The sequence below is a fragment of the Ruegeria conchae genome, from assembly GCF_000192475.1.
GTDB lineage: Bacteria > Pseudomonadota > Alphaproteobacteria > Rhodobacterales > Rhodobacteraceae > Ruegeria > Ruegeria conchae.
The window spans coordinates 1-54,238 of record NZ_AEYW01000001.1 but is presented as its reverse complement, the minus strand read 5'-3'; the positions used below and the strand labels follow the sequence as shown (position 1 = coordinate 54,238).

At 55.9% G+C, this 54,238-nt stretch carries 67 protein-coding genes, 1 tRNA gene and 1 pseudogene (1 of these 69 cut by a window edge); 17 read left to right on the top strand and 52 right to left on the bottom strand.

What is annotated here, in order from left to right; genetic code table 11:
* On the bottom strand, positions 1–475 hold the 5' portion of the coding sequence (locus G7G_RS0100345) for an alpha/beta fold hydrolase (RefSeq protein ID WP_010437194.1). It extends 431 nt beyond the left edge of the window; the window shows 475 of its 906 coding nt (coding positions 1–475); its start codon is at positions 473–475; its stop codon lies beyond the left edge, outside the window.
* A 169-nt stretch (positions 476–644) separates the two neighbouring features.
* On the opposite strand from G7G_RS0100345, the gene G7G_RS0100340 reads away from it, so the two are divergent.
* The 3 genes from G7G_RS0100340 (at position 645) to G7G_RS0100330 (ending at position 3,800) form a co-directional block, all read left to right on the top strand.
* Positions 645–1,646 carry a DctP family TRAP transporter solute-binding subunit gene (locus G7G_RS0100340; protein WP_010437193.1) on the top strand — a complete coding sequence of 334 codons (1,002 nt, stop codon included), beginning with the start codon at positions 645–647 and terminating at the stop codon, positions 1,644–1,646.
* Between the two features lie 70 nt (positions 1,647–1,716).
* Positions 1,717–2,382: a TRAP transporter small permease gene (locus G7G_RS0100335; RefSeq protein ID WP_010437191.1), complete on the top strand. Its 666-nt coding sequence runs from the start codon at positions 1,717–1,719 to the stop codon at positions 2,380–2,382.
* Positions 2,382–3,800: a TRAP transporter large permease gene (locus G7G_RS0100330; RefSeq protein WP_010437189.1), complete on the top strand. Its 1,419-nt coding sequence runs from the start codon at positions 2,382–2,384 to the stop codon at positions 3,798–3,800. Before G7G_RS0100335 ends, G7G_RS0100330 begins: the two co-directional genes overlap by 1 nt.
* Before the next feature lie 643 nt (positions 3,801–4,443).
* Here the strand turns inward: G7G_RS0100330 and G7G_RS0100320 are convergent.
* The 4 genes from G7G_RS0100320 to G7G_RS0100305 all read right to left on the bottom strand — a co-directional run bounded on the left by G7G_RS0100320 (position 4,444) and on the right by G7G_RS0100305 (position 8,139).
* Positions 4,444–4,520: transfer RNA gene (locus G7G_RS0100320), tRNA-Arg, on the bottom strand.
* Positions 4,521–4,584: 64 nt separating this feature from the next.
* Entirely contained in the window at positions 4,585–5,967 is a 1,383-nt protein-coding gene (locus tag G7G_RS0100315) for a sensor histidine kinase (RefSeq protein ID WP_010437184.1), read from the bottom strand.
* Between the two features lie 18 nt (positions 5,968–5,985).
* Entirely contained in the window at positions 5,986–7,404 is a 1,419-nt protein-coding gene (locus G7G_RS0100310; protein WP_010437181.1) for a dihydrolipoyl dehydrogenase family protein, read from the bottom strand.
* 3 nt (positions 7,405–7,407) lie between these two features.
* Entirely contained in the window at positions 7,408–8,139 is a 732-nt protein-coding gene (locus tag G7G_RS0100305) for a TVP38/TMEM64 family protein (RefSeq protein WP_010437178.1), read from the bottom strand.
* A 297-nt stretch (positions 8,140–8,436) separates the two neighbouring features.
* Here G7G_RS0100305 and rpmH point away from each other — a divergent pair, with 297 nt between their 5' ends.
* From rpmH to G7G_RS0100245, 12 genes are all read left to right on the top strand, one after another.
* On the top strand, positions 8,437–8,571 hold the full coding sequence (gene rpmH / locus G7G_RS0100300) for a 50S ribosomal protein L34 (protein WP_005980833.1): 135 nt from the start codon (positions 8,437–8,439) through the stop codon (positions 8,569–8,571).
* 25 nt (positions 8,572–8,596) lie between these two features.
* Positions 8,597–9,019, top strand: coding sequence for a ribonuclease P protein component (gene rnpA, locus G7G_RS0100295; protein ID WP_029621564.1), 423 nt, complete (start codon positions 8,597–8,599; stop codon positions 9,017–9,019).
* Positions 9,016–9,243: a membrane protein insertion efficiency factor YidD gene (gene yidD / locus G7G_RS0100290; RefSeq protein WP_010437166.1), complete on the top strand. Its 228-nt coding sequence runs from the start codon at positions 9,016–9,018 to the stop codon at positions 9,241–9,243. Before rnpA ends, yidD begins: the two co-directional genes overlap by 4 nt.
* A gap of 44 nt (positions 9,244–9,287) precedes the next feature.
* Positions 9,288–10,172 (top strand): tRNA 2-thiocytidine(32) synthetase TtcA, encoded by an 885-nt coding sequence (gene ttcA / locus G7G_RS0100285; protein WP_010437165.1) that lies wholly within the window; start codon positions 9,288–9,290, stop codon positions 10,170–10,172.
* 70 nt (positions 10,173–10,242) lie between these two features.
* Entirely contained in the window at positions 10,243–11,784 is a 1,542-nt protein-coding gene (locus G7G_RS0100280) for a bifunctional diguanylate cyclase/phosphodiesterase (protein WP_010437164.1), read from the top strand.
* A gap of 126 nt (positions 11,785–11,910) precedes the next feature.
* A complete protein-coding gene (gene yidC, locus G7G_RS0100275; RefSeq protein WP_010437161.1) occupies positions 11,911–13,734 on the top strand; it encodes a membrane protein insertase YidC in 1,824 nt (607 codons plus the stop codon).
* Positions 13,731–14,468, top strand: coding sequence for an MOSC domain-containing protein (locus tag G7G_RS0100270; protein ID WP_010437158.1), 738 nt, complete (start codon positions 13,731–13,733; stop codon positions 14,466–14,468). The genes yidC and G7G_RS0100270 overlap by 4 nt, the downstream gene beginning before the upstream one ends.
* Positions 14,465–15,118 carry a ribosome biogenesis GTP-binding protein YihA/YsxC gene (gene yihA / locus G7G_RS0100265; RefSeq protein ID WP_010437155.1) on the top strand — a complete coding sequence of 218 codons (654 nt, stop codon included), beginning with the start codon at positions 14,465–14,467 and terminating at the stop codon, positions 15,116–15,118. Before G7G_RS0100270 ends, yihA begins: the two co-directional genes overlap by 4 nt.
* 60 nt (positions 15,119–15,178) lie before the next feature.
* Positions 15,179–16,042 carry an acetylglutamate kinase gene (gene argB / locus G7G_RS0100260; RefSeq protein ID WP_029621561.1) on the top strand — a complete coding sequence of 288 codons (864 nt, stop codon included), beginning with the start codon at positions 15,179–15,181 and terminating at the stop codon, positions 16,040–16,042.
* 57 nt (positions 16,043–16,099) lie between these two features.
* Positions 16,100–16,894 (top strand): sterol desaturase family protein, encoded by a 795-nt coding sequence (locus G7G_RS0100255; RefSeq protein WP_010437149.1) that lies wholly within the window; start codon positions 16,100–16,102, stop codon positions 16,892–16,894.
* Positions 16,891–17,544 (top strand): ferredoxin, encoded by a 654-nt coding sequence (locus G7G_RS0100250; RefSeq protein ID WP_120981193.1) that lies wholly within the window; start codon positions 16,891–16,893, stop codon positions 17,542–17,544. The genes G7G_RS0100255 and G7G_RS0100250 overlap by 4 nt, the downstream gene beginning before the upstream one ends.
* Positions 17,541–18,038 (top strand): SixA phosphatase family protein, encoded by a 498-nt coding sequence (locus tag G7G_RS0100245; RefSeq protein WP_010437143.1) that lies wholly within the window; start codon positions 17,541–17,543, stop codon positions 18,036–18,038. The genes G7G_RS0100250 and G7G_RS0100245 overlap by 4 nt, the downstream gene beginning before the upstream one ends.
* 43 nt (positions 18,039–18,081) lie before the next feature.
* Here G7G_RS0100245 and G7G_RS0100240 read toward each other — a convergent pair whose 3' ends face one another.
* The 42 genes and pseudogenes from G7G_RS0100240 to G7G_RS0100040 form a co-directional block, all read right to left on the bottom strand.
* Positions 18,082–18,873 (bottom strand): amino acid ABC transporter ATP-binding protein, encoded by a 792-nt coding sequence (locus G7G_RS0100240; protein ID WP_029621560.1) that lies wholly within the window; start codon positions 18,871–18,873, stop codon positions 18,082–18,084.
* Positions 18,874–18,885: 12 nt separating this feature from the next.
* Positions 18,886–20,184, bottom strand: a complete 1,299-nt coding sequence (locus tag G7G_RS0100235; protein WP_010437139.1) for an amino acid ABC transporter permease — start codon at positions 20,182–20,184, stop codon at positions 18,886–18,888.
* A gap of 3 nt (positions 20,185–20,187) precedes the next feature.
* The gene (locus G7G_RS0100230; protein ID WP_010437136.1) at positions 20,188–21,420 is read right to left on the bottom strand and encodes an amino acid ABC transporter permease; all 1,233 of its coding nucleotides are present in this window, start codon (positions 21,418–21,420) and stop codon (positions 20,188–20,190) included.
* Positions 21,421–21,543: 123 nt separating this feature from the next.
* Positions 21,544–22,563 (bottom strand): amino acid ABC transporter substrate-binding protein, encoded by a 1,020-nt coding sequence (locus tag G7G_RS0100225; protein ID WP_010437135.1) that lies wholly within the window; start codon positions 22,561–22,563, stop codon positions 21,544–21,546.
* 207 nt (positions 22,564–22,770) lie between these two features.
* A complete protein-coding gene (locus G7G_RS0100220) occupies positions 22,771–23,478 on the bottom strand; it encodes an ATP12 family chaperone protein (RefSeq protein WP_010437134.1) in 708 nt (235 codons plus the stop codon).
* 5 nt (positions 23,479–23,483) lie between these two features.
* On the bottom strand, positions 23,484–24,155 hold the full coding sequence (locus tag G7G_RS0100215; protein ID WP_010437133.1) for an HAD-IA family hydrolase: 672 nt from the start codon (positions 24,153–24,155) through the stop codon (positions 23,484–23,486).
* Complete coding sequence (locus tag G7G_RS0100210; protein ID WP_010437132.1) at positions 24,152–25,195, bottom strand: RluA family pseudouridine synthase; 1,044 nt, start codon at positions 25,193–25,195, stop codon at positions 24,152–24,154. The genes G7G_RS0100215 and G7G_RS0100210 overlap by 4 nt, the downstream gene beginning before the upstream one ends.
* Positions 25,196–25,299: 104 nt before the next feature.
* The gene (locus G7G_RS0100205) at positions 25,300–26,613 is read right to left on the bottom strand and encodes a replication-associated recombination protein A (protein WP_010437130.1); all 1,314 of its coding nucleotides are present in this window, start codon (positions 26,611–26,613) and stop codon (positions 25,300–25,302) included.
* A gap of 3 nt (positions 26,614–26,616) precedes the next feature.
* Positions 26,617–28,002, bottom strand: coding sequence for a trypsin-like peptidase domain-containing protein (locus tag G7G_RS0100200; protein WP_010437129.1), 1,386 nt, complete (start codon positions 28,000–28,002; stop codon positions 26,617–26,619).
* A gap of 207 nt (positions 28,003–28,209) precedes the next feature.
* The gene (gene rplQ, locus G7G_RS0100195; protein ID WP_010437128.1) at positions 28,210–28,629 is read right to left on the bottom strand and encodes a 50S ribosomal protein L17; all 420 of its coding nucleotides are present in this window, start codon (positions 28,627–28,629) and stop codon (positions 28,210–28,212) included.
* 118 nt (positions 28,630–28,747) lie between these two features.
* Positions 28,748–29,764 (bottom strand): DNA-directed RNA polymerase subunit alpha, encoded by a 1,017-nt coding sequence (locus G7G_RS0100190; protein WP_010437127.1) that lies wholly within the window; start codon positions 29,762–29,764, stop codon positions 28,748–28,750.
* A 115-nt stretch (positions 29,765–29,879) separates the two neighbouring features.
* Positions 29,880–30,269 carry a 30S ribosomal protein S11 gene (rpsK, locus tag G7G_RS0100185; protein WP_010437126.1) on the bottom strand — a complete coding sequence of 130 codons (390 nt, stop codon included), beginning with the start codon at positions 30,267–30,269 and terminating at the stop codon, positions 29,880–29,882.
* 15 nt (positions 30,270–30,284) lie between these two features.
* The gene (gene rpsM / locus G7G_RS0100180) at positions 30,285–30,653 is read right to left on the bottom strand and encodes a 30S ribosomal protein S13 (RefSeq protein ID WP_010437125.1); all 369 of its coding nucleotides are present in this window, start codon (positions 30,651–30,653) and stop codon (positions 30,285–30,287) included.
* Between the two features lie 413 nt (positions 30,654–31,066).
* Positions 31,067–31,711, bottom strand: a complete 645-nt coding sequence (locus G7G_RS0100175) for an adenylate kinase (RefSeq protein WP_010437124.1) — start codon at positions 31,709–31,711, stop codon at positions 31,067–31,069.
* Positions 31,708–33,072, bottom strand: a complete 1,365-nt coding sequence (gene secY / locus G7G_RS0100170; RefSeq protein WP_010437121.1) for a preprotein translocase subunit SecY — start codon at positions 33,070–33,072, stop codon at positions 31,708–31,710. Before secY ends, G7G_RS0100175 begins: the two co-directional genes overlap by 4 nt.
* A 109-nt stretch (positions 33,073–33,181) precedes the next feature.
* On the bottom strand, positions 33,182–33,655 hold the full coding sequence (gene rplO, locus G7G_RS0100165; RefSeq protein ID WP_010437119.1) for a 50S ribosomal protein L15: 474 nt from the start codon (positions 33,653–33,655) through the stop codon (positions 33,182–33,184).
* A 200-nt stretch (positions 33,656–33,855) separates the two neighbouring features.
* Positions 33,856–34,071, bottom strand: coding sequence for a DUF1127 domain-containing protein (locus G7G_RS0100160; RefSeq protein WP_010437116.1), 216 nt, complete (start codon positions 34,069–34,071; stop codon positions 33,856–33,858).
* Positions 34,072–34,451: 380 nt separating this feature from the next.
* Positions 34,452–35,516: a hypothetical protein gene (locus tag G7G_RS0100155; protein ID WP_238528743.1), complete on the bottom strand. Its 1,065-nt coding sequence runs from the start codon at positions 35,514–35,516 to the stop codon at positions 34,452–34,454.
* Positions 35,517–35,612: 96 nt separating this feature from the next.
* Positions 35,613–35,783: pseudogene (locus G7G_RS24940) on the bottom strand (Tad domain-containing protein); the annotation flags it as partial.
* A gap of 1 nt (position 35,784) precedes the next feature.
* Positions 35,785–36,273: a TadE/TadG family type IV pilus assembly protein gene (locus tag G7G_RS0100150; RefSeq protein WP_139056580.1), complete on the bottom strand. Its 489-nt coding sequence runs from the start codon at positions 36,271–36,273 to the stop codon at positions 35,785–35,787.
* A 506-nt stretch (positions 36,274–36,779) separates the two neighbouring features.
* Complete coding sequence (locus G7G_RS22590; RefSeq protein WP_139056579.1) at positions 36,780–38,285, bottom strand: ArnT family glycosyltransferase; 1,506 nt, start codon at positions 38,283–38,285, stop codon at positions 36,780–36,782.
* Between the two features lie 172 nt (positions 38,286–38,457).
* A complete protein-coding gene (gene rpmD, locus G7G_RS0100140) occupies positions 38,458–38,646 on the bottom strand; it encodes a 50S ribosomal protein L30 (RefSeq protein WP_008757946.1) in 189 nt (62 codons plus the stop codon).
* A 12-nt stretch (positions 38,647–38,658) separates the two neighbouring features.
* Entirely contained in the window at positions 38,659–39,228 is a 570-nt protein-coding gene (rpsE, locus tag G7G_RS0100135) for a 30S ribosomal protein S5 (protein ID WP_010437107.1), read from the bottom strand.
* A 116-nt stretch (positions 39,229–39,344) separates the two neighbouring features.
* Entirely contained in the window at positions 39,345–39,704 is a 360-nt protein-coding gene (gene rplR, locus G7G_RS0100130; protein WP_010437103.1) for a 50S ribosomal protein L18, read from the bottom strand.
* 11 nt (positions 39,705–39,715) lie between these two features.
* Positions 39,716–40,249 (bottom strand): 50S ribosomal protein L6, encoded by a 534-nt coding sequence (gene rplF, locus G7G_RS0100125; RefSeq protein ID WP_010437101.1) that lies wholly within the window; start codon positions 40,247–40,249, stop codon positions 39,716–39,718.
* Between the two features lie 12 nt (positions 40,250–40,261).
* The gene (gene rpsH / locus G7G_RS0100120) at positions 40,262–40,654 is read right to left on the bottom strand and encodes a 30S ribosomal protein S8 (RefSeq protein ID WP_010437099.1); all 393 of its coding nucleotides are present in this window, start codon (positions 40,652–40,654) and stop codon (positions 40,262–40,264) included.
* Between the two features lie 13 nt (positions 40,655–40,667).
* On the bottom strand, positions 40,668–40,973 hold the full coding sequence (gene rpsN, locus G7G_RS0100115) for a 30S ribosomal protein S14 (RefSeq protein ID WP_010437098.1): 306 nt from the start codon (positions 40,971–40,973) through the stop codon (positions 40,668–40,670).
* A 19-nt stretch (positions 40,974–40,992) separates the two neighbouring features.
* Complete coding sequence (rplE, locus tag G7G_RS0100110; protein WP_010437097.1) at positions 40,993–41,553, bottom strand: 50S ribosomal protein L5; 561 nt, start codon at positions 41,551–41,553, stop codon at positions 40,993–40,995.
* A complete protein-coding gene (gene rplX / locus G7G_RS0100105) occupies positions 41,546–41,857 on the bottom strand; it encodes a 50S ribosomal protein L24 (RefSeq protein WP_010437096.1) in 312 nt (103 codons plus the stop codon). Before rplX ends, rplE begins: the two co-directional genes overlap by 8 nt.
* Positions 41,858–41,859: 2 nt before the next feature.
* Entirely contained in the window at positions 41,860–42,228 is a 369-nt protein-coding gene (rplN, locus tag G7G_RS0100100; RefSeq protein ID WP_008757934.1) for a 50S ribosomal protein L14, read from the bottom strand.
* A 75-nt stretch (positions 42,229–42,303) separates the two neighbouring features.
* On the bottom strand, positions 42,304–42,534 hold the full coding sequence (rpsQ, locus tag G7G_RS0100095; protein WP_010437084.1) for a 30S ribosomal protein S17: 231 nt from the start codon (positions 42,532–42,534) through the stop codon (positions 42,304–42,306).
* Between the two features lie 4 nt (positions 42,535–42,538).
* A complete protein-coding gene (gene rpmC, locus G7G_RS0100090; protein ID WP_010437082.1) occupies positions 42,539–42,745 on the bottom strand; it encodes a 50S ribosomal protein L29 in 207 nt (68 codons plus the stop codon).
* 195 nt (positions 42,746–42,940) lie between these two features.
* On the bottom strand, positions 42,941–43,366 hold the full coding sequence (locus tag G7G_RS0100085) for an ester cyclase (protein ID WP_010437079.1): 426 nt from the start codon (positions 43,364–43,366) through the stop codon (positions 42,941–42,943).
* A 194-nt stretch (positions 43,367–43,560) separates the two neighbouring features.
* On the bottom strand, positions 43,561–43,767 hold the full coding sequence (locus tag G7G_RS0100080; RefSeq protein ID WP_010437077.1) for a cold-shock protein: 207 nt from the start codon (positions 43,765–43,767) through the stop codon (positions 43,561–43,563).
* Between the two features lie 217 nt (positions 43,768–43,984).
* On the bottom strand, positions 43,985–44,605 hold the full coding sequence (locus tag G7G_RS0100075) for a 2OG-Fe(II) oxygenase family protein (protein WP_010437074.1): 621 nt from the start codon (positions 44,603–44,605) through the stop codon (positions 43,985–43,987).
* Between the two features lie 40 nt (positions 44,606–44,645).
* A complete protein-coding gene (locus G7G_RS0100070; protein ID WP_010437072.1) occupies positions 44,646–45,194 on the bottom strand; it encodes an amino acid synthesis family protein in 549 nt (182 codons plus the stop codon).
* 160 nt (positions 45,195–45,354) lie between these two features.
* Positions 45,355–45,768, bottom strand: coding sequence for a 50S ribosomal protein L16 (gene rplP / locus G7G_RS0100065; RefSeq protein ID WP_010437070.1), 414 nt, complete (start codon positions 45,766–45,768; stop codon positions 45,355–45,357).
* A gap of 12 nt (positions 45,769–45,780) precedes the next feature.
* Entirely contained in the window at positions 45,781–46,491 is a 711-nt protein-coding gene (rpsC, locus tag G7G_RS0100060) for a 30S ribosomal protein S3 (protein WP_010437060.1), read from the bottom strand.
* Positions 46,491–46,871 carry a 50S ribosomal protein L22 gene (gene rplV / locus G7G_RS0100055; protein WP_008756532.1) on the bottom strand — a complete coding sequence of 127 codons (381 nt, stop codon included), beginning with the start codon at positions 46,869–46,871 and terminating at the stop codon, positions 46,491–46,493. Before rplV ends, rpsC begins: the two co-directional genes overlap by 1 nt.
* A 3-nt stretch (positions 46,872–46,874) precedes the next feature.
* Positions 46,875–47,153, bottom strand: a complete 279-nt coding sequence (gene rpsS / locus G7G_RS0100050; RefSeq protein WP_010437056.1) for a 30S ribosomal protein S19 — start codon at positions 47,151–47,153, stop codon at positions 46,875–46,877.
* Between the two features lie 3 nt (positions 47,154–47,156).
* Complete coding sequence (rplB, locus tag G7G_RS0100045) at positions 47,157–47,999, bottom strand: 50S ribosomal protein L2 (RefSeq protein WP_008757664.1); 843 nt, start codon at positions 47,997–47,999, stop codon at positions 47,157–47,159.
* A gap of 237 nt (positions 48,000–48,236) precedes the next feature.
* Positions 48,237–48,818, bottom strand: coding sequence for a YceI family protein (locus G7G_RS0100040; protein ID WP_010437051.1), 582 nt, complete (start codon positions 48,816–48,818; stop codon positions 48,237–48,239).
* Between the two features lie 149 nt (positions 48,819–48,967).
* Between G7G_RS0100040 and G7G_RS22585 the strand changes: the two genes are divergently transcribed.
* A complete protein-coding gene (locus tag G7G_RS22585; RefSeq protein WP_238528742.1) occupies positions 48,968–49,363 on the top strand; it encodes a MarR family winged helix-turn-helix transcriptional regulator in 396 nt (131 codons plus the stop codon).
* A gap of 199 nt (positions 49,364–49,562) precedes the next feature.
* Here the strand turns inward: G7G_RS22585 and G7G_RS0100030 are convergent, their stop codons facing one another.
* From G7G_RS0100030 to rpsJ, 5 genes are all read right to left on the bottom strand, one after another.
* A complete protein-coding gene (locus G7G_RS0100030; RefSeq protein WP_029621555.1) occupies positions 49,563–50,597 on the bottom strand; it encodes a fatty acid desaturase in 1,035 nt (344 codons plus the stop codon).
* Between the two features lie 168 nt (positions 50,598–50,765).
* Positions 50,766–51,062, bottom strand: a complete 297-nt coding sequence (locus G7G_RS0100025; protein ID WP_010437040.1) for a 50S ribosomal protein L23 — start codon at positions 51,060–51,062, stop codon at positions 50,766–50,768.
* Positions 51,059–51,676: a 50S ribosomal protein L4 gene (gene rplD / locus G7G_RS0100020; RefSeq protein ID WP_010437039.1), complete on the bottom strand. Its 618-nt coding sequence runs from the start codon at positions 51,674–51,676 to the stop codon at positions 51,059–51,061. The genes G7G_RS0100025 and rplD overlap by 4 nt, the downstream gene beginning before the upstream one ends.
* Positions 51,673–52,398 (bottom strand): 50S ribosomal protein L3, encoded by a 726-nt coding sequence (gene rplC, locus G7G_RS0100015; RefSeq protein ID WP_010437038.1) that lies wholly within the window; start codon positions 52,396–52,398, stop codon positions 51,673–51,675. Before rplC ends, rplD begins: the two co-directional genes overlap by 4 nt.
* A gap of 18 nt (positions 52,399–52,416) precedes the next feature.
* A complete protein-coding gene (gene rpsJ, locus G7G_RS0100010; protein WP_008756422.1) occupies positions 52,417–52,731 on the bottom strand; it encodes a 30S ribosomal protein S10 in 315 nt (104 codons plus the stop codon).
* Between the two features lie 610 nt (positions 52,732–53,341).
* On the opposite strand from rpsJ, the gene G7G_RS22580 reads away from it, so the two are divergent.
* Positions 53,342–54,076: a hypothetical protein gene (locus G7G_RS22580; protein ID WP_010437031.1), complete on the top strand. Its 735-nt coding sequence runs from the start codon at positions 53,342–53,344 to the stop codon at positions 54,074–54,076.
* The last annotated feature ends 162 nt before the right edge of the window (positions 54,077–54,238 follow it).

Here is a 54,238-nt window from a genome sequence, read left to right as displayed (position 1 = left end):
GTTTCTGAATCAGAAAGAACCAGTGCCAATAGGCGGTGGCGAATTCCTTTGAGGTGTCGCGATACATTTCACGCGTCGGCGCGATGTCCAACAAGACCATCGCCTGGACATTCTGCGGATGATCCAGAGCCATTCGATGAGTAACGCGCGCACCGCGATCATGGGCACCGACCAGAAACGACTCATGCCCCATCTGAGACATGACTGAGACCATGTCCTTTGCCATTTCGCGTTTCGAATAGGGCATATGCCGATCATCTGAGGCGGGTTTGGACGACCGACCATATCCGCGAAGGTCAGGACAGATGACATGGAACTGATCTGTGAGCTGCGGGGCAACCGCATGCCACATGGCCGATGTCTGCGGATAGCCGTGCAACAACAAAAGACCCGGATTGCCAGGGTCGCCCCCGTGACGAACAAAAATCTTCTGCTCACCGACTTTCAGAGTCAGTTCCTCGAAATCCAGAAACATACCGGAGCGCTCCGCGAAAATGGGTTGTTATTCACGATACCCGACTTTTACACCGATATTGATCGAATATACTGATCAATTCTTCCGAAAAATCATCGCCGCCCAAGCATGTACTCTCGCTCAGCATCTTTGATCGGGTCAGACCGGCCTGACAGAACGGGAGGAAGCTATGAAATTCTGGAAGACATCAAGCCTGGTTGTTGCGCTCGTTACTGGTGCGGGTTCCGCATTTGCCGCCTGTGATCCAGGCGAAGTCGTCATCAAGTTCAGCCATGTTACCAATACCGACAAACACCCCAAAGGCATCGCAGCGACGCTGCTGGAACAGCGCATCAACGAAGAAATGGACGGAAAAGCCTGCATGGAGGTTTTTCCGAACTCGACCCTCTACAATGACGACAAAGTGCTCGAGGCCATGTTGCAGGGTGACGTGCAACTGGCCGCGCCTTCACTGTCCAAATTCGAGAAATTCACCAAGAAATTCCGCATCTTCGACCTGCCGTTCCTGTTCAAGAACATCGAGGCGGTCGATGCCTTCCAAACCTCGGACGCCGGGCAAGCCCTGCTGGATTCGATGCAGCGTCGCGGCCTTCAGGGGCTGACCTTCTGGCACAACGGCATGAAACAGATGTCGGCCAATGTTCCGCTGGTTACACCGGCCGACGCGGATGGGTTGAAATTCCGGGTTATGTCCTCGGACGTGCTGGTCGCGCAGATGGAAGCAATTGGAGGAAGCCCTCAGAAGATGGCGTTCTCGGAGGTCTACGGCGCGCTACAGCAGGGTGTTGTCGACGGGCAGGAAAACGTCTGGTCCAACATCTACGGCAAGAAATTCTTCGAGGTGCAGGACGGCATTACCGAGACCAATCACGGCATCATCGACTATCTGGTGGTGGCTTCAGTGGACTGGTTGGACAGTCTGGACCCCGCAGTACGCGAGCAGTTCCTGACCATTCTGGACGAGGTTACAGCCACCCGGAACTCGGAATCCTATGAGGTCAATCAAAAGAACCGTCAGGCGATCCTGGACGCGGGCGGCACCATCCGCACCCTGACGGATGACGAGCGTCAGGCATGGGTCACCGCCATGCAGCCGGTATGGGAGCAATTCACGGGCGATATCGGTCAAGACTCCCTCGACGCGGCGGTTCAGATCAACTCTGGCTTCTGAGCCACACCATCGGCGGGCAGGACAATCCTGCCTGCCGTTTTCCTGAAAACGGCTGTTGGGAGGGAGGGCTATGACCAACAATCACTCGCTCATGGACCGGATCGAAGAGGTTTTGATCGCCTTCATTCTGGGTCTGATGACCGCACTGACATTTGCCAATGTCGTTGCCAGATATGTCTTTAACTCAAATATCCTTTGGGCGTTGGAGATGACGGTTTTCCTGTTCGCCTGGCTGGTTCTGCTGGGGGCTTCCTACGCGGTGAAAAAACACGCGCATCTGGGGGTCGATCTGATGGTGAACATGGTGCACGGCAACGCCCGGAAACGGCTGGCGCTGGCCGCTGCCGCTGTATGTGTCGCCTTCTCATTTCTTATGCTGAAGGGATCTTGGGACTACTGGGCCAACTTCGCCAACCTGCCCGCCACCGAAGGGCGCTGGTTCCCGCTCGGGTTCGAGCAGGATTATCGCGAAAAGGGCTGGTACGAGACCAATGACATCCCGATGCCCGGTATCCTTGCCTGGATGGCAGGCGCCTTTAACGAAGGAGAAGCCTACGAAAAAATCCCGCGTTTTCTGCCTTACATCGTGCTGCCGATCTCGATGGCGTTGCTGTTCCTGCGGTTTGTTCAGGCGACATTCAGCATCCTGAACGGAAAGGCGGATCGGCTCGTGGCCAGCCACGAGGTTGAAGAAGAACTGGCCGAAATTGAAGCCCAGAACGCGGAGGCGAAATAATGGAAACCGTCCTTCTCTTTGCCATGGTCATCGGCTTCCTGATGATCGGCGTCCCGATTGCAATCTCGCTTGGGATGTCCTCGATTCTATTCCTGCTGTGGTTTTCCGACAGTTCGCTGGCCTCGGTCGCGCAAACCTTGTTTGCCGCATTTGAAGGCCACTTTACCTTGCTGGCGATTCCGTTCTTCATTCTGGCTTCGTCCTTCATGACAACCGGCGGTGTGGCGCGGCGGATCATCCGTTTTTCAATTGCATGTGTCGGCCATTTCCCGGGCGGCCTCGCCATTGCTGGCGTGTTTGCCTGCATGCTGTTTGCCGCGCTGTCTGGTTCGTCGCCTGCCACGGTGGTTGCCATCGGTACAATTGTAATCACCGGTATGCGGCAGGTCGGGTATTCCAAGGAATTCGCTGCCGGTGTGATTTGTAACGCCGGTACGCTCGGCATCCTGATCCCACCCTCCATCGTGATGGTGGTCTATGCCGCCTCGGTCGAGGTGTCGGTGGGTCGGATGTTCCTTGCAGGGGTCATTCCGGGGTTGCTGGCCGGCCTTATGCTGATGGTCACCATCTTTGTCATCGCCAAGATCAAGAACCTGCCCAAGGGCGAGTGGAAGGGTTGGGGCGAAGTTTTCCAGTCGGGCCGCGAGGCCGGTTGGGGTCTGTTCCTGATCGTGATCATTCTGGGCGGTATCTATGGTGGCATCTTCACCCCCACAGAAGCCGCCGCTGTGGCCGCTGTCTACGCCTTCTTCATCGCCACCTTCGTCTACAAAGACATGGGACCACTGGCGGCCCCCAAAACCCGCAGCCTGTCAGCCGCTGCGGTGATCGAGGACGCGCCCGCCGGCCCGCGCATTCCCCTTAGGAGCAAGCCTTGGGCGATCGTCACCGCGATTGTGCATCCGGACACTCAAAAGACCTTGTTTGATGCTGGCAAACTGACGATCACCCTGCTGTTTGTAATCGCCAATGCGCTGATCCTGAAACATGTGCTAACGGACGAGCAAATCCCGCAGCAGGTCGCTAATGCGATGTTGTCGGCAGGCTTTGGGCCCGTGATGTTCCTTGTGGTCGTCAACATCATCCTGCTGATCGGTGGGCAGTTCATGGAACCATCGGGCCTCTTGGTCATCGTGGCACCCCTGGTCTTTCCCATCGCTATCGAGCTGGGCATCGATCCGATCCATCTGGGCATCATCATGGTAGTGAACATGGAGATCGGTATGATCACCCCGCCGGTGGGCCTGAACCTCTTCGTAACCTCGGGCGTTGCCGGAATGCCGATGATGAGCGTGGTCAAGGCAGCCCTTCCGTTCCTGGCCGTGCTGTTCGTGTTCCTGATCATCGTCACTTACGTTCCGTTCCTGTCGACCTTCCTCCCCAACACGTTCATGGGACCGGAAATCATAACCCAATGACGCGGAATGCGCTGGCGGCATCGGTCGCCGGCGCATTTTGTTTTAGATAGTAGGATTTGTGCATATATTGCGGTGGTCCAGCAGCGCTACAGCACCGGACACCACAAACGGCTGCTATTGTGTAGAAAGCAGACTTTGCAAACCTCGGCGGACGATCATAGCAAACGTTTGCTAAGACCATTTAGAGCAGCCGTTATTAGGAACTGGCTGGGCATGCTATTGATCATGATTTGATGCTCTGCCGTAATCTCGCGTCCGTTGCTGGTCGCTTTGATTGCGAAGAACGGCGATGGTCACTGCCCGGAATTGGTTTTCGCGATACTGCAAAGCAGATCAACATGTTGATCCAACCAATCTTCGTCCAGGGCCTCGTGACGTATGAGCTTGCGGAAATAAGGTGCCGCGACTGCTAGTTCTATGAGCTGGTCACCCCTGTCGAATAGCATTGCCTCGCCCCCTCCCGCGTTCGCCACGTGGCAGATCAACAGGAACAGGCGGCTTCGCCGTCTGATCTGCAAATCAGCCCTGATTTCCGGAAGGGAAGTCAGATCAAACGAAACAGTCTGTGGGAGTATGACAAGGGGGTGTTGGGTCAGTTTATGACGCAAAGGTCAAATTCGTCTGACGTCCAACAAGTACCAAGTGGCGGACCGAGGAGGATTCGAACCCCCGACCCCTTGATTCGTAGTCAAGTACTCTATCCAGCTGAGCTATCGGTCCGCGTTGGTGAGGCGGTATTTAGACCTGAGGCCACGGGCGTGCAAGCCGATTCTTTAAAAAAACTTCAAAAAGTCATATCACCACGTGGGAGCCTTATTTCAAAGGTTGTTCCCTCGGGTCCGGTGGTTTTCAGAAACAACTCCCCGCCATGTCCACGCACCAACTCTTGTGAGATGGCCAATCCTAAACCCGAGCCGCCTTTACGCACCCCCCCCTGAAAGGGTGTAAACAGATTCTCTTGGGCCTTTGGCGGAAGACCAGGGCCCGTATCGCTGATTTCGATACACCAATCCTTTTCCTGCTCGGAGGCGTTTACAGAAATGCGGCCCGGTTTTCCAGAAGTAGACAGCGCCTGTCGTGCATTGCGTACGAGGTTCAAAATGACCCTGAAAATCTGCTCGGGGTCAGCACGGACAACAAGATCTTCGGGCACTTCATTCACGATCTCGACACAGGCATTCGCCAGCGCCAGCCTCTCGCTGGTGGCAACATCCTCGGCAATCTCACGCAGGCGCAACATGGTCAGTGTCGGAGCGGGCTCCTCCGCGCGACCAAAGGCCAGTGTGCTTTCGCATAATGAGACGGCGCGGGTGATCGAATTGACAAGTTTTGGCGCCATACGAGCCACCAGCGGGTCATTACTCGCCTCAATCCGGTCGGTAAACAGCTGGGCCGAAGTCAGAATGTTGCGCAAATCATGACTAACCTTAGCCACCGCACCTCCCAATTGCGCCAGGCGTTCGCGTTGCTTCAAGGCTTGTGTCAGATCAGTTTGAAGCATCTGCAATGCCTCTTCGGCTTCGCGCAGTTCCGTCACCTTGGAATTGGGTGAGATAATTCCGCGCGCGTCCTCGGGTGCGCTCGCGTAGCGTTGCATATAGCCGACCACACTTTTGATCGGGCGTACCAGAACCACGCGCACGGCAAGAAACAGGAATGAGGCGGTAATGATAGAAATCACAAAGGACAGGCCCAAAATGCGAAGCCCGTAATCCGTCATCGCCATTCGTAACGGGTCGCTATCCATTGTTACTTCTATCAGCAGGCCAGCATCCTTAACTGGCGCGCCTAGAACGCGAATGACCTCGTTTTCGGGCGTAAACAGCCGCAGAGTCGCGTCGCGGATCAGCACCCAGGCGCTGGCATCGCGCAGATCGAAGGTTTTGGAGATCCGATCCGGGATGGGTGAAGACAGCATGAGCTGGCGCACTTCGTCGCGGCGCAGCACGACGTTGTAAACGCCCGCATTGACCAGCAGTTCTGCCTCAAGCTCGTCGGCCAGCATATCATCAGCCAGCAACGCCAGCGAAGCGATCTGGGCTCGCTCGAGCCGGTTCAGCAGGAAATCTTCACGAAAGCGCGCGATCGATGGCACAAAGATCAGAACTTCGGCCAACATCACGAAGACCGTCGTCAGGATCAGAAATCGGCCCGACAGCGAGTTCACTTTGCGCTCCTCCTTAGGTCAGGGAATCCAGCGCTGGACGAATCTGACCACTTTCTTAACCGTTTGATTCTCAAACAGCCTTGGCGTGAAATAGGCACCCGCCACCCGTTTGTTAAGCTCTCCAATCGTCGGATAGGGCGAGACCATGGCAGCGATCTGCCCCATCTTTAGGTTATTTGCGAGTGCCAGGGACCACAAGTTGATCAGTTCACCGGCTTGGTGCCCTACGATTGTTGCACCGACGGGGCGACTTTTAACTACCATCACCTTGATAAAGCCTTTCGTTTTCCGTTCGGAAATCGCCCGGTCATTATGGTGATAATCGAAACGGGCAATTTCCACAGCGTCTCCGTGTTGGGCACGCGCTTGCGCTTCGCTGAGCCCCACCTGTGCCAGTTCCGGGTCGGTATATGTCGCCCAGGGGATATGTGCTGTCTTCGCCTTTGACGGTAACCCGAACAGGGCTGAGCGAATGATAACCCCCGCCTGATAGCCTGCCACATGGGTAAATTGCAGACCACCTGCGACATCTCCGATAGCATAGACCTTGCGGTTGGTCGTTCGCAGTGTGTCGTCGACCTTGATACCGGTGCGAGTACGCTCAATCCCGGCAGCTTCAAGATTTAGGCGATCAACGTTGGCCTTGCGCCCAACGGCAAGCAGTAAATGTGAACCAGCGTGAATCTCTCCATTCTCGGTCACGACCTCTATGGCACCCGCATTGTCTCTGATCTGAGCTACCATGGCGTTTTCATGAATCGCGACGCCTTCCGCCTTCAGGCTGTCCAACACGATGGTTGCGGCTTCGGGGTCGTCTTTGCCCAGCGCCTTTAGGCCTTCTATCACCGTGACCTTACAGCCCAGACGGATATGCGCCTGCGCCATCTCCATGCCGATCGGGCCGCCACCGATGATCAGCAGATGCGCGGGCTTGTCGCGCAGGTCGAAGATAGTCTCATTGGTAAAATAGGTGACCTGATCCAGACCCGGCAATGGTGGCACCAGCGGCGAAGACCCGGTGGCCACAACAACGCGGCGGGCTGTGATCAGGTGATCGCCAGCCTGAACCTGTGTTGGCGATATAAAGCTACCGTATTCCCGGATTACCTTGACACCAAAACCCTCGAAACGCACCTGACTGTCCATCGGTTCGATCTGAGCGATCACGTCATGCACATGATCCTTTGCAGCGGCATAGTCGACCTGTGGCACCACGTCCGCGACCCCATAGACCGAAGCGTGTGCTTGCCCATGTGCCGCCTTACCGCTGGCAATCAGGGCCTTGGAGGGAACGCAGCCAAAGTTCAGGCAGTCGCCGCCCATCTTGTGCCCCTCCAGCAGGACGACATCCGCCCCCATCTGGCTGGCCCCGGCCGCCACAGACAATCCGCCCGACCCGGCACCGATCACCAGGATATCGGTCTTTAACTCTTGCATGAATCAAGTGTCCTTTCGGCCACGGAGGGATTTGATAAAAATCGGCAGCGCCGCCAGAACACACAAGCCGATGATGGGCCCCATGACAAACGGCTCCCACAGCAACGAAACATCCGGCGTCTCACCCCGGTCAAATACACCCCCGAGCCCGACGCCAATCCAAGTATAGACGATGCCGCCTGGGATAATGCCCAGCGCAGTCGTGATCAGGAAGTTCCGAAATTTCACGCCAACCAATGCAGGCACCAGATTGGCCACGAAGAACGGCACCACAGGCACCAGGCGCAACAGGAAGAGAACCGAGATCTCATTCTCACGCAGGCCGTCTTTCAGTTTCTTGACCGTCCCTTCCGAGGATTCCAGCCGCGCCGTGAGTGACTCGCCCAACCCCCAGCGCGCTGCAAGGAAGATGGCTGAGGCCCCGATCGTAGCTGCAACAACATTGAACACGGTCCCGGCGAAGAGACCAAACAGGAAGCCCCCGGTCATCGATGCCACCGCAGCTCCGGGCAATGAGAAGGCCACGATCACGATGTAAATGCCAATAAAGGCAGCAACCATCGCCAAATAGTTGGCATCCCGCCACGCCAAAAGCGCCTCGCGGTTGTCGCGCAAGGTCTCAAATGTCAGGTAATCGCCCAAGGTAAAGAAACCCACCGCAGCGACTACGAGAATCACCAGCAAAGGGATATGACGCGCAGGTCCGCTGCGCGGGGTCTGAGTTGTATCACTCATTACAGTGTCCGGTTTGGTGCGTTTCATTCTGGCACCAACATGCGATGCCTTGGGCCCGCACAACAGGGACCTCACGCGGCGTTGATGTTTATGGCCCGGAATGTGACGAATTCGGGCAATAATACCTGCGACTTGAAACCTTTTGCTGGTGCCGGTTACAGAATTGTTGCAAAAGGCGGCGAAACCCCCACCTAGGGGTTTGACTTAACTCCCGTGACCCAGTAGAGGACGGGCTTCGAACACTAGGGCCAGGCGAATCCGCGCCGCACCCGACCGCTATAGATTGGAGACGGAGCGATGAAACGCACCTATCAGCCTTCGAACCTGGTTCGCAAACGCCGCCACGGTTTCCGCGCGCGCATGGCTACCAAAGCCGGCCGCAAAATCCTGAACGCGCGCCGCGCACGTGGCCGCAAATCGCTGAGCGCGTAAACCGCTCACTGATCAGGTTATGAACGTGACGCCGCCGGAGGCCCCTGAGGATGGTACAAACCAGCCGAGGGTCAAGCCCCCGGCGGCGTCCGTTTGCGCGCATGAAATTTTGACTGTTCTGCAGAATCGCTCTGATTTTCTTAAAGCAGCGCGGGCGAAACGGCATGGCACCGCCTCGATGATGGTGCAAGCGCGAAAACGCGGCACGGATGAAGCGACGGGTATTCGCGTCGGATTTACCTGTTCCAAGAAAGTCGGCAACGCCGTGGCCCGCAACCGCGCCAAGCGCCGATTGCGCGAGGCCGCGCGGGCAGTTCTTCCCATTCAGGGACGCGAAGGGTGGGATTACGTCCTAATCGGCCGTGCCGAGGTCACTGCCGCCCGGCCCTTTGAGGCACTGAAAGATGATCTGCGCTTTGCCCTGCGCAAAGTGCATGGCGCCAAATGACCCTGTTTGCCCATATCCTCGCCCTGCCGATCCGGGCCTATCGGCTGATCTTCAGCCCATGGGTTGGTTTCAATTGCCGGTACCAACCAACCTGTTCGGCCTACGCGCTGGAGGCGCTGGAAAAACATGGCCCCATCAAGGGCACATGGCTGGCTGCGCGGCGCATTGGACGCTGCCATCCATGGGGCAGCGATGGATATGATCCGGTTCCCGACGACGAATAACGCTCACCCTTGCCCGGTTCACTCAACTGCGATAGGCCCGCCCCATGTTCGACGAAGCTGACGATATCCATCCGCTCTTTGCCGGGGCGCCCTCGACCACCGAGTTTAAGAAACTGCGCAAACGCATTGTGCGTCAGACGCGTGAGGCCATTGATCAATACGGGATGGTGGACCGCACCAATGATGGAAAAACGCCCCGGTGGTTGGTTTGTCTGTCGGGCGGCAAGGACAGCTATACCCTTCTGGCAGTGCTCCACGAACTAAAATGGCGCGGGCTGCTGCCTGTCGATTTGCTGGCCTGCAATTTGGATCAGGGTCAGCCGGGTTTCCCGGCCACTGTTCTTCCCGAGTTCCTCGAACGCATGGGAGTGCCGCATCGGATCGAATATCAGGATACTTATTCGATTGTGGTGGATAAGGTCCCCCAGGGCCGCACCTATTGCGCTCTGTGCTCGCGTTTACGGAGGGGCAACCTCTATCGCATCGCGCGCGAAGAAGGGTGTTCAGCAGTCGTGCTGGGCCATCACCGCGACGATATTCTTGAGACCTTTTTCATGAACCTGTTCCACGGGGGCCGTCTTGCGACCATGCCGCCCAAACTGGTCAATGAAGAGGGGGATCTGTTTGTCTATCGCCCCCTCGCTCATGTGGCCGAGGCGGATTGCGAGAAATTTGCAAAGGCGATGAACTATCCCATCATCCCATGTGATTTGTGCGGCAGCCAGGACGGGCTGCAACGTCAACAGGTCAAACAGATTTTGGACCAGTGGGAAAAAAATGCGCCAGGGCGACGTCAGGTGATGTTCCGGGCGCTGACAAATGCCAGACCGTCGCACCTGCTTGACCCGAAACTTTTTGATTTTATGAACCTTTCGACCGGACAGATTCAAAACGACGAAAATTCGGCGGAAATTCCCAAGTTGCGTTAACGAGTGACTCAGATAGATTTCCTACGGTTGGCCTGCGCGATCCTTGCCCAAGCCAAAGGCCGTAAAACCGATGCGGAAATTTCTCTTTGTTGATAAATATCTCGATCTGTTGCGAGTTATCCTGACCGGACCACAGGTCCTGGCCTTTTTGCCAGCCATCTGTCTGGCAGCGTTCTGGTTGGGTGGTGAACGTGCCCTTTTCATGGCGGCGCTTGGCCTGCCGCTTATGTTTGCCGCAACCGGAATATGGGGCAGCCGATCCTACACCGCCCATAGCGCGGGAATGCGCCCCAGCGGCCTGGTGACTCATAATGTTTTTCAATCCGAACTGCAGATTTTGAATGAGTCAGCGCGTAGCCGAGGCGAGAATGCCGCCTGCATCGCTATAGCTCTGGACGATTTTGCCGACCTTCTGGATCTGCACGGGCAGGCCGCAGCCGATCATGCGAAACAACAATTCCGCGATCGCGTTCTTTCGATCATTCGCAATCAGGACATCTTTTGCCAGATTGACCAGAATCGGTTTTTGATTGGTCTTAATCCCTCACCGCATCTGGATCTCGAAGCCTGCATTCAAATGTCAGGCCGCCTGCAAAGCGCCGTCGAAGAACCGCTCTTGTTAAACGGAGTTGGCGTGTATCAGTCCTGCTCGATCGGGTTTTGTCTGCTGTCGGATCTGCGCCAGGCTGAAGCTGATGAATGGATAGGGGCCGCCACGGCTGCCCTTGCCGAGGCCCAGAGAAACGGGCCTTCAACAATCCGCGCCTATTCAAAGGGAACCCGCCGGCGATCTCTGGTTCGAGCCAACTTGCGCAAAGAGTTCGAGGCTGCATTGGACAATGGGGAAATCCGGCCCTGGTTCCAGCCTCAAGTGTCAACTGAAACTGGCAACATAACCGGGTTCGAAGCGCTGGCACGGTGGGAGCATCCTGGCAAAGGTGTGCTTGGCCCTCAGGTATTCTTGCCCTTCGCAGAACAAGCCGAACTGATGGAGCGGTTGGGTCAGGTCATGCGCCACCACGCCTTCGAGGCCTTGCGCACTTGGGATAGCGCCGATGCTATCATTCCTCGGATAGGTATCAATTTCTCGTCTGATGAACTTCGCAATCCCAACCTGATTGATCGATTGAAGTGGGAACTGGACCAGTTTGAACTGACACCAGACAGATTGGCGGTCGAGATTCTGGAAACCGTGTTCTCGCGCCGACCCGATGACGTGATAACGAGAAACGTGACAGGCATGGCGGCTCTTGGGTGTTGTATCGATCTGGATGATTTTGGAACCGGTCATGCCTCGATCGCGTCAATCAAACGATTTGACGTTTCGCGCATCAAGATCGACCGGACCTTTGTGGCAAAATCCGACCAGGATCCCAGTCAGCAGCAGCTTGTCAGCGCGATTCTGACGATGGCTGAAAGGTTGAATCTTGAGACTCTTGCGGAAGGTGTCGAAACCCCGGGTGAACACGCATTGATGGCACAGTTGGGCAGCAATCACGTGCAGGGGTTCGGGATTGCCAAACCGATGCCGTTCGAACAGACGATGCAATGGATCACTGCCCATCGTAATCAGCTTAAAGGCGCGCCCAGGATCGGCGGCAAAATGGGATGAAATCGGTCATTTCATTGCGCCAAATCCGTTACTGCGGCGATTTATGAGGCGATTCCGCTTGACCTTTGGGGCTGCACTCTGTTGAACCCACCGGGTGTGTTTCACTGCTCAAGGTGGCTGTCCCCGATGGACGATCAGAATAAGAACCTCATCCTTGCAACCGCGCTCAGCTTTTTGGTGATCCTTGTCTGGTTCGTCTTGTTTCCACCGCCCGAACCATCGGTGACACAGGAAGAGGCTGAAATTACCGCCCTTGAAGGGGACGAGGTGCAGACACCCAGTGCCACCAGCACTGTTGGTGAAGCAACCGCAACCACCGAAGAGACTCTGCCAGAGGAACAAGCCCCTCGGGTGCAAATCGACACGCCCCGCCTGGAGGGCAGCCTGTCCCTGTCGGGCGGGCGGATCGATGAGCTGTTCTTGAAAGACTACAAGGTTTCGATCGAAGAAGGAGCGCCCATTGTCGAATTGCTGTCTCCGGTCGGGTCGGAATCAGCATATTACGCCATTTATGGCTGGGCCCCAGGCGCGGGCCTGGCAGGTGCGGACGTTCCCGGCCCCAATACACTATGGACATTGGAGCAGGGAGAGAAACTGGGTGTCGACAGCCCCATCACGCTTGCCTGGGACAACGGCAATGGCCTGACCTTCCGCCGGATCATCTCGGTCGATCAGGACTACATGTTCACCGTGACCCAATCGGTCGAAAACTCGACCCAGTCCGAGGTGGGCATGGCCCCTTATGGCATTCTCGCCCGGCACGGTATTGGCGAAGATGGCGATCTTCCGGGCCTGAAGAATTTCTTCATCTTGCATGAAGGCGTGATTGGCATGTCGGATGGCACACTGTCCGAGGTCGATTATGGCGATGTCCGCGATTTCGATATCAACCCGAATGAAAGGGCCCAGGCCGAGGTCTATCAGGTCAAGGAAGATGGATGGATCGGATTTACCGACCATTACTGGATGACTACACTGATCCCCGAACCCGGGTCAGCTTTCAAAGCAGCCGCCAAATACGACTCGCGCCGCAAAATTTATCAGACCGAGACGGTCCTGTCGACACTGACTGTCGCCCCAGGTGAAACCGCCGAGGTCACGACCCGCCTGTTCGCCGGTGCCAAGGAATGGGAAGCCATTCGTGAATATCAGGCTGAAGGCGTGCAGAAATTCATCGACAGCATCGACTGGGGCTGGTTCTTCTTTCTGACCAAGCCGATCTTCTGGCTGCTGCACAATATCAATGCTCTGATCGGCAATATGGGCTGGTCCATCATCGGCCTGACCTTGATCATTAAGGCAATCCTCTTCCCGCTGGCCTTCAAATCCTACGTCTCGATGGCGAAAATGAAGGAACTGCAGCCGCAGATGGAGGCGTTGAAAGAAGCCGCAGGAGACGACCGCCAGAAGATGCAGCAAGGCATGATGGAGCTTTACAAGAAGGAAAAGGTAAACCCGGCCGCTGGCTGTTTACCAATCCTGATGCAGATTCCGATCTTCTTCTCGCTATACAAGGTGATCTTCGTCACCATCGAACTGCGCCAAGCCCCCTGGTTTGGCCCGTTCCAGGACCTCAGCGCGCCGGATCCGACCTCCATCATGAACCTGTTCGGCCTGTTGCCCTGGGCTGGCCCACAACCGGAAACGTTCATGGCGCTGATCTTCATCGGCATCCTGCCGCTGTTGCTGGGTATCTCGATGTGGCTGCAGCAAAAGCTGAACCCGGCACCAACCGATGCGACGCAGGCGATGATCTTTGCCTGGATGCCTTGGGTGTTCATGTTCATGCTGGGCAGCTTTGCCAGCGGGCTGGTGGTGTACTGGATCGCGAACAACACGATCACATTCACCCAGCAGTATCTGATCATGCGCAGTCAAGGCTACAAACCTGACGTATTCGGAAACATCAAGTCTGGCTTCAAGCGCACCCCAAAGACGGATGACAAATGAGCGGAACAGTAACCGCTTTGTGGCGGCACCCGATAAAAAGTCACGGGCGCGAAAGCCTTGATCACATCACCATGACCCCCGGGCAGACCATGCCCGGGGATCGTATTTGGGCGGTTGCGCATGAGGCGTCCAAAGCGGATGGGTCGGAATGGGTACCCTGCAACAATTTCAGCCGCGGCGCGAAGGCTCCTCAGTTGATGGCAATCTCAGCGCATCTACAGGGTGACACGGTCACGCTGCGCCATCCCAACCGCCCCGATCTGAGTTTTGAGCCCGACACGCAACAAGACAAATTTCTGCACTGGGTGAGGCCACTGATGCCGACAGACCGGGCCGCCTCGGCCCGCATCATCCGCGTTCCCGGTCGCGGGATGACCGATAGCGATTTCCCATCGATCAGCCTGTGCAATATGGCCTCGCACCGTGCGGTCGAGCAGAAATTGGGCCGTGATCTTTCGATTGCACGTTGGCGTGGCAACATCTGGTTCGATGGCCTGCCACTGTGGGAGGAATTCGACTGGCTGGGCCGCAATATACGAATTGGCGAGGTGATCTTTCACATCCGTGAACGCATAACGCGTTGTTTGGCCACGACGGCCAACCCCGAGACGGGTGAACGCGATGCCGATACGCTGGGTGCGCTCGGCAATTGGAATCATCAGGATTTCGGGGTCTACGCTGAGGTTCTGCAAGGCGGCAGCATCCGCCCCGGCGACGAGGTACAGGTACTGTGACCGCTCTTCGTTTTCCATTGGTCGAATCCCCTGACGCATTCGCAACAGAAACCGGGCGCAAACTGTTTGCCGGACCATCCGAGTTCGTCAAAGGCGTGGTCGCCATGGACGGCCTGCCCGCACCTGACCGGCTGGAAGTCTGCTTCGCAGGGCGTTCAAACGTGGGCAAGTCCAGCTTAATCAACGCGCTGACTGGGACCAAAGGGCTGGCACGTGCATCAAACACGCCGGGCCGCACACAAGAGATCAACTTTTTCACTCAAGGACTTGAGCTCTATTTGGTTGACCTGCCGGGATATGGTTACGCCAATGCGCCGGTCAAGGTCGTCGAAAAGTGGCAGCGGTTGCTGAAAAAATATCTCAGCGGCCGTCAAACCCTGCGCCGCGCCTTTGTGCTGATCGACTCGCGCCACGGGGTAAAGCCGGTCGACGCAGAGATTATGAAGCTGCTGGACACCAGCGCTGTCACGTTTCAATGCGTTCTGACCAAAGCCGACAAGGTAAAAGCCAACGACCGCGAGAAGGTGCTGCAGCAAGTACGCAGCGCGCTTGCCAAACACCCCGCAGCCTTCCCCGAGATCGTGTTAACATCATCCGAAAAAGGCGACGGAATTCCCACCCTGCGCTCGATCATCGCGCATCTGGAATAGCTTGGCTCTTGGCAGCACCGCGCAAAGACCCTAACACGGGTGCCCAGAGGGACCTCAGCCATGAAGACAAGAGATATGAATCGGGATTGGATCGCCACCGCAGCCACCTTGAACAGCGCCCTGCCCTACCTGCAGCGCTATGACGGGGCCATCGTTGTTATCAAGCTGGGTGGGCACGCCATGGGCAGCGACGAGGCGATGGAAAGCTTTGCGCGCGACGTTGTTCTGATGCGGCAAGTCGGTGTAAACCCCGTCGTAGTGCATGGCGGCGGTCCTATGATCAACGCCATGCTGGGCAAGCTAGACATTCAGTCCGAATTTGTCGGCGGCAAGCGTGTGACTGACAAAGCCACTGTTGAGGTGGTCGAGATGGTTCTGTCCGGCCTTGTAAACAAGCGTATCGTACAGGCGATCAACGGTCAGGGCGGCTCGGCTGTGGGTTTGTCGGGCAAGGATGCAAACCTGATGGTTTGCGATCAGACCGATCCATCGCTGGGATTTGTGGGCTCACCGTCCAAGATGAACCCAAAGGTTCTGCATGACCTGTTCTCACATGACGTGATCCCCGTGATTGCCCCGCTTGGTGCGGGCCAGAATGGTGAAACGTTCAACGTCAACGGCGACACCGCGGCTGGCGCGATTGCCTCGGCACTTAAGGCAGATCGCCTTCTGCTGCTTACCGATGTTTCGGGCGTCAAGAATGCCGCCGGAGAGGTCGTGACCGAACTGAAAGCCGGTCAGATCCGTGAGATGACGCTGGAAGGCACTATCGCGGGTGGAATGATCCCCAAAACAGAAACCGCGTTGGACGCGCTGCATAGCGGTGTTCGGGCAGTGGTAATACTGGACGGGCGCGCGCCAAATGCGGTGTTGCTCGAACTGTTTACGGAACACGGTGCCGGATCCCTGATCCGCCCGGATTAACGCCATAGTGATCTTCGACATCTTGCACCGGGCATTAACATGCTCGATTGTGAATGTATGGAGAACGAGCCCCTATTTCGCCTAAGCGTGTTTTTGATCCTGTTTGTTGTGTTTGCGGCGGCAGAGACAATTGCGCCAAAACGCTTACGAACTTGTCCGCGAAAAAATCGGTGGCTAACCAATCTATCAATCACTGTTTTGAACACACTGATGCTCAGGACTATGGCGATTGGGTTGCCCTTATTGGCAGTTGGCGCTGCCATTGATGCTGGGAAAAATGGATTGGGCGTTTTTAATTGGCTCGCTTGGCCAGGGTGGGTTGAGCTTATTCTGTGTTTGCTGATTCTGGACTTTGCAATCTGGCTACAGCATCTGATTACCCACAAGGTGCCAATCCTTTGGCGGCTACATCGTGTGCATCACGCCGACCGAGACATGGACGTCACTACTGCAGTCCGCTTTCACCCTGTTGAAATCGCGTTGTCCATGATCCTGAAAATCGGGCTAATCTATCTGCTCGGCGCCAGCGCCCTGGCTGTGATCCTGTTTGAGATCCTTCTTAATGGCACAGCGTTGTTCAATCATTCAAACTTGAAGCTCCCCCTTGCTGTTGACGCTGTGGTACGTAGGGTTCTTGTGACACCCGATATGCATCGCGTACATCATTCGGTGTTCCGAACAGAACATGACAGCAATTATGGCTTTGCACTGTCTAATTGGGACCGAATGCTGGGGACTTACATTGCACAACCTCGGGACGGGCACGAACAAATGAGCGTGGGATTGGAATGGCAGGACGATCGACCAACAAAACTGGGATGGAGCCTGGTTCTGCCCTTTCGCCGTCGATGACCTACGCCAATGTCGAACGAGCAGCCACTCAGGTTGGGCTGATAGTTATGGGTGCACAACATCCGCGCGTGTCGGGAGCCAAACAACTGGACGGTGGGACATTGATCCTGCTGGGGACGGCAGGAGCGTTCTGGCCCACTCTGGCTGCATCGCCTGAGTGGAGGGATGGTCAACCCGATCCTGTAGACCGGTGGTCAAAGCGAGTTATTGGTGAACTGGCACAGGACCTGTCAGCCGCAGCACACTATCCGTTTGGCGGCCCACCTTACGCGCCATTCATTGATTGGGCACTAAACTCCGGGCGCACGTTCAGCAGCCCGGTAGGGGCACTGGTGCACGATACTGTGGGAATGATGATTTCATTCCGTGGTGCTTTGCATTTCACTGGGGAATTTACGATCCCGCACAACTTACAGGAATCTCCATGTGTTGAATGCCCCGCCCCTTGCGCGACCACCTGTCCGGTAGAAGCGCTGAATACGCACAGCTTCTACGATGTGGCCGCCTGCAAAGGATATCTGGGTACTGAAGCTGGACAAGACTGCCTGAACGATGGGTGTATCGCGCGGCGCGCCTGCCCTGTCAGCGCAGGTGCCGAGCGTCAACCCGAACAGTCGGCGCATCACATGAACGCCTTTTTTCGATCATGACCCGAACTCTGATTCTGACCCGCCATGCGAAATCCAGTTGGCAAGATCCGTTTGCCCAAGATCACTACCGGCCACTAAACAAACGCGGACGAAGGTCGGCTCCTGCGATCGGCCGCTGGTTACAAAGCAATGGTTGGTTACCAGATGAAGTCCTCAGCTCAACAGCACAACGCACGCGGGAGACATGGAACCGGTTGGGGCTAAGCGCATCAAAGCTGTCCTTTACCCCCGGCCTCTACCTTGCCGGGCCCGATCAAATGTTTGAGGCGCTTTTGTCGGCTTCGGCAAAGACCGTGCTCATGCTAGGCCATAATCCCGGTATTGCAGAGTTTGCAGATCGATTAGTACGCCAAGCCCCGAACCATCCGCGATTCTACGATTATCCGACTGGCGCAACGACTGTTATCCACTTTGAAGCACCAGATTGGACTTCGGTTCGTTGGGGAAGTGGTGAAGTTCTTGGATTTACAATCCCACGCGAATTGCTGGAATAAAAAAGGCGGGGTAACCCCGCCTTTCTGATCTTCTGGTCTCGGTTCAATGACCCAGAATTTGGCTTAGGAACAGTTTGGTCCGCTCGCTCTGAGGGTTGTTGAAGAACTCTTCCGGTTCGTTCTGTTCCACGATCTGGCCTGCGTCCATAAAGATCACACGGTTGGCAACCTGACGTGCAAAACCCATCTCGTGGGTCACACACAGCATGGTCATGCCTTCCTCGGCCAGTTCGATCATGGTGTCGAGCACCTCTTTGATCATCTCGGGGTCCAGCGCCGATGTCGGTTCATCGAACAACATGATCCGCGGCATCATACACAGCGAGCGGGCAATCGCCACACGCTGCTGCTGACCACCGGATAGCTGACCGGGATATTTCAGCGCCTGATCCGGGATCTTCACCTTTTCCAGGAAATGCATCGCGCGTTCTTCGGCTTCTTTCTTGGGCGTTTTACGTACCCAGATCGGTGCCAGCGTGCAGTTTTCCAGAATGGTCAGATGCGGGAACAGGTTGAAGTGCTGGAACACCATGCCAACCTCGGACCGGATCTTGTCGATGTTCTTGAGGTCATTCGACAGTTCCGTCCCATCCACGACAATCGTGCCTTGCTGGTGCTCTTCCAGCGCGTTCAAGCAGCGGATCAGGGTGGACTTACCCGACCCGGACGGCCCCGCGATCACGATCCGCTCGCCCTGATTGACGGTCAGATTGATGTCGCGCAGTACGTGGAAGGACCCGTACCACTTGTTCATGTTGTTGATTTCGATGGCGACCTCGTCGCTCACCTGCATCTTGGTGCGGTCGATTTCGCGGTCAATTGCAAGTTCAGACATATGTTGAACTCCTTAATGATGATCCGTGGCAAGGCGACGCTCGAGCCACTGGGAATATTGAGAGATGCCGTAGCAGACGACGAAGAACAGAAGCGCTGCAAAGCCCAGAAGCTCCCAATAAACGCCGTTCCATTCGGTCGACGCCAGGATGGGACCCCGGATCATGCCCACGAGATCGAACATTGAGATGACCGAAACCAGTGTGGTGTCCTTGAACAAGCCCACGGCCACGTTCACGATACCGGGGATCGATATCTTCAATGCCTGCGGCAGGATGATAAGCCGCATCGCCTGCGGGTAATCCAAACCAAGACTGTCTGCTGCCTCGTACTGTCCACGTGGAAGCGCTGCAAGACCACCGCGGATCACCTCGGCGATATACGCGGCAGAGAACATGGTGATCATGATCACAACGCGCAGGAACAGGTCGACCGTGCTGTCAGGCGGGAAGAAATACGACAGCATCACCGAAGCCACAAACAGCAGTGTGATCAAAGGCACACCACGGATGAATTCGATGAAGATGACGCAGACCCACTTGATCAGCGGCATGTTCGACTGACGGCCCAGCGCAAGTGCGATCCCTAACGGGACAGACAACGAAACGCAGGCCAAGCCCAGCATCATGTTGAGCATGAAGCCACCTAGATCGCGGCTGGGAACAGCTGAAAGCCATGCCCCTTCGGACGCGTCCTCTGGGATCAAAGCACCGCCAAGCTTCCAGACAACCAAAGCAACGATAATGGCCCCGAAAAATCCAGCGGCAAAACTGTTCTTCCCGAGCTTCTGAAAGACAGCACCCGCAGCAACGCAGCCAAGTAGGGCAACAAAAGGTACCAAGATCGTGCCACCCCATATCAGCCAGAAGGCAATAAAGGGATAGAGGGCTGTAAAGATCAGTAGTTTGCGCGGTAGGTCGAAGAACAGGACCGGTGCAACCGCCGCAAGCATCAGTACGAATGCCAGATTAGGCCGCCAATACGCATCGGTGGGGTATTTGAACCCGTAGATAAGCTGAGGCCAGCGTTCGGTCAGAACCGCGAAACACGCACCTGTTTTACCGGCGAGAATCTCTCGGCATTCCGCAAGCGAATTCGCGTTCCACACTCCATTCATGATCCATGGCAACGTGTTTTTTAGAAGCACATAGATCAACAACAGCGACAGGACAGTCAGGATTGTATTGGTCGCGCCTGAGAAAAGATTCTCTCGCAGCCACTTCACAATACCCGTCTGGTTCGCAGGTGGTGGTGACGGAGGAATGGTGCCATCGGCCACAAAGGCGATCGGGTTTGTTGTTTGATCAGCCATGGCTCAGCGCTCCTTCAACTTGACGGATGCGTTGTAGACGTTCATCACCATTGAGATCAGCAGCGAAGCGGTCAGATAGAACAGCATCAGCAACAGAACACACTCGATCGCACGACCGGTCTGGTTCAGCGTGATGCCACCCAACGTCGCGGTAATATCCGCATAGCCCACGGCAATCGCCAGCGACGAGTTCTTGGTGATGTTCAGATACTGCGAAATCAGCGGCGGGATGATCACCCGCAGCGCTTGCGGCAGGATCACCAGATTCATGATCCGCCCGGGGCGCAAACCCAGTGCAGCTGCAGCTTCGGTTTGACCTTTCGAGATCGCCTGAATACCCGCGCGAACGTTTTCCGCGATGAAGGCACCGGTATAAATCGACAAGGCAAACCACAAAGCGATCAGCGGGCCACCGATTTTGATACCACCGCTGAAGTTAAAGCCCTTCAGCTCGGGAATGTTCCAAGTCAGACCCATCACCGCCATCAGCAGAGCAAAAGGCACCAGCCAAACGGCCAGTTTCACAAGGCCGGTTTTCGGACGCTCACCAGTTTGTTCCTGCTTCAGCGTGGCGCGTTTTTCAATTTCGCGAGACGCAAACCAAGAACCGACCAAAAACACGATCACCACAACCCAATTCAAAATTGTGGCGCTGAACAAGCCATTGGCGAATTCCGGACGCGGGATATAGACACCACGGTTGGTGAAAGCGAACAAGTCAAACAACATGCTGGATGTTGGGTTATCGCCGCGGAAGGCTCTGGGCCCTGGCAATACTGCCGTCATGATGGTGAAGATGATGATGATCCAGATCAGGACCGGGATGTTCCGGAAGATCTCGACATAGACGGCCATCAACTTTGACACGAGCCAGTTGTTCGACAGACGCAATACGCCCGCTATCACACCAAACACCGTGGCTGTAACACAGGCCAGAACAGCGACAAGCAGCGTATTGAGAATTCCAACAATAGCGGCGCGCCCATGCGAAGACTGGCTGTCATATTCAATCAAACGCTGGTTAATGTCATACCCCGAAGCGTCGCCCAGAAATGTGTAGGAAATGTTGAGGCCAGCGGCCCTGAGGTTCTGGATCAGGTTGTTGCCAAGATACCAGATGGAAAGCGCAATAACGACGGCCGCAATCACCTGAAATGTCAGTGAGCGATAGCGGGTGTCGTTTATGAGCATAGACAACCGAAAGTCAGCTTTCGGTGGGTCAGTCATAGTTGACATATTTAGGAATCCCCGTGCTTTTCGAGCGCTTCATTGTCGGCGGGGTTCTCCCCACTCTTGAGCAACTCGTAGCATTCTGATGAGAAAAGGGCGCAGGTTGCCCTGCGCCCTTTCCAATGGATTTTAGCGGAACGGCGGCGAATACAGCAAGCCACCTTCGGTCCACTGTGCGTTCAGGCCGCGAGCCAGACCAATCGGAGTTTCTTCACCGATGTTCTTGGCGAAGACTTCGCCATAGTTACCACCAGCTTTAATCGCCTTGGCGGCCCAGTCAGCGTCCAGACCCAGCATTTCGCCCAGAGTACCTTCGGTACCCAGCAGACGGTTCACTTCAGGGTTGTCACCTGCGCCGGCGCTCAGCTCATCGATATTGGCCGAGGTCACGCCCAGCTCTTCAGCCGAAACCAGAGCGTTCAGAGTCCAGCGGACAACGTCGCCCCACTCGTGATCGCCGTGACGGACCAGCGGGCCCAGAGGCTCTTTCGAGATGATTTCGGGCAGCAGGACGTGGTCACCAGGGTTTTCGAACGTGGCACGTGTTGCGGCCAGACCCGATGCGTCGGTGGTGTAAACGTCACATGCGCCAGCTAGATACTGCTGTTGTGCTTCGGCGTTGGTTTCGATCGGAACCGGCTCATAGCTGATGTTGTTCGAGCGGAAGAAGTCCGCCAGGTTCAGCTCGGTTGTGGTGCCGGTCTGGATGCACACGGTTGCGCCGTCCAGTTCCTTGGCCGAGCTTACGCCCAGTGCTTTGGGAACCATAAAGCCCTGACCGTCGTAGTAGTTCACGCCGACGAATTCGAACTTCAGGTCTACGTCGCGGCTGAATGTCCAAGTGGTGTTACGAGCCAGCATGTCGATCTCACCCGAAGCCAGCGCGGTAAAGCGAGTCTTGCCGGTGGTCGGAACAAATTCAACAGCGCTTGCATCGCCCAGTACAGCGGCTGCAACAGCACGGCACAGTGAGACGTCAAAGCCCTGCCATTCGCCATTTGCGTCGGGTGCAGCAAAGCCGACCAGACCGGTGGTCACACCGCAGTTCAGCTTGCCGCGTGCTTTGACATCGTCAACAGTCCCCGCCGCAGCTGCGCCAGCAGCCAGGCCGGCAATGGTTGCCATGCCCAAGATTACGGATTTTTTCATTTTTACCTCTTCCTGATTTTCCATCCCTTTATGGGACGGTTCGATCCGGCACTATACGCGCCAGAAAGGTTACCCAAAAGGTGTCTCCCCTTTAGTGGCCCGAGTTTGGGCGTATTCATCAACAAACGTCAAGGGCTGGATCAGGGAAAACGATTGATCAATTTGGGCAAAAAGGGGCTCAAAATCACGATTTGAGCTCAAAAAGTCTCAGATCGAGATGTCGAAGAAACGCTTGGCATGCAAAAACGCTGCTTTTTTTACTTCGGCTGCAGCGTGTGCTTCGTCATCATGACCCCACTGTTCGATCTGCCACAGCTCATCCAATCGGGAAATATGCCAGATCTCATCTGGCGCTCGCCAATCCAAAGCCGCAGCAAATCCAAGAATCAATGATCCGGACAGACTGACAAGATCGTGAAACGCCGCCAATTGAAAGGCATTGAGCGCGTGTACCCGGTTGCGCAACGTTTGCAGTGTTTCGGTGTCTTGCGGATGATGCACCACGCCCACGCGCGAAATTAAACGTGCGCCCAGCGCGTCGGCAGCCCAATCCAAAGCAGGGTCCCAATCGTTTGCCTGCCGGTTTTGCAAAGCCTCGGGGTGAGTCGCCCGATAGCATAACAAATCCGAATCGCCATAATCTGCTAGCATATCAGCAACCTCACCATGCTGATGCTGCACATTGTCGATCGCCGCGTTGGCCGAACGGGTGAAAGGCATCGTGGTCGGATCGACCTCTTTTTCCTGCGCATCCCATTCATCGGCAATGGCCTGCGCCATGGCATGCGTGGGAAGGACCAGCGCAGCTTTTGCCGGTGTCTTGACACGACGACCATCCAGCGCAACCGTGTAACCGTTGTCGATCTCAACGACTGCGCCTGACGTCCAGAAGCGTTTTGGTTTCCAGTCGCTCATATTTTTCAGTCCCAGATGTTGGCCAGTGTCACTGGCAATTCTTCGAAGCTCTCGATCACGTATTGGGCAGTGCTCAGGGCTGATCGATCATGGTATCCCCAGCTTACTCCGATCCCTGCGACCTGCGCGGCAGCAGCCATTTCCATGTCAAAACTGGTATCGCCTACCATGACCGAATGAGCGGCCCCCACGCCGGTTTCAGCCAGCGCGGTTTCGATCATCGATGGATGCGGTTTTGACGGGTGATGATCGGCCACCTGCCGAGTGATGAAATGCTGCTCCAACCCATGCGCCTCTAGCAGCGCATCCAGTCCACGCTTGGATTTCCCGGTCGCAACGCCCAGCAGCACCTCGGGCATATCATGGAGTGCCTGAATTACTTCCCGAGCGCCTGGATAAAGCGGAGAGCTGGCTGCGCCCTGCTCTAACCGTTGCGCGTGATAGGCCTGTTTGTAGCCATCAACCAGCGCGTTCTGCACCAGATCTGACTGATCTGACGCAAGACGTGCCATCGCATGGGGCAGAGACAAGCCAACGATGGACAGGATTGCGTTTCGGCTCGGCACCGGCAAAGACTGCGCCTGAAAGCTGGCAGTCATCGCCGACACGATGGCGCCCTGACTGTCGACAAGCGTGCCATCCACGTCGAACAAAACCAGCCGTAAGGGCGCACTCATCGCAGCTGCTCGAACGGATCGTCGGATGCCAGATCCTCAGTCCAACCAAGTGTATCCCAACTGTGCTTCATGTGGTCTGGCAATGGGGCTGTGATCGTGATGGGTTTTCGTGTTTCCGGATGCTCAAATGACAGGCTGCGGGCGTGCAGATGAAGTTTCTTGCTGATGATGCCGCCCAGCTGAGCCCCCCAACCATCGCCGAGGTTTTCCTGTCCCGAGCCACCGTATTTTCCATCTCCGATGATAGGGTGGCCGATTGCTGCCATATGCGCACGCAGCTGATGTGTTCGGCCGGTTACCGGCTCCATCGCAACCCATGCGGCCCGGCCCGCCACACGATAGAGCGTGGCATAGAGCGTATGCGCGCGTTTTGCGCCAGGCGTGTCGTTCACTTCGCTCGGATGAACAGCGATCATCTTCTCGCCTTCGCCCTGTTTGCCATGCCCCGGAGCCTTGACCAGACCGGTCTTGATCTCTCCCAGATAAGGCGTCGGCACCCCTGCAACGAGCGCCCAATAAATCTTTTGGGTGTTGCGATGCCGGAACGCTGCGGTCAGCCCCTTGGCGGCTTCGCGCGTGCGGGCCATCAATAGCACCCCTGATGTGTCCTTATCCAACCGATGCACAAGGCGCGGGTTCTCATCGTACCCAAAGCGCAACGCTTCTGACAGGCTGTCCACATGGCGCGTCTGACCGCTTCCGCCCTGCACCGGCAGCCCATGTGGTTTGTTCAGCGCCAGCACGTGATCGTCCTTATAGATCACGCAAGACTGGATCATCTTTGCGTCGGCGTCCGAGACACGGTGCTTTACGACTGCCGGCTTATGGTCCGCATCCGGTAGCGGGGGCACACGCACGGACTGCCCGACCTCCAATCGAGTCGCAGCTTTGACCCGCCCGCCATCAACGCGCAGCTCACCCTTGCGACACATCTTCTCGATCCGGCCTTGGCTGACATGGGGAAACAGCCGGCGCAGCCAACGATCCAACCGCTGGTCGCCATCGCCCTCTGCTACGGTGATCACCTGTACGCCGCTCATGCCATTGCCCCTTTTTCCGCGCGGCTGATCCGCCCGGATTGTGCTGGTTTCAGTGCCTTAGAAATCATGCGCGTCTGTCGCGCGCATCGGGTGCAGAGTCAAGCCTAGCCCGGATTGCGCTGCGTTCTCAGTTTGGCAAAGTATTCCAACCGTTTTTTTAGTTCTCGTTCAAAACCGCGCTCGACCGGCTGATAGAGAACCGGGCGCTTCATATCATCTGGGAAATAGTTCTGACCCGAGAATCCATCTTCGGCATCGTGGTCATAGGCGTAACCTGCCCCATACCCCTGATCCTTCATCAGCGATGTCGGTGCGTTAAGAATATGTTTGGGCGGCGGTTCACTGCCCGATTGTTTTGCCAACCGCATCGCTGCCTTGTACCCCACATAAGCCCCGTTCGATTTTGGAGCGAGCGCCAGATACACCAACGCTTGTGCGAGTGCCAATTCGCCCTCGGGCGAGCCCAGCCGTTCGTAGGTTTCCCAGCTATGAAGACAGATTGATTGCGCCTGCGGATCGGCCAGACCGATATCCTCGACCGCCATTCGCGTGATCCGGCGTGCCAGATAGCGCGGGTCTTCACCCCCTGTCAGCATCCGCGCGAACCAATAGAGCGCCGCGTCCGGATCCGATCCACGCACAGATTTGTGCAGGGCCGAAATAAGGTTGTAGTGCTCGTCCCCCGATTTATCGTATTTCGCTGCCCGTCGCATCAAACGCGTCGACAGCGCATCAGAATCCAGTGCGGTTTCCACGGTCCAAGCGGTAACCTGTTCGATCAGGTTCAATAGTGCGCGCCCGTCGCCATCCGCCATTTCCTGCAGCGCTTCGCGCGCCGCAGGGGTTAGGGGCAAGGCACGGTCCAGCTCTTTCTCGGCCCGTTGGGTCAAGCGTTCAAGATCAGCGAGGCTGAGACGTTCCAGCACCAGCACCTGAGATCGGCTGAGCACCGCTGCGTTCAATTCGAAGGACGGGTTTTCGGTGGTCGCGCCGACCAGAAGGATCGTGCCGTCTTCCATATGCGGCAGAAACCCGTCCTGTTGGGCTTTGTTGAAGCGATGGATTTCGTCAACGAACAGCAAAGTGCCCTGCCCGTTCCGGCGGCGGATCTTGGCGGCTTCGAACACCTTCTTCAGATCCGGAACACCGGTAAAGATAGCACTGATCTGTACGAAACGTAGATCAGTTTCCTGCGCGAGCAACCGGGCAATTGTCGTCTTACCTACGCCCGGAGGCCCCCAAAAGATCAGGCTCGACAGGCTTCCAGAAGCCAGCATCACCCCCAACGGAGCATCCTGGCCCAACACTTGTTCCTGCCCGATCACCTCGGATAAGGATTGCGGACGCAACCGATCTGCTAGCGGTCTGTGCGGCGAAGCCGTGGGTTCGCTCGACCCAGTATCAAACAGATCATTCACGGATCACATCCGGAACCGCAATGAGATTGTCCGCCCACCGCGTTCAATTTGAACCTGAACCCGGCGACCCGGGTCGGTCAGAACCTGAACAACATCTTCTGGCACGTCAATCTTGCCGCCGTTAATAACCTCAAGCACATCCCCTGCACGCAAGCCCGCCCGCGCGCCGTATTGTCCGGGATCGACGACAACAACACCTGTTTGAGACAGCTTCAATCCGAGGCGCACAATGACCGCCGGATTGACCCCGGAGACTATAAGCCCCGGCAGCGCGGTATCTTCGCCCAAAGTCGTCTCGTTCGCGGCAGGCGTTTCGGGCGCTCGGATCAATGCGACTTCGATATCAGCACGCTCCTCACCCCGTAGCCGTGTCAGCACGGATTTGCCGCCCACCCCGGCAACCACCATGCGAAACTTCATCTCGGCTGGAGAATTCACCTCATCCCCATCCACATGAGTGACTACATCGCCTACCCGCAAGCCCGCTTCGGCCAGCGGACTAAGCGCATGAAGGTCCGACACCACAACGCCCATCGGGATGACCAATCCTAAAGACTCAGCAATATCCGCGCTCATGTTCTGACCGGCCATACCGGCCCAAGGGCTGACGAAGCTTTCATTCCCTGCCCGCGCCTGACGTAGAAATTCCGCCACCAAATTCGCCGGAATTGCAAATCCGATACCGTTTGACCCTCCCGACCGGGTCAGAATCGAAGTATTGATGCCGATCAAATCCCCATTCACATCGATCAGAGCACCACCGGAATTACCGGGATTGATCGCCGCATCGGTTTGGATGAAATATCCACGTGCATTACCGGTGGCTGTACCGGTCCGCGCCAATCCCGAGATTATCCCTGAAGACACAGTTTGCCCGACCCCAAACGGGTTCCCGATCGCAAGCGCCAGTTCACCTACTTCTACGTGATCGGAGTCGCGCAGATGCAGAAAAGGTAGCTCGCCCGCCTCCTCCAGCCGCAGGATGGCAATATCGCTTTCCTTATCGCCGAGCACAACCTTGGCCGAATACTCACGACGGTCCGTGGTCACCACCCGTATCTCGGTGGCTGTCCCAACCACGTGATAATTGGACACGACATAGCCGTCTTCCGACAAAACGACGCCCGATCCCAGCGAGTTCTGAATACGTTGACGGGGCTCCCCAAACCCCCGACCAAAGAAGTCCTGAAAGAACGGGTCTGAGAACAGCGAATTGGTTCGACCTTCCCGTATGATCTTGGCATAGATATTTACCACTGCCGGGGCAGCTTTCCGAACCACCGGGGCAAAACCCAGTCCAATCTCGGCCTGTGATTGGGGCACGCGCGTTTCGGCTGAGGCAGTCGCAGCTACCACCATCAGGCTTATCACTAGAATACTGCGGATCATGTGACCTCCAATCAGGAATGATCGAAGATATGCGAAGCCCGCGCCATGAATGCAAGAGCCGATGAACTGTGCGACCGCGACTAGCTTAGTCAACACACTGCAGGCATAGGCGTGGCCGATAATACCCGTATCTAAACCTCAGAACAGAAAAACCTCCGCACGGTTGCCCGGGCGGAGGTTTATTTCCGACCATATGGTCAGAATTTATTATTCGTCTGCAGCCTCTTCAGCAGCAACACGCGCTTTGTCAGCAGCGCCTTTGGCATCGACGTCACGATCAACGAATTCGATGATCGCCATCGGAGCCATGTCACCATAGCGGAAGCCAGCTTTCAGGATGCGGACATAGCCGCCCTGACGCTCGGCGTAGCGGGGGCCCAGAACTTCGAACAGCTTTGCGACGTCTTTGTCTTCTTTCAGCTGCGAAGCGGCCTGACGGCGGGCGTGCAGGTCGCCGCGCTTGCCCAGAGTGACCAGCTTTTCGATGATCGGGCGCAGTTCTTTTGCCTTGGGCAGAGTTGTCTTGATTTGCTCATGCTCGATGAGCGAGCCAGCCATGTTCGCAAACAGAGCCTTGCGGTGCTCATGAGTACGGTTCAGGCGGCGGTAACCACGTGCGTGACGCATTTTCTAGTTCCTTCTTTCGCGTTTTGCTTTGTCTGGCCGGCGATGCGTGTCACCGGCTCTCCTTGGGGCGGAAGTGCCCATATGGTCCCCGGCAGCCCGGGCATTTGGGAAGACGCGCTTAGAACGCGTCTTCGAATTTCTTCGCCAGATCTTCGATGTTGTCGGGCGGCCAATCCTCGACATCCATGCCGAGGTGCAGACCCATGCCGGACAGCACTTCCTTGATCTCGTTCAGCGACTTGCGACCGAAGTTTGGAGTGCGCAGCATCTCGGCTTCGGTCTTCTGGATCAGATCGCCGATGTAAACAATGTTGTCGTTTTTCAGGCAGTTTGCCGAACGGACCGACAGCTCCAGCTCGTCGACCTTCTTCAGCAGCAGCGGGTTGAACTCCAGACCATCGTCTTCGTCCTGGCGGCCAGCCGATTCCGGCTCGTCAAAGTTGACGAAGATCGACAGCTGGTCCTGCAGGATGCGTGCGGCAAAGGCCAGCGCGTCTTCCGGTGTGATCGAACCGTCGGTGTCGATCTTCAGGGTCAGCTTGTCATAGTCCAGAACCTGACCTTCACGGGTCGGCTGCACGTCATAGGCGACCTTTTTGACCGGCGAATAGATCGCGTCGATCGGAATCAGGCCGATGGGCGCATCTTCTGGCTTGTTCTTCTCAGCCGAGACGTAACCCTTGCCGGTGTTGACGGTCAGTTCCATGAACAGGTCAGCGCCATCGTCGAGGTGGCAGATAACGTGATCGCGGTTCAGAACCTCGATACCGGCGCTTTCGCTGATGTCGCCTGCGGTGACAACTGCGGGGCCTTTGGCATTGATCGACAGGCGCTTGGGGCCTTCGACTTCCATACGCAGCGATACACCCTTGAGGTTCAGGATGATGTCGGTGACGTCTTCACGAACGCCCGCGACCGAGCTGAACTCGTGCAGGACGTTGTCGATCTGAACGCTGGTGATGGCCGCGCCTTGCAGAGAGCTCATCAGAACGCGGCGCAGCGCGTTGCCCAGAGTCAGGCCAAAGCCACGCTCCAGTGGTTCGGCGACCAAAGTGGCCTGACGTGCGGGGTCGTTGCCCGGCTTGCCGTCAAGCTGGGTCGGCTTGATCAATTCTGCCCAATTCTTGTGGATCATGTAATCCCTCCATTCCTGTCCGCGCCCCATGACCAACAAGGTGCAGACGCCCGAGGTTCAAAATGACGTGCTGGGGCCGCGCAAATACACTGGCCCCAGCTCAATTCAAAATCGCTTAGACGCGGCGGCGCTTCGGCGGGCGGCAACCATTGTGAGCAATCGGGGTCACGTCGCGGATCGACGTGATGTTGAAGCCCACTGCAGCCAGTGCGCGCAGAGCCGATTCACGACCCGAACCGGGGCCCTGAACTTCGACTTCCAGCGTCTTGACGCCATGGTCCTGCGCCTTTTTGCCTGCGTCTTCTGCAGCCATCTGAGCGGCGTAGGGTGTCGATTTCCGCGATCCTTTGAAACCCATGGTACCGGCAGACGACCACGAAATGGCGTTACCCTGTACGTCCGAGATCAGGATCTTGGTGTTGTTGAAGGTCGAGTTCACATGGGCAACGCCCGATGCGATGTTCTTGCGCTCTTTGCGCTTGATGCGAGTCTTATCGCGTGCCATCGGTCAGACCCTCCCTTATTTCTTCTTACCGGCAATGGCCTTTGCGGGGCCTTTGCGAGTACGAGCATTGGTGTGGGTACGCTGACCGCGAACCGGCAGGTTGCGGCGGTGACGCAGACCGCGATAGCAGCCCAGGTCCATCAGGCGCTTGACGTTCATCTGAACTTCACGACGCAGGTCACCTTCAACGGTGAAGTTTGCATCGATGTGCTCGCGGATGGCCAGAACTTCGGCGTCGGACAGTTCGTTGACGCGACGGTGCGTTTCGATACCTACGGCTTCGCAGATCGCTTTGGCCGAGGTGTTTCCGATACCGGTGATATATGTGAGGGCGATTGGTACCCGCTTTGCAGTCGGGATGTTTACGCCGGCAATACGTGCCACGTGTCACTTTCCTTTTTGTTGCGGTTCCGTAGCTCCGGAACCTTTTTTCACAACACTTGACCGTGGCAGTGACGCCAGAGGGTCCAGTATTATTCGAGGTGGTCGGGGCATTTGGGACGAATCCCCCATGCGATCTTGATTCCCTTTAGGGATGGGGGTCGATATGGGCTTTTGGCAGCGCCGTCAAGCCCATATTCAATCTGGCCAACAAACCTTCTCTCTGACGTATTGATCGAAGATGAAGTGCTTACTGGTTTGGTCGTTGCAAAAATCCATGTGAGTGTTCAACCCACCTAAACCAACTGTGCTGATCGCCCCTAGCAATACGCCTAAAATAAGACCCACTGGCAATCCAATTATAAACCACAGTGAGTTCTTATTGTACGTATTCCAGAACACAGAATGCCTGACGCTCAGCCCAATACGGCCTCAATCGACGCCGTGACTTCCTTGATATCCGCCAGTCCGTTCACCGGGCGCAGATCGCCTTTGGCGTAGTAATAGCCAATCAGCGGAGAGGTCTTCTTGTAGTATTCCATCAACCGCGTGCGCAGGCTGTCTTCGTTGTCGTCGGCGCGACGGACGAATTCATTTTCCTTGCCGCAATTGGTGCATTTGCCATCTGCCGGGATTGGCTTGGTGTTGTCGTTATAGACCTCACCACATCCGCCGCAGGTTGACCGCGCCGTGATCCGGCCCACCAGCGCGTCATCGTCCACACGCATCTCGATCACCGTATGCAGCGACTGGCCCAGCTTGGTCAGCAGAGCCGACAGCGCGTCGGCTTGCGCCAGCGTGCGGGGGAAGCCGTCAAAGATGAAACCGGCACCTTTTTCGGTGGTCAGTTTCTCTTCGATCAGGCCAATCACGATCTCATCGGTGACCAGCTTGCCCGCGTCCATGATCGCAGCAACCTTCTGGCCCATTTCCGTGCCCGAGGTTTTGGCCTCACGCAACATGTCTCCGGTGCTCAGCTGCACCATACCGCGGGTTTCAACCAGGTGACGCGCCTGCGTTCCTTTGCCTGCCCCCGGGGGGCCGAGAAGAATGATGTTCATCGACGAGCAGCTCCCTTTCTGCCGCGTTTCTTGCCTTTGCCGCGCAGTTGGGACTTTTCAATCAGCCCTTCGTATTGATGCGCCAGCAGGTGGCTCTGGACCTGTTGGATGGTGTCCATGGTCACAGAGACGATAATCAGAACCGAGGTGCCGCCGAAATAGAACGGAATGGCAAACTGGCCCCGTAGAATTTCAGGCAACAGACAGACGGCGGCCAGATAGGCCGAACCCAGCACCAGAACGCGGTTGACCACGTATTCCAGATACTCGGAGGTTTTCTTGCCTGGACGGATACCCGGTACAAAACCGTTCTGCTTTTTCAGGTTGTCCGCCACATCGTCCGGCTTGAACGACACGTTGAACGTGTAGAAATAGGCGAAGAACACGATCATCGACGCGAAAAACAGCAGGTACAGCGGCTGACCGGGACCGAAGTTCGCCAGCAGCCACGACATGACCGGGCCATTTGTGGCACCCGACGAGAAAGTCGAGATCGTTACCGGCAGCAGCAGCAGCGAGCTTGCAAAGATCGCCGGGATCACGCCCGCCGGGTTCACTTTGACCGGCAGATGGCTGGAGCCGCCTTCATAGACTTTCATACCGGCCTGACGGCGCGGGTATTGGATGTGGATCTTGCGCAGAGCCCGCTCCATAAACACCACAAAGGTGATCACGGCGATGACCATGATGATTACACCAACGATCACGGCAGGGCTGATCGCGCCACTGCGGCCACTGGCAAAGAACTGCGCCAGAGCAGCCGGAACCTCGGCGATAATGCCGACGAAGATGATCAGAGAGATACCGTTGCCGATGCCGCGTGCAGTGATCTGCTCACCCAGCCACATCAGGAACATGGTACCGCCGACCAGAGTGATCATGGTCGACATACGGAAGAACAGACCCGGATCAGTGGCCAGATCACCCGATTCCAGCGAAACGGCCAGACCATAAGCCTGAACGGTGGCCAGAGCCACGGTGCCGAAACGGGTGTATTGGTTGATCTTTTTGCGGCCCTGCTCGCCCTCTTTCTTGAGTTGCTCAAGTGCGGGAACCATCGATGTCAGCAGCTGTACGATGATCGAGGCCGAAATGTAGGGCATGATGCCGAGGGCAAAGATACCCATCCGTCCCAGCGCCCCGCCGGTGAACATCGAAATCATGCCGCCGATGCCCTGCCCCGCCTGCTCCATGAACTCGCGCAGGGCTGCACCGTCAATGCCAGGCACCGGAATGAAGGTGCCCAGACGATAGACGATCAGCAATGCAAGCGTGAACAGGATGCGGTTGCGCAGATCGGTGGCTTTACCAAGGGCAGCCCAGCTTGTGTTGGCTGCCATTTGTTCTGCTGCTGATACCATAAATCGGTCTCTCTTATGAAAACACCGCCCGGAACCGTTTTCCGGCTCGGGCGGCGTCTTGGAAAACTCTGTGGTCTATGTAAGCGGGTCTTGGCCCGCTCACAAGCGCTTACTCTGCCGCAGCCGCTTTTGTGACCGTAAGTGAGCCGCCCGCTTTCTCAACCGCCTCAACAGCAGCTTTCGACGCACCGGTTACTTCCAAGTTCACTTTGGCGCTGATCTCACCTTTGGCCAGAACGCGGACACCGTCCAGCTTGCGACGAACCAGACCGGAGGCAACCAGCGCGTCCTCGGTGATCGCAGCTTTGGCGTCCAACTTGCCGGCGTCGACGAATTTCTGGATCAGGCCCAGATTGATAACGGCGAATTCCTTGCGGTTCGGCTTGTTGAAGCCACGCTTGGGCAGGCGCTGGTACAGCGGCATCTGGCCGCCTTCGTAGCCATTGATGGCCACACCCGAACGGGATTTCTGGCCTTTGATACCACGGCCACCCATTTTACCTTTGCCGGAACCGGGACCACGGCCAACGCGGGTGCGTTTCGGTGCGGCGCCTGGGTTGTCGCGCAATTCGTGCAGTTTCATATCGCTTCTCCTTAGCCGGATGTGACCCCCGAAGCGTGATGGGCCAACCACGGCATTTCTTGGTTTTGATTCTCGTGGATGGGAATCCACCGGAGCGCTCTACAGCGTTGCACGCTCAGTTGCAAGTATTGATCAATCACACCCTCAATACCAAAAGAGGCGCCATATTGGCGCCTCTTCAACGGTGAGTGGTAGGGGTGTTACCCGCAGTAGGCATGCTCGCGCGCGATATCCGCGATATCGCAGCGACGAATACCGATATCATCCAGTTCGCGGTTGGTCAGACGCTGAAGCTCGGTATAGGTGCGGTTGTATTCGGTCGCTCGGGCGCGGTTTTCTTTTACGCGCTCGATAAAGTTCGCAATACGGGTGCTCAGGTTGAAGCCGCCATGTGTCAGTGTAGCTGTATGTGCCATATCTTTATTCCTTTCGAATGTCGGGGCGTATTCCCCGATGTCACTTGATTTGTTCCTTCATTGGACAAGGGGGAGATAGGCGCGCTCGATATCGCTAACAACGCGCGTTTTGGTCTAGCCGGTATGCAAAAACTGAATGGCGGGACGAGTTTGATACTTATTGCGCAATTTGGCTGCCATTTGTTGCGCTCACAGCACCGGTTCGCATTAGCCGTCGTCTACAGACAATGCGAGCTGCCATCTTTGTTCTGCGACCTTAATGTCAGGGCTTAAATGTCAGGGCTTGGTTACGAAAATACTGTACACAATTCGCACCCGTCGAAATGTGATTGAGCCCAGACTGAATATCCTAATTGCGATCCATTCCTGGGCTTGTATCTTTATCTTACGAGACGCGGCCCATACTCGGCATATTCTTCCCAAATGGGGGTGGTATCACACACTCTCATCTCTGCTTCCGAGGTGCCGGTAATAGAACCCAAAGACTTCATGGTAATGCCTTCGATCTTCTTGGCTCTGGCATGAAAATAGATGTCACCCTCTGTCCAGACTGTTCCACCATAGGAAGAAAAGTTTGCGTTGGCATAAAACCCGCCCATACTGATAATGCTGGCTTCGCCGCCCGGCGCGCAGTCGTCATCCTTGCCCATCTGTAATGCTGAATGCGAATAGACAGATTGTGCGGACGTGTTGGTTGTGGCAATCGTTGCATCCCCCAACACAACGTTCGAGGAAAACTCGATTTTGCAATCGGTTACCATCGAGAAGTTCTCATAAGTACCCGACTTGAACGTAATAGTGCCACCTGAGCATGAATGCTTGTAGGCCTTTCCGGAAGTGATATCTTCAGGGCGTATCTCCATTACAGAAATCGTATCTTCCGCCACTTCGGTAACGGTCGAAGGCGTAAACGCACTGGTGCCTGTCGTCAATTCGTCGATGATCGTAGGAATTTGGCTAAGTGAGGAAAAATCGTACCAACCTTCGGTCCGTGCATGTTCAAGGTTTGCGTTTGTCGCAAAGCCTGAATCAGGAAGCCGAAGATCTTCAGCATGAGGCATCGAGACCTTGGCACCCATGATATTTGCATCATAGTTGTCCGGCGTGAAATAGTTATTCGACCTCAGACTGACATATTGGTTGGAATGCATACAAAAGCCAGGCCCATAGAAGTTCTGGGAATCAACTGTAAGGGGCCCTTGAGCCAAGAGACCTTGATACGAACATGGCTTGAGCTTCATGGCATAGATTGCTTCGCTAGCCACATCAAAGCTGTCAAAACCAATTATAGACAAAATGAAGTTCAGAGTTGGATTGCCTCGGTCCTGCGTCATTCCCGCATAGACGTGCACGGCTTCGGTCGCGACGGGCGATGATACAAAAGTGCGCTTATCAAAATCCCAAGTTCCAAATGTGAAATCGGCTGATCTTACCGCAGTATCCATATTTGTTCTGGGCAACATCTTGGTCAGTACAGCAAGGCCCTCTGCCCTTGCGTCCGTGGCACTCTTGGTCTGACGCGCCAACAACGCCGCATGAGCGGAAGAATCCGCCGCGTTCTGCAGCCTTTGATTATCGGCTTGGCGCTTTTGGAAATCGATCGCTAACCCCCCCAAGACCACCAATATAATGCAAAAGTACAGAGACAGAATTGTTGCCGATCCGTCTTCGTCACTCAGGAAAAAACTGGCGAGATGTTCAGAGAGTTTCATCTCAAAACTCCACGAGATGGTTGCTTGTTACGTCGATCTCAACTCCGCTGAATGTATTGCGTAAGAACTGCATTGGCATCAGATCAACTGCTGGAACTTGCACTGATGCAGTCGCCATCTTGAAAGATTTTGACACATCAACGGTGACATTGGCACCTAGGTGCGAGAGCTGGTTCGATAAATCGAGTTCTGCTTCTGCATCGTCGCGGTAAAGACCCAGTGAGTGCTCTCTCGATACCGTTTGGACAACGCGCAAAATTAATGATTCCTGCACAAAAACCATCGAGACATTTAAGGCGAAAATCATCAAGAAAAAGAACATCGGAATCCAGATCATAGCCTCAACAGTGAAAGAGCCAGACTCGCAGTTCCGGAATTTCGACATGCGCCGCTTTGAGTTAGAAATTATTTTTTCGTACAGTTTTGACATTGAACAACTTTTTACACTAGCTACTTCACAAACTGCACCTTGGTTTGCAGTTTCAGCCATTTCTCGGTCCCTTCTCAACAAAGACTCTTTGGTCGAATCGTCTTCAACCCTGACTTGCAGAGAGAGTTTGCCCGAAAGCTATTAAACACCATTTGAACACATCGTTCATATTCAATTAACATTGAGTGTTTTTCGTGCACAATTAACCGTGTTCATCAAAGTTTTCTGCTTAAAACGCTTGATTTCCTAAGGTTATCGAAGTTCCGAGAAATCTCCTTTTTTATCGGTTCGCCCAGTGAATTATTAGTCTGGCGACCTTGGAGCGCACTCAATCCACTTGGCAGGAATTGACCGAGGCGTGCACAGAATAGGTGTCAATCAAACTATCGTTCTGATGAAATGTAACCGTCATCATCATGGATATTAGTCGTGTGCGGTGCTTCGGTGTGTGGGTTGATTAGGTGTACTCACGCCACGGGCAGACGATCCGAGGGCAGCTCGGCCTGCAAAGAGATGGTGCACAGGCAAACGGCGCAGGTGCCGAATGTATTGGCGGTTATGCCTTATCATTCGGAGATTGCCTGGCGATAACGGGAAGCCGTCCAAATATGAAAGCCGCCACCCACAGGTTCGGTTGTTACACCCTCGAAATGCGGACTGAGCAGGTCGATCTCAGATTTCAGACACAGGCCACGTATCCGCCCGCCCTTGTATTTGCGCATGTCGCGTGTAAGCGAGTCCACGCTGCGCAGATAGATATGCTGCCCCGGTCCGGCCTTGGGCGCATGAACGTGCACCGCGCCACGGGGGAAGTTCCGATTTTCGATCCTGCAGAAGATTGCCGTCTCACCAGATTCAAAGCTGTCGTTTAATTGCCCAAGGATCTCGGCGATGGGCATGCCGTAGTCCCGCGACTTCGATTGCGCCAGAACCTCGACCGGTCGCAGCGGACCGCCCAGTGCAACAACAACCAGAACCGCTGCAACGCATCCGATTACAGGGCGTCGGCAGATGTAGAAGATCAACCATGCCGCGCCGACGCACAACAAAGGCAAGATCGTGAGTGTATAGCGGTCATACACGCTGTCTTGGGCAAGGATCATGATCAAAACAAACAGGACCGCGATCGAGGACATGGCGAAATAGGCCGATGTCCTGTAGATGAACGGAATCATCAGTAGACCTGCCAGACCGGCCAGCCGTATCACGGGCTCGTCATACAGTATCAGCGTGTCGAAACCGGAGATGGTTCTAGACACGAACTCCAGGTTTTCGGGGATGAAGCGGTTGATCATCTCACCCTCGATCGACCCGCTGAGCCTATCCTGCCCCCAATATTTTGCATGCTGGAAAATCTGCCAGATGAACCCAAGGAAAAATGCAGCGAGAACCGAGTACTGAAAACGTCGATTCCGGGCGATGTCTCGCAGTTTGTCCCCATGGAACCGCGAGGTCAGCGCCACACCAATCAGAGCGATCAGCAGAAACCCCAACGGTGTCGGACCCTTCTGCAAACCGGCCAGAAAAACAGTAATCGGGAAAGTCGGCCAATAGCGTGGGTTCTTGAGCGACAAGAACAACGACAATACACCAAGCGTTACAAAAAAAACCGCACCCGCATCCAGCATCGCCGAGGTTGAATATTGCCAGAATTGATCGGATGTGGACAACAGCAACACCGAGATCGGCATCAGCCAAACCTGACGCGGAAACATAACATAGGCGAGCGCTGCGGTGGCTATCATCGCTCCGGCTGCAAAGATCAGAGAGGGTATGCGCAGCGCGATCAGATCGGTCAGACCTGCCTGGATCAGGCCCGCGGACATCCAATATTGCAGGGGCGGCTTTTCGAGTGAGGGTTTGCCAAGGCTGTAAACTGTAAACCAGTCCTGAAACGCCGCAAAACCCAGGGTTCGGTCATGGGTATAAAACTCGTCATAGCGCCACAGATCCCCGCCGCCGAGGTTCTGCGCGTGCCAGTACGCCGCGGTGATGACGATGCAGATACAGGCCAGCACCGCAAAGCCAAACCCGTTTTGAAATTTACTGCTCTTGAGCTCAATCTGCGTCATTTTTTCAAAATCAATGTTACTTTTGGGATTCACGGGTCTCTGCGCCAGTTCAGCGCAAACCGTGGGATTGATGATACGAAAACCCAGAACCAGTTCGATGGTTAGGTGGCCGGAATATAAAAAACGCCCCCGATCCGGTCGGGGGCGTTCTTATTCCACAAAGAAATCGCGCTCAGCCGCGCTCTTCGATGATCTCAACCAGATGCGGGATCTTGTTGACCATGCCGCGGACCGAAGGTGTGTCTTCCAGCTCGCGGGTTTTGTGCATCTTGTTCAGGCCCAGGCCGATCAGGGTTGCGCGCTGTTCAGCGGGGCGACGGATCGGCGAACCGATCTGTTTGACGACGATGGTTTTTGCCATGGGTCGCTCTCCTTATGCTTCTGCTTCAGCAGCAGCTGGTGCTTCTTCCCGCTTGGGCAGGATGTCGGCAACCTTCTTGCCACGACGTGCGGCAACCGAACGCGGGCTCTGCTCTTTCTGCAGGCCGTTGATGGTAGCGCGGATCATGTTGTACGGGTTCTGCGAGCCCAGCGACTTGGAAACAACGTCCTTGACGCCTAGCATTTCGAACACAGCACGCATCGGACCACCGGCGATGATACCGGTGCCTTCAGGCGCGGTGCGCATAACCACTTTACCAGCGCCGTGACGGCCTTCGATATCGTGGTGCAGGGTCCGACCTTCGCGCAGTTGCACGCGGATCATCTGACGCTTGGCTTGTTCAGTCGCCTTGCGGATGGCCTCAGGTACTTCTTTCGCTTTACCCTTACCAAAGCCGACGCGGCCTTTCTGATCGCCGACAACCACCAGAGCGGCGAAGCCAAAGCGCTTACCACCTTTTACGGTTTTCGACACGCGGTTGATTGCGACCAGACGATCTGCAAATTCCGGTGCTTCTTCACGGTCGCGGCCACGGCCCCGACGGTTTTCACGTTCTGCCATTTGGCATCCCTTTTCTCATGTGGCGCTTACGGCGCCGTTTCCTTCAATCCAAGTGAGCCCCGACTGTCGCCGAGGCCCCCGGATCATCGGGGCGGATCGAAACCCGCCCGCAGGTCTTAGATCTTCAGACCACCTTCACGCGCGGCGTCGGCAACTGCCTTCACCTTGCCGTGGAACAGGAAGCCGCCACGATCGAAATAGGCCTCTTCGACGCCTGCCTTCTTGGCACGCTCGGCGATGGCCGCGCCCACTTTCGTGGCCGCTTCGACGTTGTTCTTGCCGACAACACCCAGATCTTTTTCCAGGGTCGAGGCAGATGCCAGGGTCACGCCACGTACGTCGTCGATCAACTGAACAGAGATGTTCTTGTTTGAACGGTGTACGGACAGACGCGGACGACCCGCGTTGACCTTGCGAAGTTTGTTCCGAACGCGCAGGCGGCGCTTCAGAAACAGGGTTCTTTTGCTGTTTGCCATTGTTTGCGTCCTTACTTCTTCTTGCCTTCCTTGCGGAAGATGAACTCGCCCTTATAGCGGATGCCCTTGCCTTTGTACGGCTCGGGACGGCGCCATTCGCGGATTTTCGCCGCGACTTCGCCCACCTGCTGCTGGTCGATACCTTCCACAACGATCTCGGTCTGCTTCGGCGCGGTGATGGTGACACCTTCCGGAGCAGTGAAATCAACATCGTGGCTGTAACCGAGGTTCAGCTTCAGGGTGTTGCCCTGCATCTGTGCACGGTAACCAACACCCTGGATTTCCAGCTCTTTTTTGAAGCCGTTTGTCACGCCTTCAACAAGATTGGCAACCATAGTGCGGCTCATGCCCCACTGTTGGCGCGCGCGCTTGGACATCCCACGAGGGTTGATCTGCACAACGTTGTCTTCGACCGACAGCGTTACGTCATCGGTTGCGGTGAAGCTACGGGTGCCTTTCGGACCTTTCACTTCGATGGTCTGACCCGACACAGAGGCGGAAACGCCGCTGGGCAGCTCGACCGGTTTTTTACCAATACGAGACATTGACAGACCTCCTTAGAAGACGGTGCAGAGCACTTCGCCGCCAACATTGTTGGAGCGAGCGTTTGCGTCCGACATCACACCTTTCGGAGTGCTGACAATCGACACGCCCAGACCCTGACGGACCTGCGGGATGTCATTGACGCCCATGTATACGCGACGACCGGGTTTTGAGACCCGCTTCAGTTCGCGAATAACAGGGGTGCCTTCGTAGTATTTCAGGCTGATTTCGATGGCCGGATGACCGTTTTCACCGGTCGTCGCTTCGTAGCCACGGATGTAACCTTCGTCCGCCAGCACGTCCAGAACCCAACCGCGCAGCTTGGAAGCCGGGGTGGAAACGGTGGACTTGCCGCGCATTTGCGCGTTGCGGATACGGGTGAGCATATCGCCGATAGGATCATTCATATCTATGTCTCCCTTACCAGCTCGATTTCACCATGCCGGGGATCTGACCAGCAGAACCCAGCTCGCGCAGCGCGATACGGCTGACCTTCAGCTTACGGTAGTAAGCGTGAGGACGACCGGTCAGCTGACAACGGTTGTGCAGACGGGTAGCCGAGCTGTTGCGCGGCAGTTTCGCCAGTTTCAGACGCGCTTTGAAACGCTCTTCCATCGGCTTGCTCTCGTCATTCGCGATTTCTTTCAGCTCGGCACGCTTTGCGGCATATTTGGCCACCAGGCGTTCGCGCTTCTTCTCGCGTTCGATCATTGCTTTTTTAGCCATGTCTCAATCCTCCCGGCGCTTACGCGTTGAACGGCATGTTGAATGCTTTCAACAATGCCTTTGCTTCAGCGTCGGTTTTCGCTGTGGTGGCAATTACGATATCCAGGCCCCAGACCTCGTCGACCTTGTCGAAGTCGATTTCCGGGAACACGATGTGCTCTTTCATGCCCATGGCAAAGTTGCCACGACCATCGAAAGACGGCTTAACACCGCGGAAGTCACGAACGCGAGGCATCGCGATAGTGATCAAACGATCCAGGAATTCGTACATCCGGTCACCGCGCAGGGTCACTTTCGCACCCAGCGGCATGTCTTCACGGACGCGGAAACCCGCGATCGACTTCTTCGCCTTGGTTGCAACGGCCTTCTGGCCAGCAATCGCAGTCAGATCCTCGACAGCAGCTTTCGCTTTCTTCGAGTCTTTGACGGCCTCAGCACCACAACCAATGTTCAGAACGATTTTTTCCAGCTTAGGCAGCTGCATGTCGTTCTTGTAGCCGAACTCTTCTTTCAGAGCGGCACGGATTGTTTCAGCGTACTGAGCTTTCAGACGCGGGGTATAGTTTGCGGTATCAAGCATCGATCACGTCCCCCGTGGTCTTGGCGAAGCGCACCTTCTTGTCGCCTTCCATGCGGAAGCCAACGCGAGTTGCTTTGCCGTTTTTGTCCAGCAGTGCCAGGTTCGACAGCTCGATCGGGTTTGCCTGAGGCAGGCGACCACCTTGCGAGGTTTGCGACTGACGGGTGTGGCGGATGGCGATGTTGATGCCGTCGACAACAGCTTTACCGGCTTTCGGGTCAACCGAGGTGATAGTTCCCTCTTTGCCCTTGTCCTTGCCGGCCAGCACGACGACCTTGTCGCCTTTGCGGAGTTTAGCAGCCATGATTACAGCACCTCCGGAGCCAGCGAGATGATTTTCATGAAGTTCTTGCCGCGCAGTTCGCGAACAACGGGGCCAAAGATACGGGTACCTACGGGCTCATTGTTGTTGTTCAGGATGACGGCGGCGTTGCGATCGAAACGGATCGCGGTGCCGTCTTCGCGACGGACTTCCTTGGCGGTGCGTACGACGACGGCCTTACGGACGTCACCTTTCTTTACGCGACCGCGCGGGATGGCTTCCTTCACCGAGACGACAATGATGTCGCCAACGGAGGCGTATTTACGCTTGGAACCACCCAGGACCTTGATGCACTGAACTCGGCGTGCGCCGGAGTTGTCAGCGACATCCAGATTGGTCTGCATCTGGATCATGTGGTTTCTCCCGACCTGTGGGGGCTGGTCTCGTTAAATCCCCCAGGGTTTCGACAAATGAAAAGTCCTGGGGGCTTACGCCTCCAGAACCTCCCAACGTTTCGTCTTCGATTTCGGTGCGCATTCGATGATGCGAACTGAGTCACCGACCTTGAAGGCGTTCTTTTCATCGTGAGCCCGGTATTTCTTGGACTTACGGATGGTTTTCTTCAGAACCGGATGCGTAAAGCGGCGCTCGACGGATACGGTTACGGTCTGTTCGTTGGCGTCGCTGGTCACGGTGCCTTGCAGGATACGCTTGGGCATCTGATTACTCCTCGGATGCCGCAGCAGCGGCCTTTTCGTTCAGAATGGTTTTGACACGGGCAGCATTGCGGCGGGCCGCTTTGATGCCGGCTGTGTTTTCCAGCTGACCGGTTGCCTGTTGAAAGCGCAGGTTAAAGCTCTCTTTCTTCAGGTTGGCCAGTTCCTCGCGGAGCTGGTCCGGGGTCTTGTCACGCAGTTCTTGGGCGTTCATCGCCTTTTTCCTTTGCTCAAAACACCAGAAGGCCCCGTACACGGGTCACCTTTGACCTGGTGGATGAATGATAGACATACGAATCGCCCGACTAGGCCGGGAGATCGCAAGATGCCGCTCTATAGTGGGATAGGGGGTGGGTGGCAAGGGAAAGTTTAGAAAAAACTTCGCCCACCCTCACGCAAAAGTCGTTGCCTATTTCACCAAGCCTAAATGCCGTGCAATAGTGGCGCTGTCGTAATAGTCTCGTCCCTCGACAACCATACCGCCCACTACCCGCATTACTGAGCAATAGCGCACTTCGTAACGCTTTCCGGTTGGTTCGAAGTCACCGAGGCTTGAATGCAGAACACCAGTGTGGGTTCCGTTATTGTGGAACTCTACGATTGCCCATTCACCGCAATCGCTGACGATTACATTGTCCACAATGCATTCTCCATCTGGGAATGCCGTTCGCCAACGCTCGTAGTCCTCTTTATACGCCAACTTTCCAAGCTGCTTTTCGTCCCGAGCAACATCTTCGAACTGGCAATCTTCAGCAATCACTTCAGCGCCACGATCAGGATCGCGCATGCCCCAGCTTTCATGGAATTGGCGAACCACCCGCTCTGCTTCTTTCATACTTGATACCTCCGTTATCCACGCAGGATACAGGATAGAAAATGAGCTGGCTTCTGGTTTCTCACATTGAGATTTGACGGATTCTGCCAACGAAGTTTCGTACCCCGTCCAGAATTGTTTCATGGAGCTTGGAAACGCAAAACGCGGCCCCGTTTGCACGAGACCGCGTCTTCAACCGTCTAAGTCTGAGTGACTTACGCCAGAGCGATGTTCACAGCCGACTCGCGACCGTCACGGCCGGGCTCGATGTCGAATGTTACTTTCTGGTCGTCGGCCAGGCCGGTCAGACCCGAGCGCTCGACAGCAGAGATGTGTACAAACACGTCTTTGCCACCAGTCTCAGGTGCGATGAAGCCAAAACCTTTAGTTGTGTTGAACCATTTTACGGTGCCATTGGCCATATCCGTAGTCTCCTAATAAATTGCTGTCCGCAGGATTGCGACAGCGCGGCGTGGTCGGTCTGGATCGAGAGACTGAACGCCGAATATCGGGAGACAGTGGTCGAAAAAGAAAAACGTAAGCGTGCCTCACATGGGTCATGTTCGGTCGCATTGCAAGGCTAATCGACAGATCAATGTGAATCGTGGTTGATCAGGGTTCTGACAGATTGCTGCGCCATCACTCCCACTTATAATTAAAACTCACCGAAATCCGCTCATCCTCGGCCATGTTCATCGGCACCTCGTGGCGCAGCCAGCTTTCCCATAGCAGAACGTCGCCCACCTGAGGCTTCATGTAAATGAACGGCTGCAAATCCCGCCGCCCGCCTTTCAACCGTGTCGGTGCGGCCATCATACGGCCAGAACGCGGATCTTCGAGCTTCAACGCACTCGCCCCTTCAGGCATCGCCACATAAGTCGTGCCCGAGATCACGCTGTGCGGATGCAAGTGGCTGGAATGCATGCCGCCTTCGGGCAGGATGTTGATCCAGAGGTCTTCCAACTTAAGCTCTCCCTCGCCCAGATCGAACTCCAGATCCTTGGCAAAGGCGGCGACGTGCTGATCCAGCGCCGTAACCAGATCAGCGAAGATCGGAAAGCGCCAAGGCAGATCGGTCAGCGAGGCATAACTGGTGTAACCGGGATAGCCGTTTTCCTCGCACCATTCCTGCCCGGCCTCATCATCCTCGGCAATGACAAGGCAAGAGCTTTCCAGTTCCTCAGCGTCGATCTTGGGATCGAACTCGGACAGGGACGCGCGGTAGAGACGGGTAACGAAGAGTGATTCAATCTGTGTCATGGGCCGGGAATACCCCAGCCCTTTCGGCAAGACCAGACGCTTAGCTTTTGATGGGCCCTTTGCCACAGCGCGGGATCGGACGACCGCCATCGGCATAGGCGAGGCACAGCACGATCTCATCCGGTTTCGGCGCGTCTGGAACGTTTAGCGTCATCGTGTCGAAATGATCGAACGACCACGGATTGTCCTTGTGCCCCAGCGGCAGATCAATCGCGCAACCCGGTGCGCCCAGCTTGGCGTTCGAGGGGATCACCGCCTCACCACCGCCGACTGCCGCGCGCATGGGAGCGCCGAGCTTGGGGTGGATCACCGCCCCGCCCTGCTCGAGGTCGCCGTTCATGCCGATGATCGCTGCCTTGCCATATGACACCGGCGCACCGTCCAGTTGCGAGAGCGCATCAGCCGCAAGGTTAGGGCCCAGAAGGATTCCGATCTCAAACAGCTCGGAAAGATCATCCGAGAAGCGTCCAGCCAGAGGGTTCTGTATCACCGCTAACGCGGCAACCCGACTGATCGGCTCACATGGCTGGCCCAGCTGGTCGGTGGTTATGACTTCTTTGATGAACATCTTTTTGCGTAGCTGCACCATATGCCCCCCTCATTCCTATTGGGCAGCCTAAGGGCCTCGCGGGTTGAGGTCGACTTTTTTCGCGACCTGCATCATCAAAAGCGGTCGAGCCAAAAGAAATCCCCCGCCGGTGTCCCGACGGGGGTCGATTTTGTCACGAGCGGAGTTGCCCCCGGATCGCTTACCAGTCTTCGCGGATCACAACGCGGGTCTTGATCGGCAGCTTCATCGCAGCCAGGCGCAGGGCCTCGCGGGCGATGTCGTCATTGACGCCGTCGATCTCGAACATCACGCGGCCAGGCTTGACCTTGCATGCCCAGCGGTCGACCGAACCTTTACCTTTACCCATACGAACTTCGATCGGCTTTGCAGTAACCGGAGTATCGGGGAAGATGCGGATCCAGACACGACCCTGACGCTTCATGTGACGCGTCATGGCACGACGTGCAGCTTCGATCTGGCGTGCGGTTACACGCTCAGGCTCAAGAGCTTTCAGGCCGTAGGTGCCAAAGTTCAGATCAGAGCCGCCCTTGGCGAGACCCTTGATCCGGCCTTTGTGCATCTTGCGGAATTTAGTACGCTTTGGTTGAAGCATATCTTTCCCTCCTTAGCGACGACCGCCACCAGCACCACGAGGTGCAGGGCCGTCCTGGAGTTCCTGTGCTTTACGGTCACGTGCCTGCGGATCGTGTTCCATGATCTCACCTTTGAAGATCCAGACCTTGATCCCGATGATCCCGTAGGGAGTCATCGCTTCGGCATGTGCGTAATCGATGTCGGCGCGCAGGGTGTGCAGAGGCACGCGGCCTTCGCGATACCACTCGGTCCGTGCGATTTCAGCGCCGCCCAGACGACCAGCGACGTTCACCCGGATACCCAGGGCGCCCATACGCATGGCGTTCTGAACCGACCGCTTCATCGCGCGGCGGAACGAGACGCGGCGCTCTAGCTGCTGAGCGATGGACTCGGCAACCAGCTGCGCGTCAAGCTCGGGCTTGCGCACTTCGACGATGTTCAGGTGCAGTTCGCTGTCGGTCATCAGCGCAATTTTCTTGCGCAGAACCTCAATGTCCGCGCCTTTCTTGCCGATGATGACACCCGGACGTGCGGTGTGGATCGTTACGCGGCACTTTTTGTGCGGACGTTCGATGATCACACGGGCAACACCGGCCTGCTTGCACTCTTTGTTGATGAACTCACGGATTTTCAGATCTTCCAGAAGAAGATCACCGTAGTCCTTGGTATCTGCGTACCAACGGCTGTCCCAGGTGCGGTTGACCTGCAGGCGCATGCCGATCGGATTGACTTTATGACCCATTAGGCTTGCTCCTCAACTTGACGCACCTTGATGGTGATCTCCGAGAACGGCTTCAGGATTTTCCCGAAACGGCCACGGGCCCGCGGGCGACCGCGCTTCATGACCAGGTTCTTGCCAACCCAGGCTTCGGCGACGATCAACTCGTCGACATCCAGGTTGTGGTTGTTCTCGGCGTTGGCGATTGCAGACTGCAGGCACTTCTTGACGTCCTGCGCGACACGCTTGTTCGAGAAAGTCAGATCGGTCAGAGCCTTCTCAACTTTCTTGCCGCGGATCATCTGCGCAACCAGGTTCAGTTTCTGCGGGCTGGTACGGAGCATGCGCGTTTTCGCCATTGCTTCGTTTTCGGCCACGCGGCGGGGGTTCTTTTCCTTGCCCATGACTTACTTCCGCTTCGCTTTTTTGTCTGCGGCGTGACCGTAATAGGTCCGGGTCGGCGAGTATTCACCGAACTTCTGACCGATCATGTCTTCCGAGACGTTGACGGGGATATGCTTATGGCCGTTGTACACACCAAAGGTCAGACCCACGAACTGGGGCAGAATGGTGGAACGACGCGACCAAATCTTGATGACTTCGTTGCGGCCCGACTCGCGCGCTGCTTCGGCTTTTTTCAGCACGTAAGCATCGACGAAAGGACCCTTCCAAACAGAGCGAGACATGAATTAACGTCCCTTCTTCTTGGCGTGCCGCGAGCGGATGATCAGCTTCTGGGACGCTTTGTTCTTGTTGCGGGTACGCTTACCCTTGGTGTCCTTACCCCACGGTGTAACCGGCGTACGGCCACCCGAGGTACGACCTTCACCACCACCGTGCGGGTGATCGATCGGGTTCATTGCAACACCACGAACCGACGGACGAACGCCTTTGTGGCGCATACGACCGGCTTTACCGAGGTTCTGGTTCGAGTTGTCGGGGTTGGACACGGCACCAACGGTGGCCATGCATTCCTGACGGACCATGCGAAGCTCGCCCGAGCTCAGACGGATCTGAGCGTAGCCGCCATCGCGACCAACGAACTGAGCGTAAGTACCGGCCGCACGTGCGATCTGACCGCCTTTGCCGGGCTTCATCTCGATGTTGTGGACGATGGTACCAATGGGCATGCCCGAGAACGGCATTGCGTTGCCCGGCTTGATGTCGGCCTTGGCGGATGCCACGACTTTGTCACCAACAGCCAGACGCTGCGGAGCCAGGATATATGCCTGCTCACCGTCTTCGTATTTTACCAGTGCGATGAATGCGGTCCGGTTCGGGTCATATTCGATCCGTTCGACGGTTGCCGCGACATCAAATTTATTCCGTTTGAAGTCAACGATCCGGTAGAGACGCTTTGCGCCACCGCCGCGGCGGCGTGAAGTGATCCGTCCGGTGTTGTTCCGGCCGCCCGATTTGGTCAAACCCTCAGTGAGAGACTTGACCGGACGTCCTTTCCAAAGCTCCGAACGGTCGATCAGCACCAGCCCGCGCTGGCCCGGCGTCGTCGGCTTGTACGACTTGAGTGCCATGCTTTCTGTCTTCCGTTTAGCAAGTGCAGGGGGTTTCCCCGCTATGTGATAGGCCCCCGTAGGTGCCAAGGGTATAGGGCCCCGAAGGTCCCCAGTTACAAATATCAGAGGCCCCGGAACGAATCCGAGGCCGCAAGATTGGGAGCGTTTAGCAGTGTTGGGGGTGGGTGTCTACACCTTCATCCAAGATTGCATAATCTTTCTTTTTTGATCCTTGCAATACGGCTGGCGTTGGTTTTAGCCATCTGCCTTCATCTCGGTATCGATCATGATTGTGATCGGCCCTGTTGAGAATGGTCCAACACCGAATTCCGTATGATCGATCTCACCCGTTGCCGAAAAGGCCACCCAATCACCCGCGTAATATTCGATGGCGCTGCCCAGCGGGTGCTCGCCCTGATGGGTCAGCGTTGCCTTCAGGGTCACGGGCTTGGTCACGCCGTGGATGGTCAGGTCTCCCGTTACATCTGCCGTGCTATCTCCGGTGCGCTTGATTTCGGTGCTGATGAATGTGATCTCGGGATAGGTTTCGACCTCGAAGAAATCAGCCGACTTAAGGTGATCATCCAAAGGCCCAAACCCTGAAGCCAGGCTGTTGGTGTCAATCGTCACGTTCAGCGTCGAGGCCTCCACATCGTCGGCATTCAGGTCCAGCACACCGTCTACTTTGGTGAACTCGCCATGCTGGTTCGAGACACCTGCGTGGCTCCAACCAAACCTGACTTCGGTATGCCCCTGATCGGTTTTATAAGTCTGCGCAAAGGTCGGTGTTACAACAACGGTCAAGGCAGCGGCGGCAATCATAGACTTAAAGGTCATATTCGTATTCCTTTCATCCGATGGGCACTGGAATGTAGATGAATTTTCATCTAATTAAGTCAGACCAAGACTGCAATCAGAAACAAGGCAAACACGAAGTTGTGAAGAACGATCTGCCAACAGAATTTGAGACAGAAATCTGGGTCGCAATGAATCGGGCTACCCGGCGCATCCAGTCTGACATCGGCGCGGCGCTAAAGGATGCCGGGTTTCCACCTTTAAAATGGTACGATGTGCTTTGGTCGCTTGAACGGCACGGGGGTCAGTTGCGTCCGTATGAGCTTGCTCAGGATACCATATTCGAACAGTCGAACCTGTCCCATCTGAGCAAACGGCTCATGGCGGAGGGATTGTTGGAGTTCATTGAATCTGATAGTGATAGACGTGGAAAAGTTCTGAAAGTTACCGGAAAGGGACGGGATTTACGAAAACGCATGTGGTCCATCTATGGCCCTATGCTGCACGAAAGATTACGCGCCTTTGGCAAGGTCGACGGATGGCGGACATTCATCGAAGCGGAACAGGATCAAGCCGGTCCAGACTGAAAGGTCTCAGTTTGCCTGCATAGGCTAGCACCGCACATTGGCGCACAAAAAAACCCTGCTATCGCGGGGCTTTTACCTCTCGCCAATGACGGGTTCGATCAGAGACCGGTTGACACGATGATGTGTGTTCCCCACTTCCAGGGTCACAAGTGCTTTTTTGCTCTTTACCGACGGCCCAGCTGGCCGCAGAGCCTACCCATTACTCGTGAAGCGCGCGAGCCTCGGCGAAGGACAACAGGCGACGGCTCTTCTCATCCCACAGGTGCAGCCGCGCGTTGGCGAGGCTTTCTCGGATGGTCATCTGGTTGCTGTTTGCCAATTCATCATGATCGCGCAGCACTTCGGTCAGGCGGTAGAACGGGATGCGGCTGTACAGATGGTGCACGTGGTGGATGCCGATATTGGCGCTGAACCACTGCAACACCGAGGGCAGGATGTAGTGGGAACTTCCGTGCAGGGCGGCCTCGTGCAGTTGCCAGTCTTTATCGGAATCCCAGTGCGTGTCCTCGAATTGGTGCTGGACGTAGAACAGCCATACGCCTGCGGTTGCGGCAATCAGGGTCGAAGGCAGGAAAATCAACAAGACCGGCATCAGGCCGCCAAAATAATAAACAGCCAGCAAAGCAGCCAGAATGGCCACGTTTGTGCCCATCGCGCTGACCCAGAACCGCAATTTGCCGGTCAGTCCAAGTGGAAGGCGGTTCTGAAACAGGAACAGATAGCCGGGGCCAAACCCGAACAGAGTGATGGGGTGGCGGTACACGCGATACCAGAACCGGTTCATTGGCGTCTTCGCCTGATACTCGGCCACGGTAAGGGTATGGACATCGCCCATGCCGCGTTTGTCCAGATTGCCCGAGCTGTTGTGATGCGTCGAGTGCGTTCGGCGCCAGACATCATAAGGTGTAAGCGTCAGCACTCCGATCGCGCGTCCTACCCAGTCGCTGACCGTTCTGTTTTTGAAGAACGCCCCGTGCCCGCAATCATGCTGGATCGCAAACAGCCGCAGCAGGAAGGCTGCATTGAGGGCCGAAATCCCAAACGCCAGCCAATAGCTGAGCGAAAGTGACATCCAGGACAGCGTCCAAAGCGCAAAGAAGGGGATGATGCTGACACCCAGCTCAAAGGAACTGCGCCACTGGTTCGGTTCGCGGTATTTGGCAAGTGTAGACACCCAATCCCGCGCCGCGGTCACATCCGGATTCTCCCGGGTCGAGTGAGAAAAGTTTGCCATACGCCTGCCATATCTTTTGTTTGTTGGGTACCGGATAGACTACCGGCCCGACTTAGCAAGCGATTTGTTCAAAACACGATCGTTCCGCGCTCAATTTTCTGTGTCGCTGCTAAAGAAAAAACCCCCGCTTTCGCGGGGGCCTTCATATCTCTCCAAAGACGGGTTCGATCAGAGACCGGTGGACACGTCGATGGTGTTACCCTCTTCCAGGGTCACATATGCTTTTTTGACGTCTTTGCGACGGCCCAACTGGCCGCGGAACCGCTTGACCTTGCCTTTGGTCACGGTGGTGTTCACCGCTTTGACCTTCACACCAAACAGAGCCTCAACGGCCTCTTTGATTTGCGGCTTGTTGCTGTCGATCGCCACTTCAAAGACAACCGCGCCGTTTTCGGACGCCATGGTCGACTTTTCGGTGATGACCGGCTTGCGGATCACGTCGTAGTGTTCTGCCTTCGCGCTCATTTCAGACGAGCCTCCAGTGCTTCGACAGCCGCTTTGGTGAGCACCAGGGTGTCACGCTTGAGGATGTCATAGACGTTTGCGCCCATCGACGGCAGGATATCCAGACCTTCGATGTTCTTGGACGCTTTCAGGAACCCTTCGTTCACGGTCGCGCCGTCGATGACCAGAGCGCGTTTCCAGCCCAGGTTTGCAACCTGTTTGGCCAGAGCAGCGGTCTTGCCTTCGGCTTCGGCGTTCTCGATTACGACCAGTTCACCTGCCTTGGCTTTTGCCGACAGAGCGTGGCGCAGGCCAAGCTTGCGGAACTTCTTGGGCAGGTCGTGACCATGCGAACGAACCACGGGGCCTTTGTAGATACCACCACCACGGAAGATCGGCGCGTTACGGTCACCATGGCGTGCGCCACCGGTGCCTTTCTGGCGATAGATCTTCTTGGTCGAGTAGCTGGTTTCCGAACGAGTCTTCACCTTGTGGGTGCCGGCCTGCGCGTTGTTGCGCTGCCAACGGACCACACGGTGCAGGATGTCCGCGCGCGGCTCCAGGCCGAACAGGTCTGCATCCAGCTCGATGTTGCCGGCTTTGCCGCCGTCCAGTTTGATTACATCAAGTTTCATGCTTCACCACCTTCCGCGGGAGCTTCTTCCGCAGGTGCTTCAGTTGCAGCACCTTTTACGGCTGCCGGGAACGGCAGACCTTCAGGTGCTTTCTTCTTGACGGCGTCCTTGACGGTGACCCAGCCCGATTTCGGTCCGGGAACGGCGCCTTTGATGAAGACCAGGTTCCGGTCGGAGTCGGTTTTGACAACTTCCAGATTCTGGGTGGTAACACGGGCAGCACCCATGTGACCGGCCATCTTCTTGCCTTTGAACACCTTGCCCGGGTCCTGACACTGACCGGTCGAACCGTGCGAACGGTGGCTGATCGAAACACCGTGCGAGGCGCGCAGACCACCAAAGTTCCAACGCTTCATCGCACCGGCAAAGCCTTTACCGATCGAGGTACCCGAAACGTCAACTTTCTGACCTTCCAGGAAGTGTTCTGCCGAAATCTCGGCACCTACATCGATCAGGCCATCTTCGGAGACACGGAACTCGGCCAGCTTACGCTTGGGCTCAACCTTTGCAGCGGCGTAGTGACCGCGCATGGCTTTCGAGGTGCGTTTTGCCTTGGCAGCACCGGCGCCCAGCTGAACGGCGGTGTAGCCGTCTTTGTCAGCGGTGCGCTGCGCAACAACCTGCAGGTTGTCCAGATGAAGAACGGTCACAGGAATCTGCTTGCCGTCTTCCATGAACAGGCGGGTCATGCCAACTTTTTTTGCGATAATACCAGAGCGCATAAATAATACCCTCCGATCTTACGACTGCAGCTTGATCTCGACGTCCACACCAGCAGCGAGGTCGAGCTTCATCAGCGCGTCAACGGTCTGGGGGGTCGGATCAACGATGTCCAAGAGACGCTTGTGCGTACGGATCTCGAACTGGTCGCGGGATTTCTTGTCAACGTGAGGGCCACGGAGAACCGTGAACTTCTCAATCTTGTTCGGCAGCGGGATCGGGCCGCGCACGTTCGCGCCGGTCCGCTTGGCAGTGTTGACGATCTCTTGCGTGCTGGCATCCAGAACGCGATAGTCAAATGCCTTCAGCCGAATACGGATATTTTGGCTTTGCATAGATACAGCCTTTTATCAGGCGTTGAGGTTGAGAGGAGGACAGACGCGCATCGCCAACCCTCATCGAACCCAAAAGGCGGGAATCACCCCGCCTTGATGTTCTTAGTGAGAACTCGCGCGACTTACAGGGGTGAGTGGAGTTTGGCAAGGGGGTAAGTTGGTTCTCTCCAAGACAGCAGCAGGAAAACTCAAATCAAACCGAGAACACCATGGGCGCGAAGCACTGAATTCTTCACTTCATGGTTGGGAATACCGGACTTGAAAACAACGCTAAATGGTGTCGTCATTTACACTAAGCATCTGGCAACTTTGCGCCCATTCGCTTTTCTGAAACAGTGAGAAACTCTACATTTTGTCACCACCCCTGTTCTTCAGTTCTCTTTCGCTAACCGCTCTGTTGCATGTGGGTGCGTTTGATATTGCACACCTGTTTAACGACGATCCCAACGTCCACTATACCTACGCAATCGGGATACAGCTTTTTTGGCTGAGGCTGTTGTTTGGATTAGCTTCACTAGCACTCCTTTTGAGTTCAGCTCTCACTTTCTACATAGGGCCCAGAATAATTTATCCAGACGGATCAGTAACTACTTGGTCCGTGCTACTTACAATGGCACTGCTTCTGGGTGCTTCGATGGGCCTGTCCTACATTTTGCTAGGTGCATTCCTAGTTCTTGCCTCGCTGGGATTGATGACACTTCGGTGGATGAAGAGTCCGAAGATCAAGCAAGAGTATCTCTGGCCACCTCACAGTTTTTGGAATGCCAAACTCCACAAAAAGGCGATTGCACTCTGCGTACTGGGCGTATTCCTCTATTTCCTGAAATCGCTCGTCGCCGCACTGTACTTTTCAGCGATGCCACTGAACACTGGTCAACCGGAGTTCCGGCTGCAATTTGCACACAGGATGAACAGCGATGTTGTGCGCGCATCATACAGGTTTCCAGATACACAATCCTGCCTTGAGGCCGGTGCCGATGCTGGAAACCACGAAGAATTACTGCGAATGGATTGGGATATGATTTCGACGACTGGAGACGCAAAGGTTTGCATGTTCAGATTGTTACACGAATGGGGTGGAGTGGCCGATGCCGCATCTTGGTTAGAAGCTCAAGGCTTTCGGGTGAGTGAGACATTCAGTTCCAACAAACCATACGAAAACCGTGACGGCACATTACGGGTGGATGGCGGATGGTCGATCAAGAGAAATGGCCCGCGCCTTCCAACGTCCGGCGTGCTGGCCCGCATCCGAAAGGCAGTACCATATGGCATGGGTGTGAGAGCCACCTTTAGCGAAGACGGTCGCGAGTTACTTTATCTCAACATCGATTATTCCACATTGTGAAAACCTGCGATTACGCCGCTTTCTGAGGCATTCTTCTTCTGGGCTACTGTTGCAACAAATCAAAAAGGCCGCCCCAATGTAGGACGGCCTTCTTTAATTCAACCGAGTGGGCTCGCATTGCTCTTTCAGAGCAACTGCCGCCCACCAGTCGGTAAAGCCGAC

What these genes read in the sequence shown, in the direction of transcription:
- G7G_RS0100340 (WP_010437193.1), top strand. Translation starts at nt 645, where the DNA reads ATGAAATTCTGGAAGACATCAAGCCTGGTTGTTGCGCTCGTTACTGGT.
- G7G_RS0100335 (WP_010437191.1), top strand. Translation starts at nt 1,717, where the DNA reads ATGACCAACAATCACTCGCTCATGGACCGGATCGAAGAGGTTTTGATC.
- G7G_RS0100330 (WP_010437189.1), top strand. Translation starts at nt 2,382, where the DNA reads ATGGAAACCGTCCTTCTCTTTGCCATGGTCATCGGCTTCCTGATGATC.
- G7G_RS0100310 (WP_010437181.1), bottom strand. Translation starts at nt 7,404, where the DNA reads ATGCAAGAGTTAAAGACCGATATCCTGGTGATCGGTGCCGGGTCGGGC.
- G7G_RS0100305 (WP_010437178.1), bottom strand. Translation starts at nt 8,139, where the DNA reads ATGAGTGATACAACTCAGACCCCGCGCAGCGGACCTGCGCGTCATATC.
- rpmH (WP_005980833.1), top strand. Translation starts at nt 8,437, where the DNA reads ATGAAACGCACCTATCAGCCTTCGAACCTGGTTCGCAAACGCCGCCAC.
- yidD (WP_010437166.1), top strand. Translation starts at nt 9,016, where the DNA reads ATGACCCTGTTTGCCCATATCCTCGCCCTGCCGATCCGGGCCTATCGG.
- ttcA (WP_010437165.1), top strand. Translation starts at nt 9,288, where the DNA reads ATGTTCGACGAAGCTGACGATATCCATCCGCTCTTTGCCGGGGCGCCC.
- G7G_RS0100280 (WP_010437164.1), top strand. Translation starts at nt 10,243, where the DNA reads ATGCGGAAATTTCTCTTTGTTGATAAATATCTCGATCTGTTGCGAGTT.
- yidC (WP_010437161.1), top strand. Translation starts at nt 11,911, where the DNA reads ATGGACGATCAGAATAAGAACCTCATCCTTGCAACCGCGCTCAGCTTT.
- G7G_RS0100270 (WP_010437158.1), top strand. Translation starts at nt 13,731, where the DNA reads ATGAGCGGAACAGTAACCGCTTTGTGGCGGCACCCGATAAAAAGTCAC.
- argB (WP_029621561.1), top strand. Translation starts at nt 15,179, where the DNA reads ATGAAGACAAGAGATATGAATCGGGATTGGATCGCCACCGCAGCCACC.
- G7G_RS0100255 (WP_010437149.1), top strand. Translation starts at nt 16,100, where the DNA reads ATGGAGAACGAGCCCCTATTTCGCCTAAGCGTGTTTTTGATCCTGTTT.
- G7G_RS0100250 (WP_120981193.1), top strand. Translation starts at nt 16,891, where the DNA reads ATGACCTACGCCAATGTCGAACGAGCAGCCACTCAGGTTGGGCTGATA.
- G7G_RS0100245 (WP_010437143.1), top strand. Translation starts at nt 17,541, where the DNA reads ATGACCCGAACTCTGATTCTGACCCGCCATGCGAAATCCAGTTGGCAA.
- G7G_RS0100240 (WP_029621560.1), bottom strand. Translation starts at nt 18,873, where the DNA reads ATGTCTGAACTTGCAATTGACCGCGAAATCGACCGCACCAAGATGCAG.
- G7G_RS0100235 (WP_010437139.1), bottom strand. Translation starts at nt 20,184, where the DNA reads ATGGCTGATCAAACAACAAACCCGATCGCCTTTGTGGCCGATGGCACC.
- G7G_RS0100230 (WP_010437136.1), bottom strand. Translation starts at nt 21,420, where the DNA reads ATGTCAACTATGACTGACCCACCGAAAGCTGACTTTCGGTTGTCTATG.
- G7G_RS0100225 (WP_010437135.1), bottom strand. Translation starts at nt 22,563, where the DNA reads ATGAAAAAATCCGTAATCTTGGGCATGGCAACCATTGCCGGCCTGGCT.
- G7G_RS0100220 (WP_010437134.1), bottom strand. Translation starts at nt 23,478, where the DNA reads ATGAGCGACTGGAAACCAAAACGCTTCTGGACGTCAGGCGCAGTCGTT.
- G7G_RS0100215 (WP_010437133.1), bottom strand. Translation starts at nt 24,155, where the DNA reads ATGAGTGCGCCCTTACGGCTGGTTTTGTTCGACGTGGATGGCACGCTT.
- G7G_RS0100210 (WP_010437132.1), bottom strand. Translation starts at nt 25,195, where the DNA reads ATGAGCGGCGTACAGGTGATCACCGTAGCAGAGGGCGATGGCGACCAG.
- G7G_RS0100200 (WP_010437129.1), bottom strand. Translation starts at nt 28,002, where the DNA reads ATGATCCGCAGTATTCTAGTGATAAGCCTGATGGTGGTAGCTGCGACT.
- rplQ (WP_010437128.1), bottom strand. Translation starts at nt 28,629, where the DNA reads ATGCGTCACGCACGTGGTTACCGCCGCCTGAACCGTACTCATGAGCAC.
- G7G_RS0100190 (WP_010437127.1), bottom strand. Translation starts at nt 29,764, where the DNA reads ATGATCCACAAGAATTGGGCAGAATTGATCAAGCCGACCCAGCTTGAC.
- rpsK (WP_010437126.1), bottom strand. Translation starts at nt 30,269, where the DNA reads ATGGCACGCGATAAGACTCGCATCAAGCGCAAAGAGCGCAAGAACATC.
- G7G_RS0100175 (WP_010437124.1), bottom strand. Translation starts at nt 31,711, where the DNA reads ATGAACATCATTCTTCTCGGCCCCCCGGGGGCAGGCAAAGGAACGCAG.
- secY (WP_010437121.1), bottom strand. Translation starts at nt 33,072, where the DNA reads ATGGTATCAGCAGCAGAACAAATGGCAGCCAACACAAGCTGGGCTGCC.
- rplO (WP_010437119.1), bottom strand. Translation starts at nt 33,655, where the DNA reads ATGAAACTGCACGAATTGCGCGACAACCCAGGCGCCGCACCGAAACGC.
- G7G_RS0100160 (WP_010437116.1), bottom strand. Translation starts at nt 34,071, where the DNA reads ATGGCACATACAGCTACACTGACACATGGCGGCTTCAACCTGAGCACC.
- G7G_RS0100155 (WP_238528743.1), bottom strand. Translation starts at nt 35,516, where the DNA reads ATGGATACTGCGGTAAGATCAGCCGATTTCACATTTGGAACTTGGGAT.
- G7G_RS0100150 (WP_139056580.1), bottom strand. Translation starts at nt 36,273, where the DNA reads ATGGCTGAAACTGCAAACCAAGGTGCAGTTTGTGAAGTAGCTAGTGTA.
- G7G_RS22590 (WP_139056579.1), bottom strand. Translation starts at nt 38,285, where the DNA reads ATGACGCAGATTGAGCTCAAGAGCAGTAAATTTCAAAACGGGTTTGGC.
- rpmD (WP_008757946.1), bottom strand. Translation starts at nt 38,646, where the DNA reads ATGGCAAAAACCATCGTCGTCAAACAGATCGGTTCGCCGATCCGTCGC.
- rpsE (WP_010437107.1), bottom strand. Translation starts at nt 39,228, where the DNA reads ATGGCAGAACGTGAAAACCGTCGGGGCCGTGGCCGCGACCGTGAAGAA.
- rplR (WP_010437103.1), bottom strand. Translation starts at nt 39,704, where the DNA reads ATGGCAAACAGCAAAAGAACCCTGTTTCTGAAGCGCCGCCTGCGCGTT.
- rplF (WP_010437101.1), bottom strand. Translation starts at nt 40,249, where the DNA reads ATGTCTCGTATTGGTAAAAAACCGGTCGAGCTGCCCAGCGGCGTTTCC.
- rpsH (WP_010437099.1), bottom strand. Translation starts at nt 40,654, where the DNA reads ATGAATGATCCTATCGGCGATATGCTCACCCGTATCCGCAACGCGCAA.
- rpsN (WP_010437098.1), bottom strand. Translation starts at nt 40,973, where the DNA reads ATGGCTAAAAAAGCAATGATCGAACGCGAGAAGAAGCGCGAACGCCTG.
- rplE (WP_010437097.1), bottom strand. Translation starts at nt 41,553, where the DNA reads ATGCTTGATACCGCAAACTATACCCCGCGTCTGAAAGCTCAGTACGCT.
- rplX (WP_010437096.1), bottom strand. Translation starts at nt 41,857, where the DNA reads ATGGCTGCTAAACTCCGCAAAGGCGACAAGGTCGTCGTGCTGGCCGGC.
- rplN (WP_008757934.1), bottom strand. Translation starts at nt 42,228, where the DNA reads ATGATCCAGATGCAGACCAATCTGGATGTCGCTGACAACTCCGGCGCA.
- rpsQ (WP_010437084.1), bottom strand. Translation starts at nt 42,534, where the DNA reads ATGCCCAAGCGTATCCTGCAAGGCACCGTGACCAGCGACGCCAACGAA.
- rpmC (WP_010437082.1), bottom strand. Translation starts at nt 42,745, where the DNA reads ATGAACGCCCAAGAACTGCGTGACAAGACCCCGGACCAGCTCCGCGAG.
- G7G_RS0100085 (WP_010437079.1), bottom strand. Translation starts at nt 43,366, where the DNA reads ATGAAAGAAGCAGAGCGGGTGGTTCGCCAATTCCATGAAAGCTGGGGC.
- G7G_RS0100080 (WP_010437077.1), bottom strand. Translation starts at nt 43,767, where the DNA reads ATGGCCAATGGCACCGTAAAATGGTTCAACACAACTAAAGGTTTTGGC.
- G7G_RS0100075 (WP_010437074.1), bottom strand. Translation starts at nt 44,605, where the DNA reads ATGACACAGATTGAATCACTCTTCGTTACCCGTCTCTACCGCGCGTCC.
- G7G_RS0100070 (WP_010437072.1), bottom strand. Translation starts at nt 45,194, where the DNA reads ATGGTGCAGCTACGCAAAAAGATGTTCATCAAAGAAGTCATAACCACC.
- rplP (WP_010437070.1), bottom strand. Translation starts at nt 45,768, where the DNA reads ATGCTTCAACCAAAGCGTACTAAATTCCGCAAGATGCACAAAGGCCGG.
- rpsC (WP_010437060.1), bottom strand. Translation starts at nt 46,491, where the DNA reads ATGGGTCATAAAGTCAATCCGATCGGCATGCGCCTGCAGGTCAACCGC.
- rplV (WP_008756532.1), bottom strand. Translation starts at nt 46,871, where the DNA reads ATGGGCAAGGAAAAGAACCCCCGCCGCGTGGCCGAAAACGAAGCAATG.
- rpsS (WP_010437056.1), bottom strand. Translation starts at nt 47,153, where the DNA reads ATGTCTCGCTCTGTTTGGAAGGGTCCTTTCGTCGATGCTTACGTGCTG.
- rplB (WP_008757664.1), bottom strand. Translation starts at nt 47,999, where the DNA reads ATGGCACTCAAGTCGTACAAGCCGACGACGCCGGGCCAGCGCGGGCTG.
- G7G_RS0100040 (WP_010437051.1), bottom strand. Translation starts at nt 48,818, where the DNA reads ATGACCTTTAAGTCTATGATTGCCGCCGCTGCCTTGACCGTTGTTGTA.
- G7G_RS22585 (WP_238528742.1), top strand. Translation starts at nt 48,968, where the DNA reads ATGAATCGGGCTACCCGGCGCATCCAGTCTGACATCGGCGCGGCGCTA.
- G7G_RS0100030 (WP_029621555.1), bottom strand. Translation starts at nt 50,597, where the DNA reads ATGGCAAACTTTTCTCACTCGACCCGGGAGAATCCGGATGTGACCGCG.
- G7G_RS0100025 (WP_010437040.1), bottom strand. Translation starts at nt 51,062, where the DNA reads ATGAGCGCGAAGGCAGAACACTACGACGTGATCCGCAAGCCGGTCATC.
- rplD (WP_010437039.1), bottom strand. Translation starts at nt 51,676, where the DNA reads ATGAAACTTGATGTAATCAAACTGGACGGCGGCAAAGCCGGCAACATC.
- rplC (WP_010437038.1), bottom strand. Translation starts at nt 52,398, where the DNA reads ATGCGCTCTGGTATTATCGCAAAAAAAGTTGGCATGACCCGCCTGTTC.
- rpsJ (WP_008756422.1), bottom strand. Translation starts at nt 52,731, where the DNA reads ATGCAAAGCCAAAATATCCGTATTCGGCTGAAGGCATTTGACTATCGC.
- G7G_RS22580 (WP_010437031.1), top strand. Translation starts at nt 53,342, where the DNA reads ATGGCACTGCTTCTGGGTGCTTCGATGGGCCTGTCCTACATTTTGCTA.